At 59.2% G+C, this 52409-nt stretch carries 67 protein-coding genes (2 of these 67 cut by a window edge); 42 read left to right on the top strand and 25 right to left on the bottom strand.

Annotated features, from left to right (window positions below; genetic code table 11):
* Positions 1 to 475, top strand: the final stretch of a protein-coding gene (gene glcE / locus B9Z37_RS06615) for a glycolate oxidase subunit GlcE (protein ID WP_108312202.1). The gene continues 671 nt to the left of window position 1, outside the view; only the last 475 of its 1146 coding nucleotides appear in the window; the start codon falls outside the window, past its left edge; the stop codon is at positions 473 to 475.
* A gap of 11 nt (positions 476 to 486) precedes the next feature.
* On the top strand, positions 487 to 1722 hold the full coding sequence (gene glcF, locus B9Z37_RS06610) for a glycolate oxidase subunit GlcF (protein WP_108312201.1): 1236 nt from the start codon (positions 487 to 489) through the stop codon (positions 1720 to 1722).
* Positions 1723 to 1796: 74 nt separating this feature from the next.
* Here the strand turns inward: glcF and B9Z37_RS06605 are convergent, their stop codons facing one another.
* The gene (locus tag B9Z37_RS06605; RefSeq protein ID WP_108312200.1) at positions 1797 to 2948 is read right to left on the bottom strand and encodes an ATP-binding protein; all 1152 of its coding nucleotides are present in this window, start codon (positions 2946 to 2948) and stop codon (positions 1797 to 1799) included.
* Positions 2949 to 3029: 81 nt separating this feature from the next.
* Between B9Z37_RS06605 and B9Z37_RS06600 the strand changes: the two genes are divergently transcribed.
* Positions 3030 to 3251 (top strand): hypothetical protein, encoded by a 222-nt coding sequence (locus B9Z37_RS06600; RefSeq protein WP_108312199.1) that lies wholly within the window; start codon positions 3030 to 3032, stop codon positions 3249 to 3251.
* Between the two features lie 16 nt (positions 3252 to 3267).
* Here the strand turns inward: B9Z37_RS06600 and B9Z37_RS06595 are convergent, their stop codons facing one another.
* The 7 genes from B9Z37_RS06595 to B9Z37_RS06565 form a co-directional block, all read right to left on the bottom strand.
* Complete coding sequence (locus B9Z37_RS06595; protein WP_108312198.1) at positions 3268 to 4230, bottom strand: GlxA family transcriptional regulator; 963 nt, start codon at positions 4228 to 4230, stop codon at positions 3268 to 3270.
* The gene (locus B9Z37_RS06590; protein ID WP_108312554.1) at positions 4218 to 5123 is read right to left on the bottom strand and encodes an EamA family transporter; all 906 of its coding nucleotides are present in this window, start codon (positions 5121 to 5123) and stop codon (positions 4218 to 4220) included. Before B9Z37_RS06590 ends, B9Z37_RS06595 begins: the two co-directional genes overlap by 13 nt.
* A gap of 14 nt (positions 5124 to 5137) precedes the next feature.
* Positions 5138 to 5401 (bottom strand): DUF1272 domain-containing protein, encoded by a 264-nt coding sequence (locus B9Z37_RS06585; protein ID WP_108312197.1) that lies wholly within the window; start codon positions 5399 to 5401, stop codon positions 5138 to 5140.
* Between the two features lie 19 nt (positions 5402 to 5420).
* The gene (locus tag B9Z37_RS06580) at positions 5421 to 5984 is read right to left on the bottom strand and encodes an isochorismatase family protein (protein WP_108312196.1); all 564 of its coding nucleotides are present in this window, start codon (positions 5982 to 5984) and stop codon (positions 5421 to 5423) included.
* A gap of 164 nt (positions 5985 to 6148) precedes the next feature.
* Entirely contained in the window at positions 6149 to 6631 is a 483-nt protein-coding gene (locus B9Z37_RS06575; RefSeq protein WP_108312195.1) for a glutathione peroxidase, read from the bottom strand.
* A gap of 14 nt (positions 6632 to 6645) precedes the next feature.
* Positions 6646 to 7539, bottom strand: coding sequence for a DMT family transporter (locus B9Z37_RS06570; RefSeq protein ID WP_108312194.1), 894 nt, complete (start codon positions 7537 to 7539; stop codon positions 6646 to 6648).
* An 11-nt stretch (positions 7540 to 7550) separates the two neighbouring features.
* The gene (locus B9Z37_RS06565; RefSeq protein WP_108312193.1) at positions 7551 to 8183 is read right to left on the bottom strand and encodes a DedA family protein; all 633 of its coding nucleotides are present in this window, start codon (positions 8181 to 8183) and stop codon (positions 7551 to 7553) included.
* A gap of 207 nt (positions 8184 to 8390) precedes the next feature.
* Here B9Z37_RS06565 and alr point away from each other — a divergent pair, with 207 nt between their 5' ends.
* Positions 8391 to 9488 carry an alanine racemase gene (gene alr, locus B9Z37_RS06560; protein WP_108312553.1) on the top strand — a complete coding sequence of 366 codons (1098 nt, stop codon included), beginning with the start codon at positions 8391 to 8393 and terminating at the stop codon, positions 9486 to 9488.
* Between the two features lie 85 nt (positions 9489 to 9573).
* Positions 9574 to 10497: a DMT family transporter gene (locus B9Z37_RS06555; protein ID WP_108312192.1), complete on the top strand. Its 924-nt coding sequence runs from the start codon at positions 9574 to 9576 to the stop codon at positions 10495 to 10497.
* Positions 10498 to 10507: 10 nt separating this feature from the next.
* Here B9Z37_RS06555 and B9Z37_RS06550 read toward each other — a convergent pair whose 3' ends face one another.
* The 3 genes from B9Z37_RS06550 to B9Z37_RS06540 all read right to left on the bottom strand — a co-directional run bounded on the left by B9Z37_RS06550 (position 10508) and on the right by B9Z37_RS06540 (position 15006).
* Entirely contained in the window at positions 10508 to 11269 is a 762-nt protein-coding gene (locus tag B9Z37_RS06550) for a sulfite exporter TauE/SafE family protein (RefSeq protein ID WP_108312552.1), read from the bottom strand.
* A gap of 312 nt (positions 11270 to 11581) precedes the next feature.
* Entirely contained in the window at positions 11582 to 13306 is a 1725-nt protein-coding gene (locus tag B9Z37_RS06545) for a GMC family oxidoreductase (protein WP_108312551.1), read from the bottom strand.
* A gap of 188 nt (positions 13307 to 13494) precedes the next feature.
* On the bottom strand, positions 13495 to 15006 hold the full coding sequence (locus tag B9Z37_RS06540; RefSeq protein ID WP_108312191.1) for a CoA-acylating methylmalonate-semialdehyde dehydrogenase: 1512 nt from the start codon (positions 15004 to 15006) through the stop codon (positions 13495 to 13497).
* A gap of 115 nt (positions 15007 to 15121) precedes the next feature.
* Between B9Z37_RS06540 and B9Z37_RS06535 the strand changes: the two genes are divergently transcribed.
* Positions 15122 to 16054 carry a LysR family transcriptional regulator gene (locus B9Z37_RS06535; protein ID WP_108312190.1) on the top strand — a complete coding sequence of 311 codons (933 nt, stop codon included), beginning with the start codon at positions 15122 to 15124 and terminating at the stop codon, positions 16052 to 16054.
* 4 nt (positions 16055 to 16058) lie between these two features.
* Here B9Z37_RS06535 and B9Z37_RS06530 read toward each other — a convergent pair whose 3' ends face one another.
* Genes B9Z37_RS06530 through B9Z37_RS06520 form a run of 3 tightly spaced genes read right to left on the bottom strand, consistent with a single transcriptional unit; the run spans position 16059 to position 17929 of the window.
* The gene (locus B9Z37_RS06530) at positions 16059 to 16694 is read right to left on the bottom strand and encodes a MarC family protein (RefSeq protein WP_108312189.1); all 636 of its coding nucleotides are present in this window, start codon (positions 16692 to 16694) and stop codon (positions 16059 to 16061) included.
* A gap of 18 nt (positions 16695 to 16712) precedes the next feature.
* Positions 16713 to 17183 (bottom strand): MaoC family dehydratase, encoded by a 471-nt coding sequence (locus B9Z37_RS06525; protein WP_108312188.1) that lies wholly within the window; start codon positions 17181 to 17183, stop codon positions 16713 to 16715.
* Positions 17183 to 17929, bottom strand: a complete 747-nt coding sequence (locus B9Z37_RS06520; RefSeq protein WP_108312187.1) for an SDR family oxidoreductase — start codon at positions 17927 to 17929, stop codon at positions 17183 to 17185. Before B9Z37_RS06520 ends, B9Z37_RS06525 begins: the two co-directional genes overlap by 1 nt.
* Positions 17930 to 18010: 81 nt before the next feature.
* Here B9Z37_RS06520 and B9Z37_RS06515 point away from each other — a divergent pair, with 81 nt between their 5' ends.
* Positions 18011 to 18613, top strand: coding sequence for a 2-hydroxychromene-2-carboxylate isomerase (locus B9Z37_RS06515; protein WP_108312186.1), 603 nt, complete (start codon positions 18011 to 18013; stop codon positions 18611 to 18613).
* Between the two features lie 29 nt (positions 18614 to 18642).
* On the top strand, positions 18643 to 19332 hold the full coding sequence (locus tag B9Z37_RS06510; protein WP_108312185.1) for a dienelactone hydrolase family protein: 690 nt from the start codon (positions 18643 to 18645) through the stop codon (positions 19330 to 19332).
* A 105-nt stretch (positions 19333 to 19437) separates the two neighbouring features.
* Here the strand turns inward: B9Z37_RS06510 and B9Z37_RS06505 are convergent, their stop codons facing one another.
* Entirely contained in the window at positions 19438 to 20568 is a 1131-nt protein-coding gene (locus tag B9Z37_RS06505; RefSeq protein WP_108312184.1) for a magnesium transporter CorA family protein, read from the bottom strand.
* Positions 20569 to 20572: 4 nt separating this feature from the next.
* A complete protein-coding gene (gene hemB, locus B9Z37_RS06500) occupies positions 20573 to 21577 on the bottom strand; it encodes a porphobilinogen synthase (RefSeq protein ID WP_108312183.1) in 1005 nt (334 codons plus the stop codon).
* A 300-nt stretch (positions 21578 to 21877) separates the two neighbouring features.
* Between hemB and B9Z37_RS06495 the strand changes: the two genes are divergently transcribed.
* The 21 genes from B9Z37_RS06495 (at position 21878) to B9Z37_RS06395 (ending at position 36427) form a co-directional block, all read left to right on the top strand.
* Complete coding sequence (locus B9Z37_RS06495; RefSeq protein ID WP_108312182.1) at positions 21878 to 22306, top strand: CopD family protein; 429 nt, start codon at positions 21878 to 21880, stop codon at positions 22304 to 22306.
* A 9-nt stretch (positions 22307 to 22315) separates the two neighbouring features.
* Complete coding sequence (locus B9Z37_RS06490) at positions 22316 to 23431, top strand: VanZ family protein (RefSeq protein ID WP_108312181.1); 1116 nt, start codon at positions 22316 to 22318, stop codon at positions 23429 to 23431.
* Between the two features lie 25 nt (positions 23432 to 23456).
* The gene (locus B9Z37_RS06485) at positions 23457 to 23801 is read left to right on the top strand and encodes a (2Fe-2S) ferredoxin domain-containing protein (RefSeq protein WP_108312180.1); all 345 of its coding nucleotides are present in this window, start codon (positions 23457 to 23459) and stop codon (positions 23799 to 23801) included.
* Positions 23801 to 24427: an alpha/beta hydrolase gene (locus tag B9Z37_RS06480; protein ID WP_108312179.1), complete on the top strand. Its 627-nt coding sequence runs from the start codon at positions 23801 to 23803 to the stop codon at positions 24425 to 24427. The genes B9Z37_RS06485 and B9Z37_RS06480 overlap by 1 nt, the downstream gene beginning before the upstream one ends.
* Before the next feature lie 52 nt (positions 24428 to 24479).
* A complete protein-coding gene (locus tag B9Z37_RS06475) occupies positions 24480 to 25637 on the top strand; it encodes a D-alanyl-D-alanine carboxypeptidase family protein (RefSeq protein ID WP_108312178.1) in 1158 nt (385 codons plus the stop codon).
* A 136-nt stretch (positions 25638 to 25773) separates the two neighbouring features.
* Positions 25774 to 26151 (top strand): 30S ribosomal protein S12, encoded by a 378-nt coding sequence (gene rpsL / locus B9Z37_RS06470; protein ID WP_011466063.1) that lies wholly within the window; start codon positions 25774 to 25776, stop codon positions 26149 to 26151.
* Between the two features lie 164 nt (positions 26152 to 26315).
* Positions 26316 to 26786, top strand: coding sequence for a 30S ribosomal protein S7 (gene rpsG / locus B9Z37_RS06465; RefSeq protein WP_108312177.1), 471 nt, complete (start codon positions 26316 to 26318; stop codon positions 26784 to 26786).
* 99 nt (positions 26787 to 26885) lie between these two features.
* The gene (fusA, locus tag B9Z37_RS06460; RefSeq protein WP_108312176.1) at positions 26886 to 28988 is read left to right on the top strand and encodes an elongation factor G; all 2103 of its coding nucleotides are present in this window, start codon (positions 26886 to 26888) and stop codon (positions 28986 to 28988) included.
* 205 nt (positions 28989 to 29193) lie between these two features.
* Complete coding sequence (gene tuf, locus B9Z37_RS06455) at positions 29194 to 30384, top strand: elongation factor Tu (protein WP_108312061.1); 1191 nt, start codon at positions 29194 to 29196, stop codon at positions 30382 to 30384.
* Between the two features lie 75 nt (positions 30385 to 30459).
* On the top strand, positions 30460 to 30774 hold the full coding sequence (gene rpsJ, locus B9Z37_RS06450) for a 30S ribosomal protein S10 (RefSeq protein WP_019426908.1): 315 nt from the start codon (positions 30460 to 30462) through the stop codon (positions 30772 to 30774).
* A gap of 182 nt (positions 30775 to 30956) precedes the next feature.
* Entirely contained in the window at positions 30957 to 31622 is a 666-nt protein-coding gene (gene rplC, locus B9Z37_RS06445) for a 50S ribosomal protein L3 (protein WP_108312175.1), read from the top strand.
* Complete coding sequence (gene rplD / locus B9Z37_RS06440; protein ID WP_019426906.1) at positions 31622 to 32242, top strand: 50S ribosomal protein L4; 621 nt, start codon at positions 31622 to 31624, stop codon at positions 32240 to 32242. Before rplC ends, rplD begins: the two co-directional genes overlap by 1 nt.
* Complete coding sequence (gene rplW, locus B9Z37_RS06435) at positions 32239 to 32553, top strand: 50S ribosomal protein L23 (RefSeq protein ID WP_053172819.1); 315 nt, start codon at positions 32239 to 32241, stop codon at positions 32551 to 32553. The genes rplD and rplW overlap by 4 nt, the downstream gene beginning before the upstream one ends.
* Positions 32554 to 32555: 2 nt before the next feature.
* Positions 32556 to 33380: a 50S ribosomal protein L2 gene (gene rplB / locus B9Z37_RS06430; RefSeq protein WP_019429301.1), complete on the top strand. Its 825-nt coding sequence runs from the start codon at positions 32556 to 32558 to the stop codon at positions 33378 to 33380.
* Between the two features lie 10 nt (positions 33381 to 33390).
* Positions 33391 to 33669: a 30S ribosomal protein S19 gene (gene rpsS, locus B9Z37_RS06425; RefSeq protein WP_007847809.1), complete on the top strand. Its 279-nt coding sequence runs from the start codon at positions 33391 to 33393 to the stop codon at positions 33667 to 33669.
* A gap of 9 nt (positions 33670 to 33678) precedes the next feature.
* Entirely contained in the window at positions 33679 to 34008 is a 330-nt protein-coding gene (gene rplV, locus B9Z37_RS06420) for a 50S ribosomal protein L22 (protein ID WP_019426902.1), read from the top strand.
* A 12-nt stretch (positions 34009 to 34020) separates the two neighbouring features.
* Positions 34021 to 34899 (top strand): 30S ribosomal protein S3, encoded by an 879-nt coding sequence (gene rpsC / locus B9Z37_RS06415; protein ID WP_108285730.1) that lies wholly within the window; start codon positions 34021 to 34023, stop codon positions 34897 to 34899.
* An 11-nt stretch (positions 34900 to 34910) separates the two neighbouring features.
* The gene (rplP, locus tag B9Z37_RS06410; RefSeq protein ID WP_019426900.1) at positions 34911 to 35327 is read left to right on the top strand and encodes a 50S ribosomal protein L16; all 417 of its coding nucleotides are present in this window, start codon (positions 34911 to 34913) and stop codon (positions 35325 to 35327) included.
* A 17-nt stretch (positions 35328 to 35344) separates the two neighbouring features.
* Entirely contained in the window at positions 35345 to 35539 is a 195-nt protein-coding gene (rpmC, locus tag B9Z37_RS06405) for a 50S ribosomal protein L29 (RefSeq protein WP_019429303.1), read from the top strand.
* A gap of 9 nt (positions 35540 to 35548) precedes the next feature.
* Positions 35549 to 35818 (top strand): 30S ribosomal protein S17, encoded by a 270-nt coding sequence (rpsQ, locus tag B9Z37_RS06400; RefSeq protein WP_100120205.1) that lies wholly within the window; start codon positions 35549 to 35551, stop codon positions 35816 to 35818.
* Between the two features lie 102 nt (positions 35819 to 35920).
* Positions 35921 to 36427, top strand: coding sequence for a peroxiredoxin (locus tag B9Z37_RS06395; RefSeq protein ID WP_108312550.1), 507 nt, complete (start codon positions 35921 to 35923; stop codon positions 36425 to 36427).
* A 59-nt stretch (positions 36428 to 36486) separates the two neighbouring features.
* On the opposite strand, the gene B9Z37_RS06390 is transcribed toward B9Z37_RS06395, so the two are convergent.
* Positions 36487 to 36978, bottom strand: coding sequence for a GNAT family N-acetyltransferase (locus tag B9Z37_RS06390; RefSeq protein WP_108312549.1), 492 nt, complete (start codon positions 36976 to 36978; stop codon positions 36487 to 36489).
* A gap of 73 nt (positions 36979 to 37051) precedes the next feature.
* Positions 37052 to 37714, bottom strand: a complete 663-nt coding sequence (locus B9Z37_RS06385; protein WP_240606637.1) for a cytochrome b/b6 domain-containing protein — start codon at positions 37712 to 37714, stop codon at positions 37052 to 37054.
* A gap of 98 nt (positions 37715 to 37812) precedes the next feature.
* Here B9Z37_RS06385 and B9Z37_RS06380 point away from each other — a divergent pair, with 98 nt between their 5' ends.
* On the top strand, positions 37813 to 38265 hold the full coding sequence (locus B9Z37_RS06380) for a c-type cytochrome (RefSeq protein ID WP_108312173.1): 453 nt from the start codon (positions 37813 to 37815) through the stop codon (positions 38263 to 38265).
* A 34-nt stretch (positions 38266 to 38299) separates the two neighbouring features.
* Here the strand turns inward: B9Z37_RS06380 and B9Z37_RS06375 are convergent, their stop codons facing one another.
* Positions 38300 to 38821 carry a TlpA disulfide reductase family protein gene (locus B9Z37_RS06375; RefSeq protein WP_108312548.1) on the bottom strand — a complete coding sequence of 174 codons (522 nt, stop codon included), beginning with the start codon at positions 38819 to 38821 and terminating at the stop codon, positions 38300 to 38302.
* A gap of 30 nt (positions 38822 to 38851) precedes the next feature.
* On the opposite strand from B9Z37_RS06375, the gene B9Z37_RS06370 reads away from it, so the two are divergent.
* Positions 38852 to 39514, top strand: coding sequence for a DUF4197 domain-containing protein (locus B9Z37_RS06370; RefSeq protein WP_108312172.1), 663 nt, complete (start codon positions 38852 to 38854; stop codon positions 39512 to 39514).
* A 6-nt stretch (positions 39515 to 39520) separates the two neighbouring features.
* Here the strand turns inward: B9Z37_RS06370 and B9Z37_RS06365 are convergent, their stop codons facing one another.
* Both B9Z37_RS06365 and B9Z37_RS06360 read right to left on the bottom strand, forming a co-directional pair.
* Positions 39521 to 40249, bottom strand: coding sequence for an alpha/beta fold hydrolase (locus B9Z37_RS06365; protein WP_108312171.1), 729 nt, complete (start codon positions 40247 to 40249; stop codon positions 39521 to 39523).
* Complete coding sequence (locus B9Z37_RS06360; protein WP_108312170.1) at positions 40249 to 41493, bottom strand: CaiB/BaiF CoA transferase family protein; 1245 nt, start codon at positions 41491 to 41493, stop codon at positions 40249 to 40251. The genes B9Z37_RS06365 and B9Z37_RS06360 overlap by 1 nt, the downstream gene beginning before the upstream one ends.
* Positions 41494 to 41545: 52 nt before the next feature.
* Between B9Z37_RS06360 and B9Z37_RS06355 the strand changes: the two genes are divergently transcribed.
* The 5 genes from B9Z37_RS06355 to ptsP are packed head-to-tail and all read left to right on the top strand — an operon-like array spanning position 41546 to position 45806.
* Positions 41546 to 42094 (top strand): hypothetical protein, encoded by a 549-nt coding sequence (locus B9Z37_RS06355; protein WP_108312169.1) that lies wholly within the window; start codon positions 41546 to 41548, stop codon positions 42092 to 42094.
* Positions 42091 to 43356, top strand: coding sequence for an MFS transporter (locus B9Z37_RS06350; RefSeq protein ID WP_108312168.1), 1266 nt, complete (start codon positions 42091 to 42093; stop codon positions 43354 to 43356). Before B9Z37_RS06355 ends, B9Z37_RS06350 begins: the two co-directional genes overlap by 4 nt.
* A gap of 13 nt (positions 43357 to 43369) precedes the next feature.
* Positions 43370 to 43813 (top strand): PTS sugar transporter subunit IIA, encoded by a 444-nt coding sequence (locus B9Z37_RS06345; RefSeq protein ID WP_108312167.1) that lies wholly within the window; start codon positions 43370 to 43372, stop codon positions 43811 to 43813.
* Positions 43782 to 44051, top strand: coding sequence for an HPr family phosphocarrier protein (locus B9Z37_RS06340; RefSeq protein WP_108285739.1), 270 nt, complete (start codon positions 43782 to 43784; stop codon positions 44049 to 44051). The genes B9Z37_RS06345 and B9Z37_RS06340 overlap by 32 nt, the downstream gene beginning before the upstream one ends.
* Positions 44052 to 44054: 3 nt before the next feature.
* Positions 44055 to 45806: a phosphoenolpyruvate--protein phosphotransferase gene (gene ptsP, locus B9Z37_RS06335; RefSeq protein WP_108312166.1), complete on the top strand. Its 1752-nt coding sequence runs from the start codon at positions 44055 to 44057 to the stop codon at positions 45804 to 45806.
* A gap of 33 nt (positions 45807 to 45839) precedes the next feature.
* On the opposite strand, the gene lipA is transcribed toward ptsP, so the two are convergent.
* From lipA to B9Z37_RS06315, 4 genes are read right to left on the bottom strand one after another with little or no spacing between them, the layout of a single operon-like run.
* Positions 45840 to 46838, bottom strand: a complete 999-nt coding sequence (gene lipA / locus B9Z37_RS06330; RefSeq protein ID WP_108312165.1) for a lipoyl synthase — start codon at positions 46836 to 46838, stop codon at positions 45840 to 45842.
* A gap of 47 nt (positions 46839 to 46885) precedes the next feature.
* Positions 46886 to 47548 carry a lipoyl(octanoyl) transferase LipB gene (gene lipB, locus B9Z37_RS06325; protein ID WP_205872554.1) on the bottom strand — a complete coding sequence of 221 codons (663 nt, stop codon included), beginning with the start codon at positions 47546 to 47548 and terminating at the stop codon, positions 46886 to 46888.
* A 2-nt stretch (positions 47549 to 47550) separates the two neighbouring features.
* On the bottom strand, positions 47551 to 47850 hold the full coding sequence (locus tag B9Z37_RS06320) for a DUF493 family protein (protein ID WP_108312163.1): 300 nt from the start codon (positions 47848 to 47850) through the stop codon (positions 47551 to 47553).
* A 25-nt stretch (positions 47851 to 47875) separates the two neighbouring features.
* A complete protein-coding gene (locus tag B9Z37_RS06315; RefSeq protein WP_108312162.1) occupies positions 47876 to 48322 on the bottom strand; it encodes a CopD family protein in 447 nt (148 codons plus the stop codon).
* Positions 48323 to 48515: 193 nt separating this feature from the next.
* Here B9Z37_RS06315 and B9Z37_RS06310 point away from each other — a divergent pair, with 193 nt between their 5' ends.
* The 6 genes in view from B9Z37_RS06310 to atpA are tightly spaced (at most 57 nt apart) and all read left to right on the top strand, a layout consistent with a single transcriptional unit that may run on beyond the window.
* Positions 48516 to 49034: an ATP synthase subunit I gene (locus B9Z37_RS06310; protein ID WP_108312161.1), complete on the top strand. Its 519-nt coding sequence runs from the start codon at positions 48516 to 48518 to the stop codon at positions 49032 to 49034.
* A 15-nt stretch (positions 49035 to 49049) separates the two neighbouring features.
* The gene (atpB, locus tag B9Z37_RS06305; protein ID WP_108312160.1) at positions 49050 to 49928 is read left to right on the top strand and encodes a F0F1 ATP synthase subunit A; all 879 of its coding nucleotides are present in this window, start codon (positions 49050 to 49052) and stop codon (positions 49926 to 49928) included.
* Between the two features lie 57 nt (positions 49929 to 49985).
* Positions 49986 to 50234: a F0F1 ATP synthase subunit C gene (atpE, locus tag B9Z37_RS06300; protein WP_019429175.1), complete on the top strand. Its 249-nt coding sequence runs from the start codon at positions 49986 to 49988 to the stop codon at positions 50232 to 50234.
* Between the two features lie 36 nt (positions 50235 to 50270).
* Complete coding sequence (locus tag B9Z37_RS06295; RefSeq protein ID WP_108312159.1) at positions 50271 to 50741, top strand: F0F1 ATP synthase subunit B; 471 nt, start codon at positions 50271 to 50273, stop codon at positions 50739 to 50741.
* Positions 50742 to 50763: 22 nt separating this feature from the next.
* A complete protein-coding gene (locus B9Z37_RS06290; protein ID WP_108312158.1) occupies positions 50764 to 51294 on the top strand; it encodes a F0F1 ATP synthase subunit delta in 531 nt (176 codons plus the stop codon).
* A gap of 42 nt (positions 51295 to 51336) precedes the next feature.
* Positions 51337 to 52409: the 5' portion of a F0F1 ATP synthase subunit alpha gene (atpA, locus tag B9Z37_RS06285; protein WP_108312157.1), read on the top strand. It continues 481 nt past the right edge of the window; only the first 1073 of its 1554 coding nucleotides appear in the window; the start codon lies at positions 51337 to 51339; the stop codon falls past the right edge of the window.

Raw genomic sequence — 52409 nt, 5'->3', positions numbered from 1 at the left:
CGGCGCGGTGGCCGCTGTGCAGTCGGCCGTTGGCAAGATGAGTGCTGACGCGGCGGCCGAGGGTGCCCAAGTGCAGGTCATGGACAACGCAGAGGCGACCCAAGATTGGCGTGCCAGCGGTGAACAGACCTTGCCGTTTTTTGATGCCCCTACGCCCGACGCTTGCCTGTGGCGTTTATCGGTGCCACAAACTGCGCCGGTGCTGGAATTGCCTTACCCGACTTACCTGGAGTGGCAAGGTGCTCAGCGCTGGGTGTGGGCGCCTGCCTCGGCCGCTTTGGCTTTGCGCGAATTGGCGCAATCGGTCGGCGGCCATGCCACCTTGTTCCGGGCCAGCGCCGCCCATCCCGACTTGGACAAAGCCGCAGGCGTGAACACCCCGCTGGACGCTGTGCAGCAACGCATCCAGCAGCAATTGCAAAAACAGTTCGACCCGAAAGGCGTGTTCGCCACCGGTCGCTTGCACCCCCTCTGAGGCGAATCGTCATGCAAACCAACCTCGCCCCTGAATACCAAAACACCCCCGACGGCCTGGCGGCCGAAGCCATTTTGCGCAAGTGTGTGCACTGCGGCTTTTGCACCGCCACCTGCCCCACCTACCAACTGCTGGGTGACGAACTCGACGGCCCGCGTGGCCGCATCTATTTGATGAAGGCGGTGCTGGAAGGCGAAACGCCCACCCGCAAAACCCAGATGCACCTGGACCGGTGCCTGACTTGCCGCAACTGCGAAAGCACATGCCCGAGCGGCGTGCAATACGGCCACTTGGTCGACATCGGCCGCAAGCTGGTGGACGCCAAAGTCGAGCGCCCCGCAGGCGAAAAGCTGGTGCGCTGGGCGCTCAAAGAAGGCCTGCCTTCTCCCCTGTTTGCCCCCGCCATGAAGATGGGCCAAATGGTGCGCGGCCTGCTGCCCGAAAGCCTGAAAGCCAAAGTGCCCGCGCCGCAAAACGCCGGTGCCTGGCCCACCCGCACGCATGCCCGTAAGGTGCTGATGTTGGCCGGTTGCGTGCAGCCGAGCATGAGTCCCAACATCAACACCGCCACCGCCCGCGTGCTCGACGCCGCAGGCATCCAGACCGTGACCGCCCCCAAGGCCGGTTGCTGCGGTGCGGTCAAGTTCCACCTGAATGACCACGACGGCGGCAAAGACCACATGCGTGCCAACATCGATGCATGGTGGCCACTGGTTGAATCGGGCGAAGTCGAAGCGATCGTCATGAACGCCTCGGGCTGTGGCGTCATGGTCAAGGACTACGGCCATGTGCTGAAAGACGACCCGGTGTACGCCGACAAAGCCGCCCGCATCGGCGCGCTGACGAAAGACCTGAGCGAGATGCTGCCCGAGCTGGTGCCCTTGCTCCAAGCCAAGATCAAGCCCCAAGCCCTGCAAGCCGCAGGCCTGCAGGCCTACCACCCGCCCTGCACGCTGCAACACGGCCAGCAACTCAAAGGCGGCGTCGAAAAGCATCTGGGTGATTTGGGCTTCCAGATCAAGGTCACGGCCAATGAATCTCACCTGTGCTGTGGCTCGGCGGGCACCTACAGCGTGCTCAACCCCGAGCTGTCCAAACAACTGCGCGACCGCAAGCTGGGCCACCTGAACGCGCTGGAGCCGCAAGGCGTGATCAGCGCCAACATCGGCTGCATCGCCCATCTGCAAAGCGGCAGCGGCATGCCGGTGCGGCATTGGGTGGAGTTGCTGGACGAGGCGATCCGGTGAGTCGTGTGGTTGTGGTTGGGGGAGTGCCAGGCCATTGATGCGGTGCGTTAGCGCAGCCGCTGTCTGTCACGGCATCACCCCGCAAGAACCCCGGCAATGTCGCCAACGCCAATCACTTCGACCCCTTCGGCGAAAGGCCAGCGTTGCTGCACAGGGGCCACGATGTAGGTTTTTTCGGGCTGCACGTCTTGCAGGGATTGCCAGAAACCTTTGGTGACTTTGGGTGCGATGCTGAATTTGATTTCGAATCCGATCTTTCGTTGTCCGGATTCCACCACCACATCCAGCTCGGCACCTGCCGCTGTTCTGTAAAACGACATGCTGGCGCCAGCAGGCAAGTGCGCGGCGATCTGGTCGATGACAAAGCCTTCCCAGGATGCACCCGTCGTGGGGTGGCCTTGTAAGTCGGCGGCACTGGTCAAGCCCAGAAGGCTGTGCAGCAGGCCGCTGTCACGCACATAGACTTTGGGGGCTTTGACCAAACGCTTGCCCAGATTGACATGAAAAGGCTCGAGCTTTCTGACCAGCAACGCACCCACCATGTGATCGAGCCAGCGACTGACCGTCGGGGCGCTCACGTCCAGCGAGTTGGCCAGGGCCGAGGCATTGAACAATTGGCCATGCACATGGGCCAGCATGCGCCAAAAGCGGCGCAGGCTTTCTGCATCCACCCGCAAGCCCAGCGCGGGCAAATCGGTGTGCAGAAGGTGGCGAATAAACGCCTCACGCCAAGCCCAGGACGCTTGTGAATCGACCGCGGTGAAGCTGGGCGGAAAGCCGCCGCGCACCCACAAGTCCTGCACTGTGGCGAGGTCCTCCCCGACTTCGTTGACGAGGAGCGGGAACATGTCAATCAGACTCAGGCGTCCGGCCAAGGATTGGGATTGACGCAGCAATTCAAACGAAGCCGAGCCCAGCAAAACGAAACGCCCGGGGCGACGGATGCGGTCGATTTCGCCCCGCAACACCGAAAACAGTTCGGGTGCATTTTGAACTTCGTCCAGGATGACAAGCCGGTCTGCGTTGGCTTGCAGGAACAGCGGGCCTTCGCCCAGTCGGGCGCGGTCCTGCGGGGAATCCAAGTCCAGATAGATGGCCTCTGGATGGGTTTCCAGCAGAGCACGCGCCAGTGTGGTCTTGCCAATCTGGCGTGGCCCCAAAATGGCAACGGCCGGACTCCACGCCAGATGTGCATTCAGTGTGTTTTGGGCAATACGTTTAAACATCCTTGCATTTTAAATATGGTGTATTCAAAATACAAGGATAAATTTATGGGTGTCCATCATGCACCCTGATGGGTTTCATAGATGCAAATGGCGTTGTCGGTGCCCACGCTCATCCGCATGGAAAAAGGCGACCCTTCGGTGGGCATGGGGGTGTACGCCACCGCGCTGTGGCTCATGGGCCGACACGCGGCCCTGCCCGATGTGGCCGCACCCGCGCAAGACCTGAATGCGTTGGAGCAAGACATTGAAGCGGTGCGTCAACGCGCGCGTCGCATGTCGCGAAAGTCAGCGAACGTGACTTGAAGGGGCGGCACTTTGATTAGCGGCTCATGGGTGGCGTGTTGGTCGTCACCCACCGCTGCCAAACCCGTCTGAAATCCCGTGCCGAGCCAAAGCCGCAGGCCTCGGCCAATTGTTCTTGGGTCAGCGCCGGTTGTTGTGCCTGCAGTTCGCGTGCCCGGGCCATGCGCAGTTGTTGCTGGTAGTCCACCACGCTGATGCCGGTGTGCAGCATGAACAGGCGCGACAAATGCCGGGGGCTCACGCAGGCCACCTTAGCCAGCTCAGTCAGCGACCAGCGGTGGGCGGGGTCTTGGCTCAGGCTTTGCGCGATGGCATCTTGCGCCCTGTGTACCGCCGGGTGCATGTGGTTGCGGTGCGCCAGCCAAGGCGACAGTTGCGGGTCATTCGGGCCACGGCGGGTGTACATGACCAAGCGTCGCGCCACTTGCGCCGCCAATGCGGCACCGGCCACTTGTTCAAGGATGTAAAGCGCCAAGTCGATGCCCGTGGTGATGCCTGCGCTGGTCAGCACCCGGCCATCGCCCACAAAAATTCGGTCGGCCTGCACCTGGGCGGTGGGGGCCAGGGCTTGCAGATCGGCAATCAGGCTGTGATGCGTGGTGCAGCGCAGGCCGTCGAGTTGGCCCGCCATGGCCAGCAGCAAAGCGCCCGAGCAAATGCTGGCCAGGCGCGTGTCGGGCTGCACGGCGGTTTGCAGCCAGCGCACCACTTGCTGTGCGGCGGGCGTGGCGTAGTCTTCGCGTTCGTGGCTGTTGCCGGTGATCAGCACCAGGCTGTGAGGTGGCAATTGTTCGGGCAAGGGTTCAAGCCCTGTCAGTTGGGTGCCCAGCGAAGTGTTCACTTCTGGGCGTGGCCCGCAGGTGTGCAGCACCAGCGGTGCGCCCATGTCACGCGCCATGCGCAACGCTTCGGCAGGGCCCGCGTAGTCGAGCAGCAGCACACCTGGCGTGACGATCAGGTAAACCGTCAGGGTTGGCATGTCCAGCGCTTCAACAAGGGTTGACCAAACACGTTCATCAGCAGTCCCAGCATCAGCAGTGCGCCTCCGGCCCAGTGCAGCGGCCCCAGTGTTTCGCCAAAGACCAGCCAGCCGGTGGTCAGGCCCACCAGCGGCACCAGCAGGGTGAACGGGGCCACGCGGTTGGTGGGGTAGCGGCTCATCAAATACGTCCACAGTCCATAGCCCAGCAGCGTCGCCATCCAGGCCAGGTAGGCCACTGCCGCCAGCGTGCCTGTCGTCAAATGCGTGAGTGCCTGGACGATGGCCTCAGGTCCCTCCAGCCACAGCGACAAGCCTAAAAACGGCAGCGGTGGAACCAGACTGGCCCACACCACGAAGGCCAGTTGGTTCATGGGGCCATATTGGCTCACCAGCCGTGTGACGATGTTGCCGCACGCCCACGACAGAGCCGCCAGCAGCGTGAGCCCAAAGCCCAGCAGGGGCAAACTGGCCCCGGACGCCACCGCGCCATGCGCCACCCCAATCAGCACCAGCCCGGCCAACGCCAGCAAGAGGCCTGCCATCTGGTGCGCATGCCAGCGCTCATGCAGCCACCAGCTGGCCAGCAGCAGCGTGAAAAACGACTGCGATTGCAGCACCAGCGAAGCCAGACCCGAAGGCATGCCTACATGGATGGCGCTGAACAGGAAAGCAAACTGCCCAACCGAAATCGTCAGCCCATAAGCCAGATACCAGCGCAGTGGCACACGAGGTGCTTTGAACAACAGCAGCGCCGGAAACGCCGCGAGCATGAAGCGCAGCGCGCCCAGCAGCATGGGCGGCACGCCGACGATGCCGATTTTGATGACAGCAAAATTCACACCCCACACCCCGATCACCAGCAAGGCCAGAGCCAGGTCTTTGGGGCGCATCGGCAATGTGGCGCTCATGCTTTGCCCCCGGCTGCAATGGCCTGGCAGCCTTGCGGCTTGAACACCCGCTCCGTAGAGGCAGGGTTATTCACCAGCTTGGCTGCAGGCCGCACCGGGCGGCGCACCAGCTCGCCGCCGCAGTTGGGGCAGATGCCATGCAAGCGCGTGTCTGCGCAAGTTGCACAGAATGTGCATTCAAAAGAACAGATGCGGGCATCCAGCGCCTCAGGCGGCAGGTCGCGATTGCAGCATTCGCAGTTGGGGCGCAGTTGGAGCATGGTTTCGGGTCGCTGGGGTTCAGAGGCTGGACAGACAAGTATCCACGTTCACGATGCGCGCAAAGCGATCGGCCAAGACCAGCTCAGTGCGCGTGATGATGTCTTGGGCGCTGAAAGTCTGGCCGGTGCCCTTGTGGGTCATGGGGAAGGTCAGCGTCGCTTCAGACACAAAGTCCACCGCATAGCCAAGGTCCGAGGCCACGCGGGCCGTGGTCTCGCAGCATTGCTCGGTGCGGATGCCGCTGATGATGAGGCGCTGCACGCCCTGGCGACGCAACCACACATCGAGCCCGGTGTCGGTGAAGGCGCTGTGCACATGTTTGTCAAAGCGTGCGGCGGGATGGCCCGGCAGCCAGTCCATGGCCTTGATCAGGCCCGAGTCGGAGCGAAAAGGACCATCGTTGTCGATGTGAAAGATGTGTACCACCGGCACATCGGCCTGCCGACAACCCGCTTCCAGTTTCAACAGCGCTTGCTGAAATGGCGCGGGATGACCCGAAGGCCAATACGGCATGTGCTCAAAGGATTGCTGCACATCGATGATGAGCAGGGCGGACTTGGGTTGTATGGATGCATGGGTCATGGCTGGTCTGGGCAAAGGATGAACAAGCTTCCATTGTGTGAACCAGGGGCAGTCATAGACAGGGCATAGCGAGACGAACAGAGGACGGAAAAGGACATGCATGCCTCATGGCATATGCATGCCCATCTCAGGTCGATCTTTGAATGAAACGAGGCAGTGTGTCGTTAGTTCGCCAACGCCGCCTCAATGTCCTTGGCGATTTTTTCAGGTGCGTCCTGCGGGGCGTAGCGTTTGATCACGCGCCCGTCCTTGCCCACCAAGAACTTGGTGAAGTTCCATTTGATGGCTTTGCTGCCCAGGATGCCGGGCGCTTCGGCTGTGAGCCATTGGTAGAGCGGGTGCGCGCCATCGCCGTTGACCTTGACCTTGCTCATCATCTGGAAGCTCACGCCGTAGTTTTTCTGGCAAAAGTTGGCAATCTGTTCATCGTCACCCGGGTCCTGGCTGGCGAACTGGTTGCAAGGAAAGCCCAGCACGGCCAAGCCTTTGTCGCCATAAGACTGGTGAAGCTTTTCCAAGCCAGTGAACTGGGGTGTGAAACCGCAGGCGCTGGCTGTGTTGACGATCAGCATCACTTGGCCTTTGTATTGGCTCAGGTGCACAGGCTGTTGGTCGATGCTTTGGGCTTCAAAATCGTACAGGCTCATGGGGTGGCTCCATTTCAATCGTGTTGTGCAGGGCTGATCACCGACAGCAAGGCGGCCAGCAAGATCAACGAACCGCCGATCAGCGTATGGCCTTGCCATTGGGATGCGCCCAGTATGACGGAGGACACGCTGGCAAACAGGACCTCGGACAGCATGACCAGTGCCGTTGTGTGGGCAGCCAGACGGGCTGCGCCATATTGCAGCGCCAAGTTGCCAAACAAAAATGAGACACCGAGCAAAGCCACCAGCGGCAACCAGCTCCAAGCCGGAGCTTGGCCGACGTCAACCACACCCGTGGCCAAGCCCACCAACGCCGCCAGTGTGGCCATGACCGCACCGCCGCCAAACATGGCCAGGGTGCGCGACGAACCGGGCGTGTCCTTCAGTTTCAGCAGCAGCGCGTTGGTGATGGCAAACGTCAGGCCACTCAGCAGGGCCAGCACATCGGCCAGACTTTCAGGCACGGGCCAAGGGGTCTCGGGGGTTTTGAGCACGATGAACAAACCCGTGATGGCCAGCAGCAAACGCAGCAGCGCCATGCGGCGGGGTTTTTCGCCCAACAGCCACCAAGCGACCAGCACCGACCAAGCGGGCATCAGGTAAAAAAGCAGGACCACCCGCACCACGTCGCCCACCGTGACGGCCCAGTTGAAGCCCACATTGGTCAAGCCCGATGCCAGCAAGAGAATCCACAAGCCGGGATGATCGCGCCAGCTGATGAGCTGGCCTGTTTTCCAGAGCCACAAGGCGATGGATACAAACACAAAGGCGTAGACCAGCGCAGTGGCCCACAACGGGTGCAGACCTTGTGCTTCGAGTTGTTTGAAAGGCCACCAGCACACGCCCCAGACAAAGGCGTTGAACAGGAGTCCGGCCACGGCCAGACTTTTGGGAGAGGTTTGGCCCATCAGCGGGCGTGTCAGGAGGGGTCGCTGGGGGTGTTGCCGGCATCGCTTTGGCGCTTGCGCCGCCAGCGCCAGCCCAGCCAGGCGACGCCCAAGCCCAGCAAGGCAAAGATGCCGTGCTGGAATTGACGCAGGACAGAGAACATCCAGTCCCAGTTTTGCGCGCCAAAGTAACCCAGATACACCCAAATGGGCACACTGATCAGAGCGGCAAAGCCGTCCATCAAGAACCAGGTCGGGAAAGTCACGCGCTGGCTCATGCCGGCTGAAAAGAACACAGGGGTGCGCAAGCCAGGCAGAAAGCGGGCCACGAACATGACCCATTTGCCGTATTTGTGGAAGGCGTCCTGTGCACTGGCAAAGCGTTCGGGGGTCAGGATTTTGCGAAAACCGGGCAGTTGCGAGATGCGTTGGCCGTACAGTCGGCCGAGTGTGAACATCAGGCCATCACCGATCATGACGCCTGCCATGCCCACAGCAAACATGGTGTGCACATCGGCATGGCCCAGCCCCGCGATCACGCCGCCCGTGACCAAGGTCACGTCCTCAGGCACAGGAATACCAAAGCCGCAGATCAACAGCATCACGAACACGGCCAAATAGCCGTATTCGGTGAAGATGGGCATCAAAAACTGAAAAACTTCCATGGATTACAAGGTTCAGCCAGCGCCCGAACGGTTCAGGCGGAATGCGTGGGGTTAACAGGCAGCGGGCCAGTGTAAAGCATTTGAAAGCCCTCTCTCAGCCCCGGGCGAGCGGGTATTCCCGGGGCGCTTTTGTCTTCGGGTGCTGGGCAAATCGATCCCCGATTGCTGGCACACTTGGCATTCCCATTTGTTGAGTTCAAGTCCCGCATGCCTCGCCCCCTCCTTGCCACCATTCACATCGCTGCACTGCGCCATAACTTGGCACGCGCCCGCCAGGCCGCCCCCGATGCCCAAGCCTGGGCGGTGGTCAAGGCCAATGCTTATGGTCATGGCATTGAGCGGGTGTTTGAGGGCTTGCGCGGCGCGGACGGCTTTGCCCTTTTGGACTTGAGCGAGGCCGAGCGCGTCAGGGCTCTGGGTTGGCGTGGGCCGATTTTGTTGCTCGAAGGTGCTTTTGAGGCCCGTGATCTGGAGCTGTGCTCGCGCTTGCATCTGTGGCACACCGTGCATTGCGATGAGCAGATCGACATGCTGGCGCTGCACAAGACGCACGAGCCGCACCGGGTGTTCCTCAAAATGAATTCAGGCATGAACCGCCTGGGCTTCTCGCCGCAGCGTTACCGTTCGGCCTGGACGCGCTTGAACGCTTTGCCGCAGGTGGATGAAATTTCCTTGATCACCCATTTCAGTGACGCAGACGGGCCCAAGGGCATCGCGGCGCAGATGGCCTTGTTTGAAGAAGCCACCCGCGACCTGCCCGGTGAGCGCAGCGTGAGCAACAGCGCCGCCACTTTGCGCCATGCGCACGATGCCGCCGTGAAGGCCGACTGGATTCGCCCCGGCATTGCCGTGTATGGCAGCGCCCCGGATTTTCCTGAGCACACGGCCGCCCATTGGGGCCTGCAACCCGCCATGAGCCTGAATGCCAAGATCATCGCTGTCCAACACATTGAAGTCGGTGACAGCGTGGGCTACGGTTCCAGTTTTGTGGCGGACAAGCCCCAGCGCATTGGCGTGGTGGCTTGTGGCTATGCCGATGGCTACCCGCGCATCTGCCCCACAGGCACCCCGGTGTTGGTCGATGGTGTGCGGGGCCGCACCGTGGGCCGCGTCAGCATGGACATGCTGACCGTGGACTTGACGAACCTGCCCTATGCGGGCGTGGGCAGCACCGTCACCTTGTGGGGCAAGGCAAGCGAGGGCACGGTGCTCAGCATTGACGAAGTGGCCCAAGCGGCTGGCACCGTGGGCTATGAACTCATGTGCGCGCTGGCCCAGCGTGTGCCGGTGGTGGTCGAAGACTGAGTCTTTTCCCCAAGTTGGCGCTGCACAAGGGTGACCTTGCTGCGCGCGTGACAAGCGCGTTCGGCAGACCGGCTGACAATGCACCATGCCCCATCGCCCCCCGCTGCACCGACATGACCAACGCGCTTTGGTTGTGGCCCTGATCCTGATCGTGATTTGGGGTGGCAACTTCACCCTCCAAAAACACCTTCTGGTTTTGCTGTCACCCGGTGGTTTTTTGTGGGCGCGTTATCTGATCATGCCCGCGTGCGCACTTTTGCTCATGCGCTGGCGCTTTGGTCGCTGGTTCCCGCCCTTGCCGCGCAAAGACTGGCTGCACATGGCTTGGCTCGGTTTCATCGGTCACTCGTTGCATGTGGGCTTGGTCACGTACGGCATCCATTGGTCCACCGCGTTTTCGAGCTCGGTGATTTTGGCTTGCGGCCCGATCTTCACACTGCTGATTTTGCGTTTTCAGGGGCTGGAGCGCTTGACCGCAGCCCAGATGGCTGGGGTCTCGCTGGCGTTTGGCGGGGTTTTGCTGTTCCTGTCCGACAAATTGCTGGGTGGCCATTGGCGTGCGGGCGGGGGTGACCTGGTCTTGCTGATCGCGGCCGGGTTTTTCTCTTATTACACGGTGGAGGTCAAACCCGTCATGGAGCGGCACGGCCCGGTGTTGACCATGGGTTATTCCACCTTGTTGGGTGGTTTGCCTTTGATGTTGTGGTCCATCCCGTCAGGTCTGGCAGCGCCTTGGGTTTCGCTGGACATCTGGTCTTGGGTGGGCTTGTTCTGGTCGATTTTGGTCTCGGCCTTCCTCGGTTGGTTGGCGTGGGGCTGGATCAACACCGTGCGCGGCGTGGCCCGCACGGCTCCGCTGATGTACCTGGTGCCCCCGATGGCCGGCTTGTTTGCTTGGGGCTGGTCCGGTGAGCACTACAGCTGGGTCAAGATTGGCGGGGCGGGGGTCACGCTCTTGGGCGTGGCGCTGGCGCAGTACGCGGGGCGGCTGAAATGGCGTCTGCGCTGAGTGGCTGAGATCAGGCTTTGAGCCAGGTGTCGTAGGCGGTTTTGCAGATCAGCCCCAGCACCACCAAGATGAACACATGGCGCACAAAGCCTGCGCCGTGCTTGAGGGCCAGTCGGGTGCCGATCAGGCTGCCGACAATGTTGGCCGCGCCCATGGCCAGCGCCAAGTGCCACCAGACGTGGCCCTTGAAAGTGAACAAAACCAAGGCAGCCAGGTTGGTGGCCACATTGATCATCTTGGCCGCAGCAGAAGCGTTCAAAAAGTCGTAGCCGAGCACCCGAACATAGGCAAACACCAGAAAACTGCCTGTGCCCGGACCAAAGAAGCCATCATAAAAACCGATCACCAGGCCAATGCCCGCGGCGATCCAGGCTTCTTGCGCCCCTGCAAAGCGTGGCGCGTGACTGCGGCCCAAGTCCTTCTTGATCAGGGTGTAGAGCAGCAACACAGCCAGCAGCACGGGCAGCAATTTGCGAAACAAGCTGGGGTCCACTTGTGTGACCACCCAGGCCCCCGCCAGCGAACCCACAAGACCCGCGCCTGCCGCCGGCAGCAGGGAGCGCCAAGGCATGACCACTTTGCGGCTGTATTGCACGGTTGCAAAAGCGGTGCCCCAGATCGACGCGCTTTTGTTGGTGCCAAACAAGGTGGCGGGTGCTGCGCCGGGAAACGTGGCAAACAAGGCCGGCAACAAGATCAGGCCGCCGCCGCCCACGATCGCATCCACCAAGCCAGCCAGCAAGGAGGCCAGCGAAACAATCAGTAATTCCATGTCGGGGATTGTGGCATCGAGGTCGGACATGGCCTGTCGCCATGGGTGAACGACAGGCAAAAAAAAGCGCCGCTTGCGCGACGCTTGGGAAAATCACACCTCGTTCGGATGTTGGTTCATGTTCTTGCTCTTGCTCTTAGGCTTGTCTGTCTCCTCGGCCCTCGGGATGCAGATACTGCTTTGCATCGAGTGGATGAAATGTAAGTGAACAGATGCTGCCTTTTCCTCAGGGATTTCCCCATTTTGGGGAAATCCCTGCCCAGAACTGACGTTCAACTGACGGAAAAGAATGACTTTGGGTGCTTTGGTCGCTCAGGGTGCCATGCGACCGGCGGCATCTTCGGCGATCCACTGCGCCGCTTTCTCGGCAATCATCAAGGTCGGGCTGTTGGTGTTGCCACTGGTGATGGTGGGCATCACGCCCGCATCCACCACTCGCAGCCCCGCCACACCGCGCACCTGCAAGCGCCCATTGACCACCGCCATCGGGTCGTCGTCGCGCCCCATGCGGGTGGTGCCCACCGGGTGGAAGATGGTGCTGGCGATGTCTCCGGCCAGTTTGGCCAGCTCTTCATCGGTTTGGTATTGCACGCCGGGCTTGAACTCTTCGGGCGCAAAAGGTTTCATGGCGTCTTGCGCCATGATGCGGCGCGTCACGCGCAAGCTGTCGGCAGCAACTTTGCGGTCTTCGTCGGTGGCCAGGTAGTTGGGCGCAATGGCCGGGGCATCTTCAAACCGGGGGCTGGTGATGTTCACGCTGCCCCGGCTGGTCGGGTTCAGGTTACAGACGCTGGCCGTGATGGCCGGGAAGCTGTGCAGCGGCTCGCCAAACGCGTCCAGACTCAGTGGCTGCACGTGGTATTCCAGATTGGCATGAGGCTGCGAAGGGTCACTCTTGGTGAATGCGCCCAACTGGCTGGGGGCCATGCTCATCGGGCCTGATCGTTTGAAGGCGTACTCCATGCCGATCATGGCTTTGCCCAGTAGGCTATTGGCCAAGGTGTTGAGCGTTTTGGCCCCTTTGACCTTGTAGACCGAGCGGATCTGCAAATGGTCTTGCAAGTTGGCCCCCACGCCAGGCAGTTCGTGCTGCACTTCGACGCCTTTGTCCTGGAGCAAGGCCGCTGGACCAATGCCTGAAAGCTGCAAAATTTGCGCCGAGCCAATGCTGCCCGCGCTCAAGATCACTTCGCGGGTGGCTTGGACTTCGACCATCTCCACACCCGTCCACACCTGTGCTCCGGTGCAGCGTTTCTCGCCGTTGGCTTGGGTCTCCATCGTTAGCTTGGCCACATGGGCTTTATTCCACAACTCGAAGTTGGGGCGCGAATAGCAGGTCGGGCGCAAAAAGGCCTTGGCCGTGTTCCAGCGCCAGCCCTTGCGCTGGTTCACATCGAAATAAGCCACGCCTTCGTTGTCGCCCTGGTTGAAGTCATCTGTGGCTGGAATGCCCGCTTGCTGCGCCGCTTGCGAAAACGCGTCCAGCACGTCCCAGCGCAGGCGCTGCTTTTCGATGCGCCATTCGCCGCCGGTGTTGCGACCACGCAGGGTGTGCAAATAGCTGCCCTTGGGCAAATCGGTCGGCGCCAGCAGTTCGGACTTGGCACCCTTGGCCCCATGAAATTCGTTGGCACCGTTGTAATGGTCTTCGTGCAGCTTGAAGTAGGGCAGGGTCTGGTCCCAGCGCCACGCGTCATTGCCGGTGATCTGCGCCCATTGGTCGTAATCACGCGACTGGCCGCGCATGTAAATCATGCCGTTGATGCTGGAGCACCCGCCCAGCACCTTGCCACGCGGGTAACGCAAGCTGCGACCATTCAGGCCCGCCGCAGGCTCGGTCTGGTACAGCCAGTCGGTGCGGGGGTTGCCAATGCAATACAGGTAGCCAACCGGGATGTGAATCCAGTGGTAATCGTCTTTTTTGCCCGCCTCGATCAGCAGCACACGCTTGCTGGCGTCAGCCGAAAGGCGGTTGGCGAGCAAGCAGCCTGCCGTGCCGCCGCCAATGATGATGTAGTCGAAGGTGTTGTCGTTCATGTTGTGCCCGGTCTCCATAGCGGGCGATTGTGCCTGTGGATTGCAAGTCAACCGGACAAAAGATGTAGCGTCCGTGATCCGGGCTGGCCCGTTGGGCCGATTTGCTGGCGCGAAGCGACTGATGAGGCCCAGCGGGCCAGCCCGAAGCGCGGATGCGGCACCGAAGCTGTCCCTCAGATCAGAATTCCTTACTTGGCCGTAGGCATCACAAATTCCGCACCCTTGCCGATGCTCTCAGGCCAGCGCTGCATGATGGACTTTTGCTTCGTATAGAAACGCACGCCCTCTTCGCCATAGGCGTGCATGTCGCCAAACAGCGAACGCTTCCAGCCGCCAAAGCCGTGCCAAGCCATGGGCACCGGAATCGGCACGTTGATGCCGACCATGCCCACTTGGATTCGACGCGAGAACTCACGCGCCACGTTGCCGTCGCGGGTGAAGCAGCTCACGCCGTTGCCAAACTCGTGGTCGTTGATGATTTGCACGGCGGTGCCAAAGTCTGGCACGCGCACGCAGCTCAAGACCGGGCCAAAGATTTCTTCTTTGTAGATCTTCATGTCGGTGGTGACGTGGTCAAACAGCGTGCCGCCCAGCCAGAAACCGTTGTCGCAACCTGCACCGGCCTTTGCACCGTCAAACTCGCGGCCATCGACCAAGAGCTTGGCACCTTCGGCCACGCCCGCGTCGATGTAGCCTTTGATGCGCTGACGCGCCGCGTCGGTCACGATGGGTCCCATCTCAGCGGCCAGGCTTTCACCGTTGAGCACTTGCAGCGCCTTGGTACGCTCGATCAGCTTGGGCAAGATCTTGTCGGCCACATCGCCCACCAGCACCGCCACCGAAATCGCCATGCAGCGCTCGCCAGCCGAACCGTAGCCTGCGCCGATCAGCGCGTCCACGGTCTGGTCGATGTCCGCATCGGGCATGACCACCAGGTGGTTCTTCGCGCCGCCCAAGGCCTGCACGCGCTTGCCGTGGTGGGCACCGGTCTCATAAATGTAGTTGGCAATCGGGGTGGAGCCGACGAAGCTGATGGCTTTCACATCGGGGTGTTCCAGCAGCGCGTCCACGGCTTCTTTGTCGCCCTGCACCACGTTGAACACGCCATCGGGCAGACCGGCTTTTTTCAGCAAGTCGGCGATGAACAGCGACGGCGTCGGGTCGGTCGGGCTGGGTTTGAGGATGAAGGTGTTGCCCGCTGCAATGGCCACCGGGAACATCCACATGGGCACCATGACCGGGAAGTTGAAGGGCGTGATGCCCGCCACCACGCCCAGAGGCTGGCGCATCGTCCAATTGTCGATGCCGGTCGAGACCTGCTCGGTGTAGTCGCCTTTGAGCAGCTGCGGAATGCCGGTGGCGAATTCCACGATGTCGATGCCGCGCGAGACTTCGCCCTGCGCGTCGGTGAACACTTTGCCGTGCTCGGCGGTGATCAGGTGGGCCAGCTCGTCTTTGTGGGTGTTCAGCAGCTCCAGGAACTTGAACATCACGCGGGCGCGGCGCAGGGGCGGGGTGTCGGCCCAGGCGGGGAAAGCGGCTTGCGCAGCGGCCACGGCTTGGGCCACTTCGGCGCTGTTGGCCAGGGCCACGCTGCCGGTCACGGCGCCGGTGGCGGGGTTGGTCACGCTCTGGCTGCGGCCCGAAGTGCCAGCGGCGACTTGGCCGCCGATGTAATGACCGATGTTCGTGATGCTCATGGGGGCTCCTGAATGGGGGGTGAATGGTTTTCAGCGTACGAGTGTAGGCACCCTCACCACCCCCCACAAGACTGCAAAACTGAATTGATTGTTCAAAATAATGAACAATACCCGGATGGAAGACCAAAAAATCAACACCCTCTGGACCCACCTGCACTGGCTGAGCGTGCTGGCGCAGCAAGGCAGTTACACGGCGGCTGCCGCTCGGCTGGGCGTGAGCAAGGCCGCCATGAGTCAGCGCATCGCCGAGCTGGAGCGGGCCGCCAAAGTCACTCTTGTGCAGCGCACCACCCGCAGCCTGCGCCTGACCGAAGCCGGTCAAAAGCTGGTGGACGACACCCGCGCATCGTTTGAACAGATCGAGCAGAGCTTTGCCCAAGTGCGCGATTTGGCGGAGCAACCCAGTGGCCTGCTGCGCGTGACGGCGCCTGTCGCCTTTGCGCGGCAGCAACTTGTGCCACTGCTGACTGATTTCCTCAAAAATTACCCGGACGTTCGGATTGAACTGGATATGTCGGACCGCCTGAGTGCGCTGGCCACTGAGGGCTATGACCTGGCGATCCGTCATACCACCCGGCCACCCGACACCCATGTGGCGTGGTCGCTGTGTGGCACCGAATCCTTGTTGGTGGCTACCCGGGCCTATTTGCGCAAGCAGGGTGAGCCGCAAAGCCCCGCCGATCTTCAAGCACACAACTGCCTGCATTACCCTCGCTCGCAAGACACCCCGGCTTGGACCTTTGAGTTACGTCAGCCTTCAGGCGGTGATGAACGCATCACGGTACCGGTCATGGGCCATTTCGCAGCCAACAACAGCGAGGCCCTGCGGGAAGCCGCCCTCGCGGGCGCTGGCATTGCCTTGTTGCCCGATTTCAGCGCTCAAGCGGCCTTGCGCCAAGGCAAGCTGGTGCGCGTGCTGCCCGACTGGAAGCCGGTGGGTGCATTCGCCGAAACCATCTACGCCATCCGCCCTTATGCCCCGCATGTGCCTCGCGCCGTGGCAGCGTTGGTGGCGCATTTGCGTGAAGGGCTGGCGTTGGGCTTTTGATGGGTCAGTGTCCAGTCAGCACCGGAAACAGCTTGTGCAGTCCATCGGCCATCACTTCAACCGCCAGTGCCGCCAAGATCAACCCCATCAGACGGGTCATCACGTTGATGCCGGTTTTGCCCAGCACGCGTGCAATGGGTGTGGCCAGTGAAAAGCACAAGGCGGTGGCCAGCGCGATGACCACGCCGTAGCTGACGAGTGTGCCGAGTTGGGCGAAGTTCTTGGCTTTTTCGGCGTAAATCACCACCGTGGACATGGTGGCCGGGCCGGTCAGCAGCGGGATGGTCAGCGGCACCACGGCGATGCTGGCACCCACGGCGGCTTTGGCCTCGGCGTCGTGCACTTCGTCGGCGTTAGCGCGGGCTTCGGCCGGTTGGGCATTCAGCATCGATAGGGCGGAGGTCAGCAGCAGCATGCCCCCGCCGACTTGAAAGCTGGCCAGCGAGATGCCGAAAAACTCCAGAATTTGCAGACCCAGCAAGGCGCTGGCGGCGATCACGATGAAGGCGGCGGTCGAAGACACCAGGATGGTGCGCTGGCGCTGGGCGCGACTGAAGCCCTGGGTGTAGTGGATGAAAAACGGGACGATGGCCAAAGGGTTGACGATGGCCAGCAAGGTGATGAGTGGTTTGAAGTCCATCGCCGCATTGTGCAGTTTTTATGGCGTGGGGGCGGCCGGTGTGCGCCGGCGGAACATGCCCCAGCCTTCCATGTGCAGCACTTTGTCGCCGTGCTGGTTGAACATTTCCCACAGGTTGCGCGTCATGCCCACATCGGGACGTTTGCCCATGGGCTTGGTCTCCAGCATGGTGCTTTGCAGGCGTAAGGTGTCGCCGGGGTAGACGGGTTTGAGCCATTTGAGGCCTTCCAGGCCAGGCGAGCCCAGGCTGGATGTTTCGCACAGGAAGTTGGTCACCATCAAGCGCATGGCCATCGAACAGGTGTGCCAGCCGCTGGCCGAGAGGGCGCCAAAGACCGAGGCTCTGGCCGCTTCGTCGTCCAGGTGAAAGGGTTGCGGGTCAAACTGGCTGGCAAAGGCGATGATCTCTTCACGGGTCGGGGAGATGGTGCCCAGGTCGCGCACTTGGCCCACCGCAAAATCTTCCCAGTAATACTTGATCTGTGGCATCAGCGGCCTCCGGAAACGTCCAAGAAACTCATGGTGGTGTAACTGGCGCTGTCACTCAGCAGCCAGACAATCGCCTCGGCCACCTCTTGGGCAGTACCGCCGCGCTGGGCGGGCACCAGGTGTTGCAGGTCTTTCACGCGGTTGGGCAGGCCACCCGAGGCGTGGATTTCGGTTTCAATCAGCCCCGGTCGCACCGCATTCACGCGGATGCCCTCGGCCGCTACTTCTTTGGACAAGCCAATGGTGAAGGCGTCGATCGCGCCTTTGGCAGCGGCATAGTCCACATATTGGTTGGGTGAGCCCAGACGCGAAGCGGCGCTGGACACGTTGACGATGCTGCCGCCATCGCCGCCATAGCGGGTGCTCATGCGGCGCACGGCTTCTCGGGCACACATGAGGCTGCCGATCACGTTGATGTCGAACATGCGTTTCCAGCGGGCCACGCTCATTTCGTCCACCCTGGCCGCGACATCGACCACACCAGCGTTGTTGACCAAGCCCGACAAGCGGCCCAGCTTGGCATCGATGTGTTCGAACATCCGCAGCACTTGCGCTTCGTCGGCCACATCCGCCTGGACCGACATGGCTTGCCCGCCCGACGCGCGGATCTGCCGGACCACTTCATCAGCCGCCAGTGAGTTGGCGGTGTAGTTCACTGCCACCGACCAGCCGTGTTGGGCTGCCAACAGGGCTGTCGCAGCCCCAATTCCCCGGCTGCCGCCGGTCACCAACAAGACCTTGTTCATGGCATGTCTCCTGCAAAAATTCGTGATGGCGGGTACAACCGCTGTTTTGTCCAAAGATTACACAACAGACAAGGAGACAGCATGGGTCGCACAGTGGACTATTACTTCGCCCCGCAAAGCCCTTGGGCTTATTTGGGTCACCAACGACTGGCTGACATCGTGCAGCGTACCGGGGCCACGGTGCACGTGATGCCGATCGACTTGGGCGGCAAGGTGTTCCCGATTTCGGGGGGCTTGCCTTTGGGGCAGCGTGCGCCGCAGCGTCAAGCCTATCGGTTGGTGGAGTTGCAGCGCTACAGCCAGCACCAGAATTTGCCTTTGAACCTGAAGCCCCAATACTTTCCGGTGGGGGGTGACGACGCGGCTCGCCTGATCATCGCGGCCGACATCGCCCAAGGTGCAGCGGCGGCCATGGCGATTGCCGGGGCGGTGCTGGCGGCCTGCTGGGCCCAAGAGCGCAACATGGCCGATGACAAGGTGCTGGCCGAGTTGTTGCAAGAGCAGGGTTTGCCCGCCAGCTTGCTGGAACAGTCGCACAGCCAGGCCGTTCAGGTGCGCTACGAAACCTATACCCAGGCAGCGATTGACGCAGGTGTGTTTGGCGCACCAAGCTATGTGGTGGATGGCGAGATTTTTTGGGGTCAGGACCGGCTTGATTTTGTCGAGCGTGCGCTGGCCTGTTGATGTGGTTGAACTGATTTGAGGAGCTGAAAATGGGAATGATGATGGAATTGAAATCTGCGGACGGCACAGCGGTGTCTGCTTATGTCGCTAGCCCAGTGGACGCGCCCAAGGGTGCTGTGGTGGTGATCCAGGAGATTTTTGGCGTGAACAGCCACATCCGCAATGTGGCCGATGGCTATGCCGCCGAGGGTTATCTGGCCGTGGCACCTGCGGCCTTTCATCGCGTCAAACCTGGTGTCGAGCTGGGCTATGCCGAAGCCGACATGGGCGAAGGCTTTGGCTACAAAACGGCGGTCGAGGCTTTGCCTGCGCCCGGTGTGATGCAGGACATTCAGGCAGCGATTGACCATGCGGTGCAAGCCGCGGGCGGTAAGGTTGGCATCGTGGGGTATTGCTGGGGTGGTTTGCTGACCTGGCGTGCCGCTTGTTCCTTGAAGGGCCTGAGCGCTGCGGTGCCTTATTACGGTGGCGGCATGACGACCGATGCTGAAATTTCCCGTCAGCCACGGGTGCCCGTGTTGGCGCATTTTGCTGAGGAAGATAAGTGGATTCCGCTCGATTCCGTTGAGGCTTTCAAGAAAGCGCATCCCGCAGTGCAGGTGTTCACCTATGCGGCGCATCACGGCTTCAACTGCGATCAGCGTGGTTCTTGGCATGCACCATCGGCCCAATTGGCGCGGGAACGCACACTCGCGTTTTTCAAGCAACATTTGGGTTGAACGACTGAAGATGTCATACCCGCGCATGCGGGTATCCAGGGTTGACGAAGACATGGACCCCCGATCGAGTCGGGGGTGACGAGATGGGCTGGTGATGTTTCGCGCTTACTCGCCCGTCCGCGCCAGATAGCGTTTGCGCCAGAACACCAGACCCATGACCAGCGCGATGGTGCCCATTGTGCCCAGCGTCCACCAAAAGCCCGAGGCCTGGTGCAGCCAGGGGATGAACTCGAAGTTCATGCCAAAAATGCCTGCGATCAGGTTCAGTGGCAAAAAGATGGCCGTCAACGCGGTCAGGGTGCGCATGATGTCGTTGGTGCGGTTGCCCTGCACATTGAAGTGCATTTGCACCGCCGTTTCGGTGTTGTGCTCCAGGCGGCGCACGTGTTGGACCACGCGGTCGATGTGCTCCAGCACATCGCGGCTGCGGATTTTGAGCAGCTCGTGTTCGCGCTGCGCTGTGTTGTCGGGTGTAATCCGCCAACTGTCCAGTGACTCGGTCCAGCTTTGCATGGCGGTGTGCTGGTCGTCGCACAAGGCTTCGAGCTGGTGCAGCGCCATGCGGGCGTGTAGCAGGGCGTCCCAACGGTTAAAGCGCGTGCGCGGGTGCAGCAGTTCGGCTTGCCAGTGGTCGAGCTGGCGGCTCAGTTCGCGGCGCAAGTCCAGATAACCATCGACCATGTGGCTGACGATGCGCAGCATCATGTCGGCCGGGCTGTGGGGCACGCCGCGTGCGCCGGTTGAGCGGGAGTCGCTAGCGCTTGCATCCTGGGCTTGAGTGCTGGCCAGTAGCCGGGCGGCATAGGCTTCGCGCACGGCGCAGTCGGCCGGGTGCACGCTCAGCAGCACCCGGTCAAACACCGCAAAGCCGACCGGACTGGTGTCAATGCGGTGCAGCACCGGTGGGCCGGGGCGTTTGCCGCTTTGCAGGTCGAGGCTGTTGTCCGGCTTGGCGTTTACACCATCCGGGCGCTGGGCCAGCCGCCGGAACACCATCAGGTCGTAATGCGAGCTGTAGTCAAAGCGCGAGGGCAGCTGGGCGTTCAGCAGGTCCGAGACGTGCAAGTCCACCAAGGTCTGACCTGTCAGCTGTTCAAGGCTGTTTTGGATGGATGCCAGCTCTGATTGAAATTGTTCACGTGAGCAGGCAATCCAGACATAACCGTGCTCAGGCAGTTGCTGGGGCAAGGCCAACCCAGCGTGTACCTGTGTGCCTGCGATGTTGAAGACCCGCATGCGATCAGCCTTGGCGGATCAGGCGGGCCGCATCGCGTGCAAAGTAGGTCAGCACGCCGTCGGCGCCTGCGCGCTTGAAGGCCAGCAGGCTTTCCATCATCACCAGGTCGTGGTCGAGCCAGCCGTTTTGTGCAGCGGCTTTGAGCATGGCGTACTCGCCCGACACCTGGTAAGCGAAGGTCGGCACCTTGAACTCGTCTTTGACGCGGCGCACGATGTCCAAGTAAGGCATGCCGGGCTTGACCATCACCATGTCGGCGCCTTCGGCCAGGTCCATGGCGACTTCGCGCAGGGCTTCGTCGCTGTTGCCCGGGTCCATTTGGTAGACCTTCTTGTTGCTCTTGCCCAGGTTGCTGGCTGAGCCCACGGCGTCGCGGAAGGGGCCATAAAAGGCGCTGGCGTACTTGGCGCTGTAGGCCATGATGCGGGTATGGATCAGGCCGCGCGCTTCGAGCGCCTGGCGGATTGCGCCGATGCGCCCGTCCATCATGTCGCTGGGGGCGACCATGTCGACGCCGGCTTCGGCTTGCGTCAGGGCTTGTTGCACCAGCACGGCGGTGGTTTCGTCGTTCAAGATGTAGCCGGTCTCGTCCAGCAGGCCGTCCTGGCCGTGGCTGGTGAAGGGGTCGAGCGCCACGTCGGTCATCACGCCCAGTTCGGGAAAACGTTTTTTCAGCTCGCGCACCACGCGCGGCACCAGGCCGTCGGGGTTCATGGCTTCGCTGCCTGTGGGGTCCTTGAGGCTGGCGTCGATCACTGGGAACAGCGCCATCACCGGGATGCCGAGTTTCACGCAGTCTTCGGCCACCGGCAGCAACAGGTCCAGACTCAGGCGTTCCACGCCGGGCATGGAGCCCACGGCTTGGCGCTGGTTCTGACCGTCCAGCACGAAGACGGGGTAGATGAGGTCATGTGGCGTGACCTGGTGTTCGCGCACCAAGTTGCGGGTGAATTCGTCACGGCGCAGGCGTCGTGGGCGGCTCAAGGGGAAGGGGGCGACGGGGTTCATATTGAAAATTGTGCCTGAAGTCATGCCCGGCACCCAAAGTCTGGGGCTTCCTGGCCTCTGGCCAAGGCGCGCATCCCTCAACCAATAAAAACAACACAAAAATTAAAATTGAACTTGTTAATGGTTTTGTTATTTGATAAATTCAGTCCGGGCAGCTTGCTGCCTCCCGCTTTTCCTCCCTGAGCGGGGCCTGGATGCGGTAACGCGGAAGGGCTTCCCACCCTCGGCCCCTGGCCGGGGGTTTTTTTTGCCTTGGCACCCCATTTGTGCCGGTCCAGCCATCCTGACTACACTTGCACCATGCTCTGGATCAAAGCCCTTCACATCGTCTTCATCGCCAGCTGGTTTGCCGGCTTGTTTTACTTGCCGCGCATTTTTGTCAATCTGGCCATGGTGGAGCCAGGGTCGGTGGCCGAGCGGGAGCGCCTGCTGCTGATGGCTCGCAAGTTGTACCGTTTCATGACCATTTTGGCCATTCCCGCTTTGGCTTTGGGTTTGTGGTTGTGGCTTTACTACGGCATTGGCAAAGGTCCTGGACAGGGCTGGATGCATGCCAAGCTGGCCATCGTGGTGGCTTTGATGGGCTACCACCATGGTTGTGGCGTCATTCTTCGAAAATTCACCCAAGGGCAAATGCAACGCAGCCACGTGTGGTTTCGCTGGTTCAACGAGGCACCGGTGCTCATGATGTTGGCGGCCGTGATCCTGGTGGTCGTTAAACCCTTTTAAGGCCTTGGCATGCGCACCCCTCACCTGCGCAAAACGGCAGCTTGGCCCTTGGTGTGGATTTATGCCATCTTGATTGTTTACGCCAGTCTGTACCCCTTTGACAGCTGGCGCATTCAAGGCATTGCCCCTTGGGCTTTTTTGACGGCACCCTTGCCCCGCTACTGGACAGGGTTTGATGTGCTTGCCAATGTGGTGGGTTATGCGCCTTTTGGCTTTTTGCTGGCTTTGGCGCTGCACAGAACACGACCCCATGGACCAGTCATTGGCTTGACCACCTTGGTGGCGGCCACGCTGTCGCTGACGATGGAGTCTTTGCAAATGTTTTTGCCGGTGCGTGTGCCTTCCAATGTGGACGCCGCCTTGAACATTTCAGGGGCTTTTGCTGGTGCTGTGACCGCCCGCGCATTGGAGTGGGTGGGCGTGTTGGACCGTTGGAGCCGCTTTCGTGACCGTTGGTTTGTGCCCGATGCCAGTGGGGCAATGGCGTTGCTGGCTGTGTGGCCCTTGGCTTTGTTGTTCCCAGTCCCCGTGACCTTTGGGCTGGGGCAGGTGTTGGAGCGGGTGGAGGTGGCTTTGGCCCACGTGCTGGAAGACTCGCTGTTGCTGGAATGGTTGCCATTGCGTGAGGTGGAGTTGCAGCCTTTATTGCCTGTCAGCGAAATCCTGTGTGTCGCCATTGGCTTGTTGTTGCCCTGTTTGTTGGCCTTCGGAGTGCTGCGTGAATGGCGACAACGCATCATGGCGGCCGTGTGTTTGGTGTTGGTCGGATTCATGGCCAGTGCCTTGTCCGCTGCGCTCACTTACGGACCCGCCCATGCCTGGGATTGGATCAGTACCGAGGTCTTGGTGGGCTTGGCGCTGGCCATCGTGATCATGGCCGCGCTGTCGTTCAGTGCGGCGCGGGTATGTTGGGTGCTGGCGCTGGCCGCTTTGGTTTGGCAGATCAGCTTGCTCAACAACGCTTCGGCAGATGCTTACTTTGCCTTGACGCTTCAAACCTGGGAGCAAGGTCGGTTTATCCGCTTTCATGGCCTGATCCAGTGGCTGGGTTGGCTGTGGCCCTATGCCTTGCTGCTCTATTTGGTGAGTCGGCTGTCTTCTGCTGACCGTTCGAACGATCAGTGATGGCGCATCCGCCTAGAATTAAGGCATGAGTTCAGAAAACGCCGCCCCTTACTTCAAACGCCACATCTTTTTTTGCCTGAACGAGCGCAAAAACAACGAGGCCTGTTGTGCACAACAAGGCGCACAAGCCGCCTTTGACCATTGCAAAAACCGCATCAAAGACTTGGGGCTGGCTGGGCCGGGTCAGGTGCGCGTCAACAAAGCCGGTTGCCTGGACCGTTGTTCAGGGGGGCCTGTGGCTGTGGTGTACCCCGAGGGCGTTTGGTACACCTATGTGGACCAGTCCGATATTGACGAAATCGTCGAGTCGCATTTGAAGAATGGTCAGGTTGTTGAACGGCTGGTCACGCCAGCGCATCTGGGGCGCTGATGAATGCCGCCACCCAAATCCTGACATTGACCGGATCGGCAGGGATCATTGAGGCTTTGCTCGACGTCCCGGCGGACGGTACCGCACGGGGGACTGCCATCGTCGCGCACCCGCACCCACTGTTTGGCGGCACCCTGCAAAACAAGGTGGTGCAGACCTTGGCCAGGGCATTTGTGCAGTGCGGGTGGCAGGCTGTGCGCTTCAATTTTCGCGGGGTAGGTGCCAGCGCAGGCACTTACGACGAAGGCCGAGGCGAAGCTGAGGACATGCTGGCTGTTGTTGAGCAAGTTGCCCCGCAAGGCCCCTTGGCCTTGGCCGGGTTTTCGTTTGGTGCGTTTGTCACCAGCCACGTGGCACAGACTTTGGCCCCGGTGCGCAGTCTTGAAAAGCTGGTGCTGGTGGGTACAGCAGCTTCGCGTTTTGTGGTCGCCCCGGTCGCCCCTGAATTGCACGAGAAGACCTTGGTGTTGCACGGCGAGCAAGACGACACGGTGCCGCTGTCCAGTGTGATGGATTGGGCTCGGCCCCAATCCTTGCCTGTCACGGTGATTCCTGGGGTTGAGCATTTCTTTCATGGGCAATTGCCCCTTCTGCGAAGCTTGGTGGCGCGTCACCTTCGCGCCTGATGCCGGATGCACCGCCTAAGCGGGGTGCGCCACGACGAAAAGACAGAGATTTATGATCCGATTTCTCAAAAATCTGGCGGCGACTTTGCTGGCCGCTTTCACCTTGAGTGCTCAGGCCCAAATGCCGCAGCCCCCCGAAGTGGCGGCCAGGGCGTATTTGCTGATCGATGTGACAGCCAACCAGATCTTGGCGGCCAAAGACCCCGACATGGCGGTTGAGCCGGCTTCGCTGACCAAGCTGATGACGGCCTATTTGGTGTTTGATGCCCTGAAATCCCGCAAGATCGACCTCAAGCAAACCTTGCCGGTTTCCGAGCGGGCGTGGAAGATGCCCGGTTCTCGCATGTTCATCGATACCAAAATGCGGGTGCCCGTCGAGGACCTGATCAAAGGCATGATTGTCCAGTCGGGCAACGACGCCACTGTGGCACTGGCTGAAGGGGTGGGCGGTAGTGTCGAGCGCTTTGTGCAGTTGATGAACGATCAGGCCAAGGTTTTGGGCATGAAGAACACCGATTACCGCAATCCCGAGGGCTTGGCCGAGGCGGGGCATACCACCACCGCCCGAGATCTGGCCACCTTGGCCAGCCGGTTGATGCGTGATTTTCCGGACTACGTTTCTTATTACGCGATCAAAAAGTACCGTTATGCGGGAACCCCTGCCGCCAATGACAGCAACCGCAATTTGTTGTTGTTTCGCGATCCTTCGGTCGATGGCCTGAAAGCGGGGCACACCAAAGCAGCCGGATATTGTCTGGTGGCCACGGCCAAACGCGATTTCCCCAATGTCGGTGCCCGTCGCCTTTTGTCCATTGTTTTGGGGGCTGACAGCGAAAATGCCCGTTCCAACGAAAGCCAGAAGCTGCTGAACTGGGGTTACACCGCCTTTGACGCGGTCAAGCTCTTCGACGCCGGGGTGCCCGTGGTGAGCCCTTCAGTCTGGAAAGGCAAAACCCCTGTTTTGAAGCTGGGCGCTTTCCAGCCGCTGGTGGTGGCCGTGCCTGCCGGTGCTGCCGCTCAGATCAAGACCCAGGTGGCTCGCCCGGACCCACTGGTCGCGCCTTTCACCAAAGGCCAGGTTGTGGGCACTTTGAAGGTGATGCGTGGCGAGCAGGCTTTGCTGGATGTGCCCTTGGTGGTGCTGGAGCCCGTGGAACAGGCGGGCGTGCTGGGCCGGGCGTGGGACGCTGTGCGTCTGTGGATCAAGTGACGCCCAGGGCGTCATTGCTGCTCATTTGTGGATAACTTGCCACCAGCCCGCCAGGCGGTTATACTGGCAGGCTTTTCCGCTTTTGGGGCGGAGAAGTTTCTTTTGTCTTTTTAAACGTTTAGGGACGTTACAAACAATGCCAACCATCAATCAATTGGTGCGTCAGGGGCGCGAGGTCGAAACGATCAAGTCCAAAAGCCCTGCGATGCAAAACTCTCCACAGCGTCGTGGTGTCTGCACCCGTGTGTACACCACAACGCCAAAAAAGCCTAACTCCGCTCTGCGTAAAGTTGCCAAAGTGCGCTTGACCAACGGTTTTGAGGTCATCTCCTACATCGGCGGTGAAGGCCACAACCTGCAGGAGCACTCTGTTGTTCTGGTGCGCGGTGGTCGTGTCAAGGATTTGCCAGGTGTGCGTTACCACATCGTCCGTGGTTCGCTGGACTTGCAAGGCGTGAAAGACCGCAAGCAGTCTCGCTCCAAGTACGGTGCGAAGAAGCCAAAGGCCAAGTAAGCCCTTTCGGGTTGAAATTTTTCGGTGCTGTTTCCCGCGTGGCGCGGTGATTCAGCGAAGTGACCCGAAGCCCGGAATTGTCCAGGTGGGTCGAGTAAGTGAGTGTTTTGAATAACGCTCGCGGTGTCTGAAAAGATGCCAACTGAAGCAATATGAGGTGAAATATGCCACGTCGTCGCGAAGTCCCTAAACGTGAAATCCTGCCGGATCCCAAGTTCGGTAATGTCGAATTGTCCAAGTTCATGAACGTGATCATGGAAGGCGGCAAAAAAGCGGTTGCAGAGCGCATCATTTACGGTGCCCTCGACAACATGGAAAAGAAAACAGGCAAAGACCCTGTGGAACTCTTCTCCATCGCCATCAACAACGTCAAGCCCATGGTGGAAGTGAAATCCCGCCGCGTGGGTGGTGCGAACTACCAGGTGCCTGTTGAAGTGCGCCCTGTTCGTCGCTTGGCCCTGTCGATGCGCTGGATCAAAGAAGCCGCTCGCAAGCGCGGTGAAAAGTCCATGGCCCTGCGCTTGGCCAACGAGTTGCTCGAGGCCAATGAAGGCCGTGGCGGCGCCATGAAAAAGCGTGACGAAGTTCACCGCATGGCCGAAGCCAACAAGGCGTTCTCGCACTTCCGCTTCTGATGCACACGGGTTTCATCAAGAAGCCCGACACTTTCAGAAGCCAGCCCGCTGGCCCCAAAAGGGGTGGCGGGCTTTGGTACTTAATCATTGGAGAAATAAATGGCTCGCACTACCCCTATCGAGCGCTATCGCAACATTGGTATTTCGGCTCACATTGACGCCGGCAAAACCACAACGACTGAGCGTATTCTTTTTTATACCGGCGTGAACCACAAGATTGGTGAAGTGCACGACGGCGCTGCCACCATGGACTGGATGGAGCAAGAGCAAGAGCGTGGCATCACGATCACCTCTGCTGCGACCACCTGCTTCTGGAAAGGCATGGACGGCTCTTTCGAAGACCACCGCATCAACATCATCGACACCCCCGGCCACGTGGACTTCACCATTGAAGTTGAGCGTTCCATGCGTGTTCTGGACGGTGCTTGCATGGTTTACTGTGCTGTGGGTGGCGTGCAGCCCCAGTCTGAAACCGTGTGGCGTCAGGCCAACAAGTACAAAGTGCCACGTTTGGCCTTTGTGAACAAGATGGACCGTACCGGTGCCAACTTCTTCAAAGTTGTCGAGCAGATGAAGTTGCGCCTGAAGGCCAACCCCGTGCCAATCGTGATCCCAATCGGCGCTGAAGAAAACTTCACCGGTGTGGTTGATCTGCGCAAGATGAAAGCCATCATCTGGGACGAAGCTTCCCAGGGCATGAAGTTCACTTTCGAAGAAATCCCGGCCGAATTGCTCGAGACCGCTAAAGAGTGGCGCGAGAAGATGGTGGAAGCTGCTGCTGAAGCCTCTGAAGAGCTGATGAACAAGTACCTCGAAGAAGGTGACTTGACCGAAGAAGAAATCACACACGGTCTGCGTGTTCGCACCATTAACAGCGAAATCCAGCCCATGTTGTGCGGTACAGCGTTCAAGAATAAAGGCGTGCAGCGCATGCTGGATGCGGTTCTCGAATTGATGCCTTCGCCATTGGACGTGAAAGCGATCAAGGGTTACGACGAAGAAGAGCAGGAAATCACACGTAAAGCCGACGACGAAGAGAAGTTCTCTGCTTTGGCATTCAAGTTGATGACCGATCCGTTTGTGGGTCAGTTGACTTTCGTTCGCGTGTACTCCGGCGTTCTGAAGAAGGGCGACACCGTTTACAACGCGGTGCGCGGCAAGAAAGAGCGTATCGGTCGTATCGTGCAAATGCACGCCAACAACCGTGAAGAAGTCGACGAAATCCGTGCGGGCGACATCGCTGCTTGCGTGGGCTTGAAAGACGTCACCACCGGCGAAACCTTGTGCGATCCAAACGCCGTGATCACACTCGAGCGCATGGTGTTCCCTGACTCCGTGATCCGCCAAGCTGTTGAGCCTAAGACCAAGGCTGACCAGGAAAAAATGGGCATTGCTTTGTCCCGCCTGGCTGCTGAAGATCCATCTTTCCGCGTGCAAACCGACGAAGAGTCGGGTCAAACCATCATTGGTGGTCAGGGCGAATTGCACCTGGAAATCATCGTGGACCGCATGAAGCGTGAATTCGGTGTGGAAGCCAACGTGGGCAAGCCTCAAGTGGCTTACCGCGAAACCATCCGCAAGACCGTGGACGAAGCCGAAGGCAAGTTCGTGCGTCAGTCCGGTGGTAAGGGTCAGTACGGCCACGTGGTTCTGAAGGTTGAGCCTCAGGAGCCAGGCAAGGGCTTTGAATTCGTTGACGCCATCAAGGGCGGTGTGGTTCCTCGCGAATACATCCCTGCTGTGGAAAAAGGCGTGATCGAAGCTTTGGGTCAAGGCGTTTTGGCCGGCTACCCCGTTGTGGACGTCAAAGTCACGCTGCACTTCGGCTCGTACCACGACGTGGACTCGAACGAAATGGCCTTCAAAATGGCCGCCATCTTTGGTTTCAAAGAAGGTTGCCGCAAAGCCCAGCCCGTGATTCTGGAGCCGATGATGGCTGTGGAAGTCGAGACACCTGAAGACTACGCCGGTAACGTGATGGGCGACTTGTCCTCACGCCGTGGCATGGTTCAGGGCATGGACGACATGGTCGGTGGCGGCAAGGCCATCAAGGCCGAAGTGCCATTGTCCGAAATGTTCGGTTACTCGACCACACTGCGCTCCATGTCGCAAGGCCGTGCAACGTACACGATGGAATTCAAGCACTACGCTGAAGCTCCACGTAACGTGGCCGAAGCCATTGTGGCTTCACGCGCAAAATAAAAGACTGTGTGCCGGACCCAATTCGCTTGCGAATTTGCTCCGGCACCTCTGACTAAAAGCAAGCGAAAAGCAAGCCATAGTCAGATCTGAAAGTTCAGAAACTGTCTGCGATCAAGTGCCACTCTGTGCCCGTGCGGAGTGATCAAGCAACCTGATGCAAACATAAAACCAACACACGGGCATTGCTCTTTTTAAGGATTGAAAAATGGCTAAGGAAAAATTCGAACGGACCAAACCCCACGTGAACGTGGGCACCATCGGTCACGTTGACCACGGCAAAACCACACTGACTGCTGCCATCACCACTGTGTTGGCTGCCAAGTTCGGCGGTGCTGCCAAAGCGTACGACCAGATCGACGCGGCCCCCGAAGAGAAGGCTCGTGGTATCACGATCAACACCGCTCACGTTGAGTACGAAACAGAAAACCGTCACTACGCTCACGTGGACTGCCCCGGCCACGCTGACTATGTGAAGAACATGATCACCGGTGCTGCCCAGATGGACGGCGCTATTTTGGTTTGCTCCGCTGCTGACGGCCCTATGCCTCAGACCCGCGAGCACATCTTGTTGGCTCGCCAAGTGGGCGTGCCTTACATCATCGTGTTCCTGAACAAGTGCGACATGGTCGACGACGCTGAGTTGTTGGAGCTGGTCGAGATGGAAGTGCGCGAATTGTTGTCCAAGTATGACTTCCCAGGCGACGACACCCCCATCATCCAGGGTTCCGCCAAGTTGGCTTTGGAAGGCGACAAGGGTCCTTTGGGCGAGCAAGCCATTTTCAAGTTGGCTGAAGCTCTGGACACTTACATCCCTACGCCTGACCGCGCAGTGGACGGTGCTTTCCTGATGCCTGTGGAAGACGTGTTCTCCATCTCTGGCCGCGGCACTGTGGTGACTGGCCGTATCGAGCGCGGTATCGTCAAAGTCGGCGAAGAAATCGAAATCGTGGGTATCAAAGACACTGTCAAGACCACTTGCACAGGCGTTGAGATGTTCCGCAAGCTGCTGGACCAAGGTCAAGCTGGCGACAACGTCGGTATCTTGTTGCGCGGCACCAAGCGCGAAGACGTCGAGCGCGGCCAAGTGCTGTGCAAGCCGGGCTCGATCAAGCCGCACACCCACTTCACGGGCGAGATCTATGTCTTGTCCAAAGACGAAGGTGGCCGTCACACGCCTTTCTTCAACAACTACCGTCCTCAGTTCTACTTCCGTACGACTGACGTGACTGGCGCGATCGAATTGCCAGAAGGCAAAGAGATGGTGATGCCTGGTGACAACGTGTCGATCACTGTGAAGTTGATCAACCCCATCGCGATGGAAGAAGGCTTGCGCTTTGCTATCCGCGAAGGTGGCCGCACGGTTGGCGCTGGCGTGGTTGCTAAGATCATCGCTTAATTCTTTTGTGGATCAGTGGCGCAAAGGCTCTGCCTTTGCGCTGCAGCAAGCAAACACTCACCACAAGGAATTGACATGTCATCCAAGCAAAAAATCCGCATTCGCCTGAAAGCGTTTGACTACAAACTGATCGACCAGTCCGCTGCCGAGATCGTTGACACTGCCAAGCGCACTGGCGCGATTGTCAAGGGCCCAGTGCCTTTGCCAACACGCATGAAGCGTTTTGACATCCTGCGTTCGCCGCACGTCAACAAGACCAGCCGTGACCAGTTGGAAATCCGCACGCACCAGCGTTTGATGGACATCGTGGACCCTACAGACAAAACTGTCGACGCCCTGATGAAACTCGATCTGCCCGCTGGTGTGGACGTCGAAATCAAGCTGCAGTAATGCGGTTCGGGGCGGCTGAAAGGCCGTCCAAAAACTTGAAATGAGGCCTGATTTGCCAGAAATGGCGAGTCGGGCTATAATTTCAGGCTCACCTCTTTTGGGGTGAGATTTATTAACAGTCTTTCACATACCAAACGTGGCTGCCAATTGAAGTGGCTGCGGTGGAAGTTTTGGAGAAAACAATGAGTCTGAGCAACTCCCTCGGGTTGCTGGGTCGCAAGGTGGGCATGATGCGTCTGTTCACTGATGATGGGGATTCCGTTCCTGTCACAGTGTTGGATGTGTCTAACAACCGCGTATCCCAGGTCAAAACCCAAGAGAACGATGGCTATGTCGCTTTGCAAGTGACATTTGGTGCCCGCAAGGCATCTCGCGTGACCAAGCCCATCGCTGGTCACTTGGCCAAAGCCGGTGTTGAAGCCGGTGAAATCATTCAAGAATTCCGCGTGACATCTGACACGGCAGCCCAGTACGCCGCAGGCGCCACTGTGCCCGTGGCAGCCGTTTTTGCTGTGGGCCAGAAAGTGGACGTGCAAGGCACTTCCATTGGTAAGGGCTTTACCGGCACGATCAAGCGTCACAACTTCAAATCGCAGCGCGCATCGCACGGTAACAGCCGTTCGCACAACGTGCCCGGTTCGATTTCGATGGCCCAAGATCCAGGCCGCGTGTTCCCAGGCAAGAAAATGTCGGGTCACCGCGGTGATGTGACTTGCACCACTCAGAACTTGGCCGTCATCCGCGTTGACGAAGCCCGTGGCCTGTTGATGGTCAAGGGTGCCATTCCTGGTTCCAAGGGTGGTTTCGTGACCGTGCGTCCCGCCATCAAAGCTAAAGGAGCGAACTGATGCAGCTCGAACTCCTGAACGACCAAGGCCAAGCCGCTTCCAAAGTGGACGCGCCTGAAACCGTGTTCGGTCGTGAATACAACGAAGCCCTGATCCACCAAATCGTGGTGGCTTATCAGGCCAACGCCCGTCAAGGCACCCGCGCCCAAAAGGACCGTGAACAAGTTCACCACTCCACCAAGAAGCCTTTCAAACAAAAAGGCACTGGTCGCGCTCGTGCTGGTATGACTTCCTCGCCTTTGTGGCGTGGCGGTGGTCGGATTTTCCCGAACATGCCTGACGAAAACTTCACACAGAAGATCAACAAGAAGATGTACCGCGCTGGTATGGCTTCGATCTTCTCGCAGCTGGCCCGCGAAGGCCGTCTGGCTGTGGTGGATTCCTTCAAAGTCGAAACGCCCAAAACAAAGCAGCTCGCTGCCAAGTTCAAGGCCATGAGTCTCGACAACGTGCTGGTGATCGCTGACGAAGTCGACGAAAACCTGTACTTGGCATCGCGCAACCTGATCAACATCCTGATTGTTGAGCCACGTTACGCCGATCCCGTGTCTTTGGTGAACTTCAAGAAAGTCCTCGTGACCAAAGGTGCCATGGACAAACTCAAGGAGATGTTTGCATGAGCGCCGTGAAGTTTGACGAAGGTCGTCTGATGTCCGTGCTGGTTGCGCCCATCGTGTCCGAAAAGGCCACCATGGTTGCAGAGAAATCCAACGCTGTGACATTCAAAGTGCTGCAGGACGCTACCAAGCCTGAAATCAAAGCCGCTGTGGAATTGATGTTCAAGGTTGAGGTCAAAGGCGTGTCTGTGGTGAATACCAAGGGCAAGACCAAGCGTTTTGGCAAGACCATTGGCCGTCGCGACAACGTTCGCAAGGCTTATGTCACGCTGCAACCAGGTCAAGAGCTGAACCTGTCCGGGGAGGCTGCGTAATCATGGCTGTCATCAAGATCAAACCGACATCCCCAGGCCGTCGTGGCGTGGTGAAGGTCACACGTGACCACCTGCACAAAGGTGAAGGCTACGCTCCGTTGCTGGAACCCCAGCACCAGAAGTCGGGCCGTAACAACAACGGTCACATCACAACTCGCCACAAAGGCGGTGGTCACAAGCACCACTACCGCGTGGTCGATTTCAAGCGCAACAAAGATGCGATCCCGGCGAAAGTCGAGCGCATTGAGTACGATCCAAACCGTACTGCGCACATTGCTTTGCTGTGCTACGCCGATGGCGAGCGCCGTTACATCATTGCCCCCCGCGGCATTGAAGCCGGTGCAACCCTGTTGTCGGGTCCAGAGGCGCCTATCCGCGCTGGCAACACATTGCCCATCCGCAACATCCCAGTGGGTTCGACCATCCATTGCATCGAGCTCAAGCCCGGTGCCGGTGCTCAGATCGCCCGTTCAGCTGGTGCTTCGGCAACGCTGTTGGCTCGTGAAGGCATCTACGCTCAAGTGCGTATGCGCTCCGGTGAAGTTCGCAAGATCCACATCGAGTGCCGCGCAACGATTGGTGAAGTCGCCAACGAAGAACACAGCCTGCGCCAATTGGGCAAGGCCGGTGTGAAGCGCTGGATGGGTATCCGCCCAACGGTTCGTGGCGTGGCCATGAACCCTGTGGATCACCCGCACGGTGGTGGCGAAGGCCGTACCGGCGAAGGCCGTCATGCAGTAGACCCGTGGGGCAACCTCACCAAGGGCTACCGTACCCGTAACAACAAGCGCACACAGGTCATGATCGTGTCGCGTCGCAAGAAGTAAGGGTTAGACAATGACACGCTCTCTCAAAAAGGGTCCATTCGTTGACCACCATTTGCTGGCCAAGGTTGAAAAAGCCGTTGCCACCAAAGATAAAAAGCCCGTCAAGACATGGTCGCGTCGCTCCATGGTTTTGCCCGATTTCATCGGTCTGACCATCGCCGTTCACAACGGCAAGCAACACGTTCCTGTTTATGTGACCGACCAGATGGTTGGCCACAAATTGGGCGAATTCGCATTGACCCGGACATTCAAGGGTCACCCTGCGGACAAAAAAGTCCAGAAGAAATAAGGAAAGACCATGGAAACACGTGCAGTCCTCCGGGGCGTCCGTTTGTCGGTCGATAAAGGCCGCTTGGTCGCCGATTTGATTCGCGGTAAAAAAGTGGATCAAGCTCTGAACATCTTGACATTCACGCAGAAAAAAGCTGCTGGCATCGTCAAGAAGGTTCTCGAGTCCGCTATCGCCAACGCTGAACACAATGATGGCGCTGACATCGACGAGTTGAAGGTGAAAACCATCTACGTCGAGCAAGGCACCACGCTCAAGCGTTTCACTGCCCGCGCCAAAGGCCGTGGCAACCGTATCAGCAAGCCCACATGCCATGTGTATGTGACGGTCGGCAATTAATCAGGAAGAACTATGGGACAGAAAATCCATCCTACCGGTTTCCGCCTGGCCGTGAGCCGTAACTGGGCAAGCCGCTGGTATGCGAACAACCGTGACTTCGCCGGCATGCTGGCCGAAGACATCAAGGTGCGTGAGTACCTCAAGGCAAAGCTCAAGAACGCCGCGGTTTCTCGCGTGCTGATCGAGCGTCCAGCCAAGAGCGCCCGCATCACCATCTTCTCGGCTCGTCCAGGTGTGGTGATCGGTAAAAAAGGCGAAGACATCGAGTTGCTCAAAAAAGAACTCGCTGCTCGCTTGGGCGTGCCCGTTGCGGTCAACATCGAAGAAGTGCGCAAGCCTGAAATCGATGCCCAACTGATCGCTGACAGCATCACCCAGCAGCTCGAAAAGCGGATCATGTTCCGCCGCGCCATGAAACGCGCCATGCAAAACGCCATGCGTCTGGGTGCCCAAGGCATCAAGATCATGTCGGCTGGCCGTCTGAACGGTATCGAAATTGCGCGTACCGAGTGGTACCGCGAAGGCCGTGTGCCATTGCACACCCTGCGCGCTGACATCGACTACGCCACTTCCGAAGCCAAGACCACCTACGGCATCATCGGTGTCAAGGTCTGGGTCTACAAAGGTGACACCTTGGGTCGCAACGATGCTCCTGCGCTGGCTGAGCCGCGTGCAGAAGAAGAGCGCCGCCCACGTGGTCCTCGCCGTGACGCCCGTCCTGGTGATCGCCCAACAGGTGATCGTCGTGGTGGCCCACGTCGCCCCGCTGGCACCAACACAGCCCCCACTGACGGTAGCGACAAGCCCGCCGGTGCAGGCGGTGATGCCAAACCCGCCGTTAAGCGCGTACGCACAGTCGCCGCGCCAGCTGCAGCAGCTGACGGTCAATAAGGAGTAACAACATGCTGCAACCTGCTCGCAGAAAGTTCCGCAAGGAACAGAAAGGCCGCAACACCGGCGTCGCTACCCGTGGTAACACGGTGGCGTTCGGTGACTTCGGCCTGAAGTCCACAGATCGCGGTCGTTTGACGGCCCGCCAGATCGAAGCCGCACGCCGTGCGATTTCCCGTCACGTCAAACGTGGTGGTCGCATCTGGATTCGTGTGTTCCCTGACAAGCCGATTTCCACCAAGCCTGCTGAAGTGCGTATGGGTAACGGTAAAGGTAACCCCGAGTACTACGTGGCCGAGATCCAACCCGGTAAGGTGCTCTACGAAATCGTAGGCGTGCCCGAAGAGTTGGCCCGCGAAGCCTTCAAATTGGCCGCTGCCAAGTTGCCCCTGCGTACCACTTTTGTGGCACGCATGATCGGCCAGTAATTCAGGAGAAACAAGAAATGAAAGCTGCTGAACTGCGCCAAAAAGACGTTGCTGGTGTGAAAGACGAGATCAAGGCGCTGCAAAAAGCCCACTTTGGTCTGCGTATGCAAAAAGCCACGCAACAACTCGGCAACACCGGAACGTTGAGCGAAACCCGTCGTTCCATCGCTCGTGCCAAAACCATCCTTGCCCAAAAGCAAGCCGCCAAGTAAGGAGTGACCATGACGGAAGCTAAAACATCCCTCAAGCGCACCTTGATTGGCAAGGTGGTCAGCGACAAGCGCGCCAAAACCGTGACCGTGCTGGTCGAGCGTCGTGTGAAACACGCGCTCTACGGCAAGATCGTGGCCAAGTCGAGCAAGTACCACGCGCACGACGAAACAGGTCAATACCACCTGGGCGATACCATCGAAATCACGGAAAGCCGTCCGATTTCGAAGACCAAAAACTGGGTGGCTACTCGCCTGGTTCAGAAAGCTGCAGCCGTCTAAGCCCAAAAGCCTGACTTCTGCACACTTTCAAAAAACGACCCACAATGATGGGTCGTTTTTTTTTACCTCGGCGTTTAGCCACACCAATAAATGGAGCACAACATGATCAAAGTCGGAGACACCCTGCCAGCTGCCACCCTGATGGAATTCGTCGAAGTAGAAGGAAACGGCTGCAGCATCGGACCCAACCCTGTCGACGTCGCCAAAGCAGCGGCCGGTAAAACCATCGCCCTGTTTGCCTTGCCTGGTGCCTTCACACCCACCTGCTCGGCCAAACACGTGCCCGGTTATGTGGAGAATTTCGATGCCTTCAAAGCTGCAGGGGTGGATGAAATCTGGTGCGTGAGCGTGAACGACGCATTTGTCATGGGCGCATGGGCCCGTGACCAGAAAACGGGCACCAAGGTGCGCATGCTGGGTGATGGCAGTGCGGATTTCAGCAAAGCCACGGGCTTGACGCTCGATCTGACCAGCCGCGGCATGGGCGTGCGCAGTAACCGGTATTCCATGTTGGTGAAAGATGGCAAAGTGGCCACCTTGAATGTGGAAGGCCCAGGAAAATTCGAAGTCAGCGATGCGGCCACTCTGTTGGCCCAAGCCAAAGGCTGAAAATGCCCGGACCACAAAAAAGGGACCACGGTCCCTTTTTTTGTTGCCAATTTGCTGGCTTAATCAATGTCCACTTTGAGGTAATGCGCACCCGCATGAGGGTTGTGATAGTACGGTGGAATTTCTTCAAACCCGAGGTCTTCATACAACGCCCTCGCGGACTCCATGTCGTCCAGGGTGTCCAGCAACACGCAGCTGTAAGCCGCTTTGCGAGCGGCATCGAGAATGCCTTCTGTCAATTGCCTGCCAAGCCCCAGGCCGCGAAAAGCTTGACGCACATACAAGCGCTTCATTTCTGCCGCATTGGTGTAGTCTGAGGCATCCAGCGGTCTCAATGCGCAGCAACCGGCAACAGCGCCATTGACCCAAGCCAGCAGCAGCGTGCCGCGAGGTTCTGCGTAATCGCCAGGCAAACCTGCCAGTTCATCTTGAAAGCCCTGAAAGCAGAGATCGACTTTGAGACTGGATGCGTATTCCTGGAAGATGGAGCGGGTTTCTATCCAGTCATCATCACTGACCGGGTGCAGCAGTTGAACAGATGGCTTGTGCAAGGTGGACATCGGAAATACAAATCGGAACAACAGTGTAGCGGCTGTTCAAACCTGTCCAGCGGTTTGAACTTTCTCAGTTACCCAAGGACACCAGCAACGCCACGACCAGTCCTGCCAGAGTCAACAGAAGCAAAGCCAGGCCGCGGCTGATGAGGTTGTCGCGAGAAGCGGGGAGTGGCGCTGTCAAAACCTTGTCGCCATGCCACATCGCGGGCACGAGCGAAGAGTTTTTTTGCCAACGGTACCAAGCCAGAGCCAGCAGATGGATCGCCACCAACGCGATCAGGATGAGCTTGCCCCAGCTTTTGTGCCAACTGGTGGCCCAGCTGACCACTGCACCCGATGCCCAGGAAGACAAGGGCCCCATGGTGGCGATCTCATCGTCACTGACCAAGCCCGTAGCCACTTGAAGCCCCAGAAAAAAGAGCAAGGCCACGACCGACCAAGAACCCAGCGGGTTGTGGCCAACGAGATGTGCGGGTGTAGCGCGGCCTTGGACGTAAGCCCAGACGCTAGAGGGCTTGAGTGGCAGTTGAGCCCAACGTGACCAATGGCCGCCCCAAAAACCCCAAGCGAGTCGAAACAGCAAAAGTGCCAAGACGCTGTATCCAAGACGGAAATGCCAGGCCATGGCCTCTCCGCCAACTTGACCCGTGATGACCAGACCGACCACGGAGGCCGCCAAGGCCCAATGAAAGAGGCGGGTGGGCAAATCCCAGATGCGAACGGTGAGCATAGGCACTTTCATGGATGCGGTTGAAACAAAAATATGCGAGACTGAAACAGTGTAAAAGCAGTCGGCTTTTACCGGTGTTCAAAACGATCGGAGTCCACATGAAAATGATTTTGAGCCTGCTCAGCGCAGCCATGGCCGTCACGCTTGCATTGCCAGCGCAGGCCCAGTTTGCCAAACCTGAAGACGCCATCAAATACCGCAAGAACAGTTTGTTTGTGATGCAACAACACTGGGCGCGTGTTGGGGCAATGGCAACAGGAAAAATACCATTTGACGCCAAACAAGCGCAAGACAATATGGAGGTCGTCAGCACACTGGCCAAATTACCGTGGGCAGCGTTTGGTGAAGGTACTGATAAGGGTGATACGCGCGCCAAGCCAGAAATCTGGAAAGAATCAGTCAAATTCAAGGAGGCCGCAGACAAGTTTCAGATCGAGGTTGCAAAAGTCAATGCCGCCGCCAAAACCGGCAACTTGGACAATCTCAAGACAGCATTTGGCTCAGCTGGATCAAGTTGCAAAGCTTGTCACGACAGTTTCCGTAAAGATTGATTTGGCGTTATCTTGAGTGGCGCGATGGCGCAACTCAAGACTCGGCGAGTAATTTTTCGATCAGTTGGTGCAGCTCCGCAAAATTGGGCGCACCCACATACCGCTTGACGATCTCGCCGCGCTTGTTCAGCAAAAAGGTGGTGGGTGTGAGCTGCACCCCGCCCCACGCGCGTGCGACGGCCCCGGTGTTGTCGATTGCCACCTTGAAGGGCAGTTGACGGCTTTGCGCAAAATTGACCACGTAACTGGGTGGGTCGTAGCTCATGGCCACGGCCATGGTTTGATAGCCCCGGTCTTTGTATTTGTTGTACGTGGTGACAATTTCGGGCATTTCGGCCACACAGGTGGTGCAGCTGGTGGCCCAGAAGTTCACCAAAGATACTTTTCCTTGCAATTGCGTGGAGGTCATGGTGGAGCCATCCAGCAAAACAAAGGAAGATTCGGGGGCGCGCTCGGCAGAACAGCCTGCGAGGGCTAAAAACAGCCCGAGTGCGCAGACCCCATTCAATACAAGATGGCCAACAGGCCGCAGATTCCAGGGAGTTTTCAAATGCATCTTCATCGTCGAAAGTTTAATACGTTCGTGATGTCCGCGGGTTGTTTGGTGATTGCGCCAGTGCACGCCATCGAATGGGCCGATCTGACTTCAGGGGATGCGTCCAAAGGGCTCAAGCTTGCCCTGGAAAAAGGCAGCGAGATCGCAGTGCAGTTGCTTGGTGCACAAGACGGCTTTTGGGGCAATGACAAGGTTCGCATTGGTCTGCCCGATGCGGTCAGCAAAAGTGCCAAGCTGCTCAAGACGCTGGGTCTTGGCAAGCAACTGGATGAATTGAATTTGCAGATGAACCGTGCGGCGGAAGCGGCCGTGCCCTTGTCCAAAAAGCTGCTGACGCAGTCCATTCAGAACATGTCGGTGCAGGACGCCAAGGTCATCTTGCAAGGAGGCGAGAATTCGGTCACGCAATTTTTCGCCAGCAAGACACGCACGCCTTTGGCGGTCGAGTTCATGCCATCGGTCAGGCAATCGCTGGAGAAGCTGGGTGTGGTGGATCAGTTCAACGCTGTTGCGGTCAAGTTGTCGGGCATGGGCTTGCTGGACAAGGACAAAGCCAAACTGGAGTCGTATGTGACGTCCAAAACGCTGGACGGGCTGTATTTCATGATCGGCGAAGAGGAAAAGAAAATTCGCCAAAACCCTGCGCAAGCGGGCAGTGCCTTGTTGAGCAAAGTGTTCGGGGCCCTGCGCTAAGCCACGTCAATCGAGGTTCAGCAGCAAGGTCAGCAGGCCGTGGGGGTCGCTGACCATCGGGTCATGACCGGTTTTCATCTCCATCACTTTCGAGCCGGGCAACCACGCCCCATCCCAAAATTTCGGATCCACCATGCGCAGGCGGCTGCTTTCGATGGTGCCCAGCGCAGGCTCGGTGCAGTTGATGAACGTGCGCGGCACACTGGCCACCCGTTGAGGGTCAAAGTCGAGCACGTGGGTGTAGGGGCCACCCGGGTGAGGGGTCTGGCGTCGCGCCACCCAGGCGTGGTCAGCATCGCTCAAACCAAAGACAGAAGGGTCGGGGGCGGGGAAGGCGTGCAGCGGATCGGCTTGAGCCGCGGCGATGCGTGCGTTGCGGGTCGCGCTGGCGTGGGTGCTGCTCCAGCTCTCGCCGGGTTTAGGCAGCACGGCATCCAGATACACCAAATGGCGCAGTCGCTCAGGCCTTCGATCGGCAATGGCGGTGCCCAGCATGCCGGCATACGAGTGCACCACCAGCAACACGTCATCCATTTCTTCGGCATCCATGGCCGCCATCACATCCCGGATGTGGGTTTCCAGATCAATGTCAGGTGTCAGCAAATGGGCGCGTTCACCCACACCCGTGAGCGTGACTGCATGGGCCCTGTGTCCCGCCTGGATCAGGCCCGGCAAAACACGCTGCCAACACCAGGCGCCGTGCCAAGCGCCATGCACCAATAAATAGTTCGACATCAAATCACCCCTTTGCCGCGCAAGGGGCCTTGTTGCTCAGCGGTCCATCCCAATACCTCGGTCAAGACTTCGGCGGTGTGTTGTCCCAGCATGGGCGGTGGCAAATCCTGGCGAACGGGGGTTCGGCTCATCTTGATGGGGCTGGCCACCAGCTTCAGACCGGGCTGTATCGGGTGAGCCCAGGTCTTCACCATGCCGCGCTCTTGCACTTGGGGATCGACGAAGACCTCGCCCAATGTATTGATGGCGCCACATGGCACTTTGGCCGCTTCCAAAGCACCCAGCCAGTCGGCCTTGGTCCGGGTTCTCATGATCGTTTCAAGCTGGGGCACCAGTTCGGCGCGGTGGCGTACCCGGTCGGCGTTCAGTGCATAGCGCGCGTCTTTGGCCAATTCAGGGTGCCCAGCCACGGCACAAAACTTGGCAAATTGCCCATCGTTGCCAACCGCCAAAATCAGGTGGTCCCGCGTGCCCGGCGCCGCGCCATCGGGTGCCATGACCTCAAACACCTGGTAGGGCACGATGTTCTGATGCGCATTGCCCGCCCGGCCCGGCACTTTGCCGCTGACCAGGTAGTTGGAGCCCAAGTTGGCCAGCATGGCCACTTGCGTGTCCAGCAAAGCCATGTCCACTTGCTGGCCTTCGCCAGTGCGTTCAGCATGGCGCAGTGCCGCCAAAATGGCCACGGTGGCGTACATGCCGGTGAACAAGTCGGCCACGGCCACGCCCACCTTTTGGGGGCCTCCGCCCAAGTCATCCCGTTCGCCGGTCACGCTCATCAGCCCGCCGATGCCCTGCACCGCGTAGTCGTAACCCGCACGTTCGCGGTAAGGGCCAGTCTGGCCAAACCCCGTCACGCTGCAATAGACCAACCGAGGGTTGATGGCGCTCAAGCTGGCGTAGTCCAGGCCGTAGCGGGCCATGTCGCCCACCTTGAAGTTTTCAACGAACACATGGCAATGCTTGACCAACTCGCGGATCAACGCCTGACCTGCAGGCTGGGCGATGTCGCAGGTCACGGACCGCTTGTTGCGGTTGGCACCCAGGTAATAGGCGGCTTCGGCCGTGTCCTTGCCTTGGGCATCTTTCAAAAAAGGCGGCCCCCAGGTGCGGGTGTCGTCGCCCGTGCCGGGGCGTTCGATTTTGATGACATCGGCCCCCAGGTCGGCCAATGTCTGGGTACACCATGGGCCCGCCAGAACGCGGGAGAGGTCGAGAACGCGGATGCCATCGAGTGAATTCATGGCCTCATTGTCGCCAAAACCAGACGCCGCCGCTGATCAGGATAATCACCCCATGCGAACTTATTATCCGGCCGTCATGGCCAGTCTGACCCTTGGCCTGGTCTTGAGCGCGTGCAGCCCCAGCCAGAACTGGCGCGAAGTCACGTTGGAAGGCACTTCTCTCAAAGCCCAATTGCCGTGCAAGCCCGACCGCACCACGCGCTCCGTCCCCTTGGGTGGGGTGCCTGTGGACCTGCAGGTCGTCGGTTGTGAAAGTGGCAGTGCCATCGTGGCCGTGATGACAGCGCCTTTACAAGCCGGGGCCGATGCGAATGCCTTGCTTGCGGGTTGGCAAAAAGCCACCTTGGACAACGCGCGCATCTCCCGGCCATTGGTGGCAGAACAGCAGCAGAGCTGGCACCGTCCCGGGCAACTGCCCCTGGCCTCTTCCATCCGGATTCACGCCAAGGGCCTGCGACCCGATGGTGAGGCCGTGATGATGGATGCCGTCTGGGGCGCTGTCGCCGACGGCGACCGTGTGCGGCTGATCCATGCGGTCGTGTATGACCGTCAAATACCGCCAGAGATGGCCAACACCTTGTTTGAGGGGCTCAAGCCATGACCGCCGTGACCCGGGGACACCCCGAACATTTGCCTCGCCGCATGGCCATTGGGGTGTTTCTGGCCTTTGCGCTGGCTTACTTTTTTTCGGCCTTGGTGCGTGCCATCACCGCCACTTTGTCGCCCACACTCACCAGTGAGTTTGCGCTGAATGCGCAAGACCTGGGTTTGCTGGCAGGCGGGTACTTTTTAGGCTTTTCGCTGACCCAATTGCCCCTGGGGCGTTTGCTGGACAAGCATGGCCCCAAAAAAGTCGTTCTGGCTTTTTTGTCGTTTGCTGTTTTGGGGTGCCTGGCGTTTTCGTGGGCAGACAGCTTTCAGGGCTTGCTGGCCGCCCGCGTGCTCTGTGGCATGGGGGTCAGCGCTTGTCTGATGGCACCGTTGACAGGCTATCGGCGCTGGTTTGACGACAGCACCCAATTGCGCACCAACTCGTGGATGCTGATGACCGGTTCTCTGGGCATGCTGGCAGCGACGTTGCCCGTGCAATGGCTCATGCCCATTTGGGGTTGGCGCGCCCTGTTTGTCATGCTGGGGGTGATGATCGCTCTGGCCATGGTGCTGATCGCGCTGGTGGTGCCGCAATGGCAAAAAGCAGTGATGGCGGCCGGTGGGGCGCAGATGCCTCCAAGCGATGACGATGGCAGCTACCGTCAGATTTGGCGCAGTCGCTATTTTTGGCGAATGACACCCATCGGTTTCTTCAGTTATGGCGGCATGGTTGCCATCCAAACCCTTTGGGCGGGCCCTTGGATGACGCAGGTGGCCGGGTGGACGGCGGGAGAGGCCGCCACAGGTTTGTTTTTCATCAACCTCAGCATGCTGGTGTCTTTTTGGGTGTGGGGCTTGGTCACGCCGCGTTTGGCACGCCGGGGTATTCCGGTTGAGCGCTTGATCGCTTGGGGTTTGCCGCTGACCTTTGTGGTGCTGGCCGCACTGGTGGGGCTGGGTGCTTCCATTGGTGGTTTTGCGGCTGCGGGCCTGTCGTTGTACTGCGTGTGCAGCACTTTCGTGGCCCTGGCGCAACCGGCTGTGGGCATGGCTTTTCCGGCACATTTGGCTGGACGTGCTCTGTCGGCTTACAACCTGGTCATTTTTGCGGGCATCTTTGTGGTGCAGTGGGGCATTGGTCTGGCGGTCGATGCGGGGCGCGCCCTGGGGTTGGCCCATGTCATGACCTACCAGGTGGCTCTGGCGGGTTTTGCCGTTTGTTCATGCCTGTCGTGGGTGTATTTCCTGCTGAGCAAGCCGGATCAGACCTGATAATGAGGCCATCATGATCGGCATCCTCATCATCGCCCACGCGCCGCTGGCCAATGCCTTGCGGGAATGCGCCTTGCACGTCTTTCCAGACTGCGCCTCGGGCGTGCTGGCTCTGGATGTGCTGCCCAACGAATCCCCCGAGGACAGTCTGGCCAAAGCACGCGAAGCCATGAAGGCTTTAGGAGCAGACGAAGTTTTGTTGCTCAGCGATGTGTTTGGCGCGACACCTTGCAATGTGGCTCAGCAGCTCAATGACGGGCTGCACACCCGTTTGGTGGCCGGTACCAATTTGCCCATGTTGCTGCGCAGCGTGTGCTATCGACATGAAAGCCTGGAGGCGCTGGCCGCCCGCGCACAGGCGGGCGGCACCCAAGGCGTGATGCCTGTGGGCAGCACAGCCCCACAAAATCAAACAGGAAAGAGACATGCCCCAAACCACCACGACCATCAGCAATAAACTGGGTCTGCACGCGCGTGCTTCGGCCAAGCTCACCAAGCTGGCGGGCAGTTTTCCGTGCGAAGTCTGGCTCAGCAAGGGTGAGCGCCGCATCAATGCCAAAAGCATCATGGGCGTGATGATGCTGGCCGCTGGCTTGGGCAGCGAAGTCGTGCTCGAAACCATCGGCGAGCGCGAAGACGAAGCCATGTCCGCTTTGCTGGCCCTGATCAGCGACAAGTTCGGCGAAGGCGAGTAAGCCATGGCGTTCAGCATCCATGGCTTGGCGGTGGCCCGGGGCATTGCCATTGGACGTGCTGTGCTGGTGGCTTCCAGCCGGGTGGATGTCGCGCACTATTTCATTGGGCCAGGCGAAGTTGCCTCTGAAATCGAGCGCTTGCGCGTGGCCCGTGATGCGGTCATGGACGAGTTGCAGCGGTTGCAAAAAGACATGCCCAAAGATGCCCCGCACGAGCTGGTCGCTTTGCTGGATGTGCACCTGATGCTGTTGCAAGACGAAGAGCTCACGGCCGGGGTCATGCAGTGGATCAAGGACCGCCTCTACAACGCCGAATGGGCCCTGACCAGCCAGCTGGAAATCATCGGTCGCCAGTTCGACGAAATGGACGACCCTTACCTGCGCGAGCGCAAAGCCGATGTGGAGCAGGTGGCTGAACGGGTGTTGCACAGCCTCAAAGGCACAGGTGCCTTGGTGGCGCAGGCGCGCCGTCCTGCTCGCCCGCAGCAAGAGCTGCAATTGGGCGACACCATGGATGTGCCGCTGGTGCTGGTGGCGCACGATCTCTCGCCTGCCGACATGTTGCAGTTCAAGCAGAGCATTTTTGCGGGCTTTGTCACCGATGTGGGTGGCAAGACATCGCACACCGCCATCGTGGCCCGCAGCCTGGACATTCCGGCCGTGGTGGGTGCACGCAGCGCCAGTCAACTGGTCAAGCAAGACGACTGGGTGATCATCGACGGTGATGCCGGGGTGGTCATCGTGGACCCTTCACCCATCATCCTGGCCGACTACGGTTTCAAGCAGCGCCAGGGTGATCTGGAGCGGGAGCGGTTGGCGCGCTTGCGGCACACCCCTGCGGTGACGCTCGATGGGCAAAAGATCGAGCTGATCGCCAACATCGAAATGCCCGAAGACACGGTTGCGGCCATCACCGCAGGCGCTGTGGGCGTGGGTCTGTTTCGTAGCGAATTCTTGTTCATGGGGCGTCAAGGCCACTTGCCCGATGAAGATGAACAGTACGAGGCCTATCGCCGCGCTGTGGACGGCATGAATGGCTTGCCTGTGACCATCCGCACGGTGGATGTGGGGGCCGACAAGCCGCTTGACGAGGCCCGCCACGACGCCGCTCACCTGAACCCGGCACTGGGTCTGCGGGCCATCCGATGGAGTTTGGCCGACCCGTCCATGTTCCTGACCCAGTTGCGCGCCATTTTGCGTGCGGCGGCACACGGCAAAGTCCATTTGTTAATTCCCATGCTGGCGCACGGCAGTGAAATCCGGCAAACCCTCGCTTTGATCGATCAGGCCCGACAGGAGCTGGATCGCCGTGGCGTGGCGCATGGCCCCGTCCGACTGGGTGCCATGATTGAAATCCCTGCAGCTGCCTTGTCGGTGCGCATGTTCCTCAAATATTTCGACTTCTTGTCGATTGGCACCAACGATTTGATCCAGTACACCCTGGCCATTGATCGGGCCGACGAATCGGTGGCGCATTTGTACGACCCGTTGCACCCTGCTGTGCTGCGCTTGGTGGCTGACACCATTGCCGAATGCCGAGCCCAGGGCAAAGGGGTCTCTGTGTGCGGCGAGATGGCCGGTGATGTGACCATGACGCGCTTGTTGCTGGGCTTGGGCTTGCGCAGCTTTTCCATGCACCCTTCGCAAATTCTGTCGGTCAAGCACCAGGTGCTGCGCTCAGACACCGCCAAGCTGGCGCTGTGGGCTGAGCAGGTACTGGCCTCGGACGACCCTGCCAGCCTGATGCCCCGCTGAAGGCAGAGGTATGACGCCTCCACTTCGGGGGGGTCAGCGGTTCAAAGATGCCGAATGGGCTTGCTGGTCTGCATGGTATGAGCTGCGCACCATCGCTCCCACTGCGGCGTGCGTGAAACCCATTTCGTAGGCTTTGGCTTCAAACATCTTGAACGTGTCGGGGTGCACGTAGCGACGCACGGGCAGGTGGCTGTTGCTGGGTGCCAGGTACTGGCCAATGGTCAGCATCTCGATGTTGTGCGCACGCATGTCGCGCATGACGTCCAGAATCTCTTCGTCGGTTTCGCCAAGACCCACCATCAGGCCGCTTTTGGTGGGCACGTTCGGGAACAGCACCTTGAATTTTTTCAGCAGGCTCAACGAAAACTGGTAATCCGAGCCGGGGCGTGCTTCCTTGTAAAGGCGTGGCACGGTTTCCATGTTGTGGTTCATCACGTCGGGTGGGGCGGCTTTCAGGATCTCCAGGGCGCGGTCGTCGCGGCCGCGGAAGTCGGGCACCAGCACTTCGATCTGGGTGGTGGGCGAGAGCTCGCGGGTTTTTCGAATGCATTCCACAAAATGGCCCGCGCCGCCGTCACGCAGGTCGTCGCGGTCCACGCTGGTGATGACCACATATTGCAACTTGAGCTGCGCAATGGTCTTGGCCAAGTTGTCGGGCTCGTTCACATCCAATGGGTCGGGTCGGCCGTGGCCCACATCGCAAAACGGGCAGCGGCGGGTGCATTTGTCGCCCATGATCATGAAGGTGGCCGTGCCCTTGCCAAAACATTCGCCGATGTTGGGGCAGCTGGCTTCTTCGCACACGGTCACCAGCTTGTTGGCGCGCAGCACGTCCTTGATTTCGTAAAAACGGGTGGTGGGTGAACCCGCTTTGACGCGGATCCACTCTGGCTTTTTCAGCACTTCACCCGCTTCAACTTTGACCGGGATGCGCGACAGTTTGGCCGCGGCTTTTTGCTTGGCCATGGGGTCGTAGTTTTCAACGCTTTGGGCTTCGCGAACCACGTTGCGTTCGGTGGGGGTGTTGCTCATGGTGTTCTTTCAGTCGCTGCGGCCACATCGTGTGCGCCGGCAGGGGTTCATAAACGGTTGGCCAACTGGTGGGCCAGCACGTGGGCAGCTTCGTCCCAAGTGGTTTCTACGCCGATTGTAGAAAGGTCCACGGTTTTCAGGCCGGCATAGCCACAGGGGTTGATGCGGTCAAAGGGCGCCAGGTCCATCGCCACGTTGAGCGCAGCGCCGTGGTAGGTGCAGTGGCGGCTGACCTTGATGCCCAAGGCGCTGATTTTCCCCAGACCTTTGAAAGGGTCGTGGGCTGGCGCAGGCCCCACCAGCGCGGCGTGGCTGAAAGGGTCGTCCAAGCGCACATAAATGCCGGGGGCACCGGCCACGCGGTGCCCGGTCACGCCAAAATGCGCCAGGGTGCGGATGACCGATTCTTCGAGCTTGTAGACGTATTCCTTGACGAAGTAACCGGCGCGCTGCAGGTTGACCAGCGGATAGGCCATCACTTGCCCTGGACCGTGGAAGGTGACTTGCCCACCCCGGTTTGTTTGCACCACCGGAATGTCGCCGGGCATCAAAAGATGTGAGGCTTGCCCTGCCAGCCCTTGTGTGAATACAGGGGGGTGTTCGCAGACCCAGAGTTCATCGGGCGTGTCAGGGGTGCGCTGGGCGGTGAAGGCCTGCATGGCCTCATAAGTCGGCGGGTAGTCCACCCGCCCCAGCAGCCGGATGTCCATGGTCAGAGGACGATTTTGACCATCGGGTGCGAGGTCAAGGCGCGGTACAGGTCGTCGAGTTGTTCGCGGCTCGTGGCAGTGATGTTGAGTGTCACGCCCAAGTAATTGCCGCCTTTGCTGGGGCGCAGTTCCATGGTGGCGGCGTCAAAGCCGGGGTCAAATTGCAAGGCGACCTGGCACAAAGCTTCGGCAAAGCCATCGACCATGGCGCCCATGACTTTGATGGGGAAGATCGAGGGGTATTCGATCAGGGTGTCTTTGCGCGGGTCGATGCCGGCGGGAGGGGTCATGGAAGCGCTCATGAAATATTCCGATGGGATGGCAAGCTTAACGCCAAGTCACGACGGCCAAAACAGCCAGCCAGCCCAAGGCGAAATTGGCGATGACCAGTGGGTGAATTTGCCCCAGAGCCTTGGCGGCCATGGCCCAGTCAGCGCCAAGCACGGCGGCCTTGAGTCGGCGAAACGGCGCAAACCAGATGTGCGCAAAAATGAGGCACATCAACATCCCCAAACCCGACATGGCATGCCAGCCTTTGGGTGCGAGCTTCATGTCGGCCACGGACAGCATCCAGAGGCCCGAAGCGAGGAGCAGGGCAATCGATATCCAGACCATGACAAAAAAGCGGGACAGCACCGCGGACATCAAGGCCAGGCGCTCAGGCGGAGCCATCTGGGCAATGACCACCGGGCGCAAAGCCAACAGTAGCAAGGCCATGCCCCCGAGCCAAACAACGCCCGCACCCAGGTGAAAAAATTTAATCCATTCGTACATACAAGTGTGTCGATCAAGTCGATTTGAAGTGCGTCCTGAAGCCGGACCGGCCGCGCAATTGTCGCTGTTGGGGGTGGTCACATTCAGTTTGTGGGGTTTTGTCGTGCATCAAAGGCTGGTCACGCACGGGTTTCTACGTATAATCGAAGGCTTTGCAGGATTTGCCGTGTACGTAACTTCGGTGTAATTTGAGATGGTCAAAATCGCCTCATCCCCGGAAACGGGTATCCCCGCAAACGCGTCCGAAGTTGCAGGTGAAGGTCTTGAGCCCGAATTCAAGCCCCTGACTGCCGAACAAGCGCAAGCTTGGCGGCAACAAAATCCAGTGGTTTCGCCTTGGCGTGTGCTGGCTTTGCAGGTGTTTGTGGGTGCCCTGGTGGCTGTGCTGACCGGTTTGGTCGGTGGGCAGCTCCGATTGGCGGCATCGGCAGCATGGGGTTCTGTGGCGGTGGTGATTCCTGCGGTTGTGTTTGTCAGGGCTTTGAGCCGGCAAATGCGACGAACCCCATCGGGCTCTGCCTTGATGGGTTTGTTTGTTTGGGAGTTGGTCAAGATCATCTTGACCGTGGCGTTGCTTCTGGTGGCGCCTAAAGTGATTTCAGATCTGAGCTGGTTTGCCTTGGTGGCTGGCTTTGTGGTGACGATGAAGGTGTATTGGCTGGCCATGGCGCTGGGCTGGATGCAACCCAAGTCGAAGCCGAAATTTTTATGAACTGATTGGTGATTTATGTCTGCTGAAAACGCTGGCGCGCATGCCCCAACGGCTGGAGAGTACATCCAGCACCACCTGCAACACCTGCAAATGAATTTTTCATTTGAGGGCGTCAAGCAAACGAGCATCGTTGACTTCAGTCTGTTCAACCTAGACTCTGTTGTTTTTTCGCTCGTTTTGGGTGTGATTGGCTGCATCGTCATGTGGGCCGCTGCCCGCAAGGCCACTTCGGGCGTTCCTGGTCGCTTCCAGGCTGCCGTTGAAATCCTGTCTGAAATGGTTGAAAACCAGGCCAAAGGCGTGATTCACAATGCCAAGAGCCGCAAACTCATTTCTCCTTTGGCGCTGACGGTGTTCGTCTGGATTTTCCTGATGAACGCCATGGACATGCTCCCCGTGGACCTGATTCCTGGCGCCTGGCATGCTGCCGGTCCGGCTTTGGGCTTCAAAGACTATTTGCGCGTCGTGCCCACGGCTGACTTGTCTTCCACATTGGGCTTGTCTTGCTCGGTGCTGTTCATTTGCTTGGTCTACAACATCAAGATCAAAGGCCTGGGCGGCTGGGCGCACGAGCTGATTGCTGCGCCCTTTGGTGATCATTGGGCTCTGTATCCGATTAACTTCTTGATGCAGATGATTGAATATTTGGCCAAGACGGTTTCGCATGGCATGCGACTGTTTGGCAACATGTTTGCGGGTGAGTTGGTGTTCATGTTGATTGCCCTCATGGGTGGCGGCTGGGCATTGTCGGCAACTGGCGTGGGTCTGGCCATTGGTCATATCCTTGCCGGTACCGTGTGGACTTTGTTCCACATCCTGGTCATCACCTTGCAAGCCTTCATCTTTATGATGTTGACGCTGATCTACACAGGTCAAGCGCACGACGCACATTGATGACACTTTTTCTCTCGTTTCCTGTTTCTTTTTTCCACTAACTTTTAGGAGCTTCTCATGGAAAACATTCTCGGCCTGGTGGCATTGGCATGTGGTTTGATCGTTGGTCTGGGTGCTATCGGCGCTTCCATCGGTATCGCTTTGATGGGCGGCAAATTCCTCGAGTCTTCGGCTCGTCAACCTGAGTTGATGAACGAACTCCAAACCAAGATGTTCATCTTGGCTGGTCTGATCGACGCTGCGTTCCTGATTGGTGTGGCTATCGCTTTGCTGTTCGCCTTCGCCAACCCCTTCGTTCTGAAGTAATCCACGTACCTCTTCCAACAGAAGAAGGACTGAACCGTGAACATTAACGCTACTCTGTTCATTCAGATGGTCGTTTTTGCGATTCTGGTGTGGTTCACGATGAAATTCGTGTGGCCCCCGATCACAAAAGCGCTCGACGAACGGGCACAGAAAATCGCTGACGGCCTCGCTGCCGCCGACAAAGCCAAAGCCGAACTCTCCAGCGCCAATGCGCGTGTCGAGTCCGAGTTGGCCCAGTCGCGCAACGAGACGGCTTCGCGCCTGGCTGATGCCGAGCGCCGTGCAAATGGCATCGTTGACGAAGCCAAAGCACGTGCCACCGAAGAAGGCAACAAGATCATCGCTGCTGCAAAAGCTGAAGCTGAGCAGCAGGCTGTCAAAGCGCGTGAGGCTCTGCGTGAGCAGGTCGCCGCCTTGGCCGTCAAAGGCGCCGAGCAGATTCTCCGCAAGGAAGTCAATGCCGGTGTCCATGCTGATCTGCTGAGCCGCCTCAAGACCGAGCTGTAAGAAGCTCCAGCCAGAGAAGACCATGGCAGAACTTGCTACCATCGCCCGCCCTTATGCCGAAGCGCTTTTTAAAGCGCAGGCATCCGATCTTGCTGGCACGGCCGCTTGGCTGGACGAACTGGCTGCAATTGCCGGCAACGCGCAATTGCAACAGTTTGTCGACAGCCCCAAAGTGTCCGACGAGCAGGCATTCGAGCTGATCTCTGGCGTGGTGCGCACCGCACTGCCCGAGGCTGGCAAGAACTTCCTGCGCCTGGTGATCGAAAACCGCCGTCTCAGTGCGCTGCCTGTTGTTGCACAGCAGTACCGGGCCCTCATGAATGCGCAAGGTGGCACCGCTGATGCGGTGGTCTACAGCGCATTCCCCATCGACGCTTCGGCTTTGGCCGACTTGTCGTCCACACTCGAAAAACGTTTTGCGCGCAAGCTCAATGTGAGCGTCGAGTTGGATTCCGCCCTGATCGGTGGTATTCGTGTGGTGGTGGGCGACGAGGTGCTCGACACCTCTGTCAAGGCCCGACTGGAACAAATGAAATCGGCCCTCACCGCTTAAGCGGGTGAGACCGGACATATTTAAAGAAAGAAGGAAAGAGTCATGCAACTCAATCCCGCAGAAATTTCTGAACTGATCAAGAGCCGCATCGAAGGGCTGTCCGCCAGCGCCGATATCCGCAACCAAGGCACCGTGGTGTCTGTGACCGACGGTATCGTTCGCGTCCACGGTTTGTCTGATGTGATGCAGGGCGAAATGCTCGAGTTCCCATCCACAGCCGATGGCACCGCCACTTTTGGTCTGGCCCTGAACCTCGAGCGTGACTCGGTCGGTGCCGTGATCTTGGGTGAGTACGAGCACATCTCCGAAGGCGACACTGTCAAGTGCACAGGCCGCATTCTGGAAGTGCCCGTGGGTCCTGAACTGATTGGCCGTGTGGTGAACGCTTTGGGTCAGCCTATTGATGGCAAAGGCCCGATCAACGCCAAAATGACCGACGTGATCGAAAAAGTCGCCCCTGGCGTGATCGCACGTAAATCGGTTGACCAGCCCATGCAAACAGGCCTGAAGTCCATCGACTCCATGGTGCCCGTGGGCCGTGGTCAGCGCGAATTGATCATTGGTGACCGTCAAACCGGCAAGACTGCCGTCGCGATCGACGCCATCATCAACCAAAAAGGTCAGAACATGACCTGCGTTTACGTCGCGATTGGCCAAAAAGCCTCGTCGATCAAAAACGTGGTGCGCGCTTTGGAACAAGCTGGCGCGATGGAATACACCATCGTCGTGGCCGCTTCCGCCTCTGAATCCGCTGCGATGCAGTACGTGTCTGCCTACTCTGGCTGCACGATGGGTGAATACTTCCGTGACCGCGGCGAAGACGCTCTGATCGTGTATGACGATCTGTCAAAGCAAGCCGTGGCTTACCGTCAAGTGTCCTTGCTGTTGCGCCGCCCACCAGGCCGCGAAGCTTACCCTGGCGACGTGTTCTATCTCCACAGCCGTCTGCTCGAGCGCGCTGCCCGCGTGAACGCCGACTACGTCGAAACCTTCACCAAAGGCGCCGTCAAAGGCAAAACAGGTTCCTTGACGGCATTGCCAATCATTGAAACCCAAGCCGGTGACGTGTCTGCTTTCGTGCCCACCAACGTGATTTCGATCACTGACGGTCAGAT

Origin of the sequence: Limnohabitans parvus II-B4 (assembly GCF_003063455.1) — a bacterium.
In the GTDB taxonomy this organism is placed as follows: domain Bacteria; phylum Pseudomonadota; class Gammaproteobacteria; order Burkholderiales; family Burkholderiaceae_C; genus Limnohabitans_A; species Limnohabitans_A parvus.
Note: the sequence above shows the minus strand (reverse complement) of the source record. Positions and strands in the feature narration are given on the sequence as shown.

Excerpts from the sequence above, each read along its gene's own strand:
- B9Z37_RS06480 (WP_108312179.1), top strand. The coding sequence starts at position 23,801 with ATGAATGCCGCCACCCAAATCCTGACATTGACCGGATCGGCAGGGATC.
- B9Z37_RS06380 (WP_108312173.1), top strand. The coding sequence starts at position 37,813 with ATGAAAATGATTTTGAGCCTGCTCAGCGCAGCCATGGCCGTCACGCTT.
- B9Z37_RS06520 (WP_108312187.1), bottom strand. The coding sequence starts at position 17,929 with ATGAACAAGGTCTTGTTGGTGACCGGCGGCAGCCGGGGAATTGGGGCT.
- rpsQ (WP_100120205.1), top strand. The coding sequence starts at position 35,549 with ATGACGGAAGCTAAAACATCCCTCAAGCGCACCTTGATTGGCAAGGTG.
- rpmC (WP_019429303.1), top strand. The coding sequence starts at position 35,345 with ATGAAAGCTGCTGAACTGCGCCAAAAAGACGTTGCTGGTGTGAAAGAC.
- B9Z37_RS06525 (WP_108312188.1), bottom strand. The coding sequence starts at position 17,183 with ATGCCACAGATCAAGTATTACTGGGAAGATTTTGCGGTGGGCCAAGTG.
- B9Z37_RS06530 (WP_108312189.1), bottom strand. The coding sequence starts at position 16,694 with ATGGACTTCAAACCACTCATCACCTTGCTGGCCATCGTCAACCCTTTG.
- B9Z37_RS06585 (WP_108312197.1), bottom strand. The coding sequence starts at position 5,401 with ATGCTCCAACTGCGCCCCAACTGCGAATGCTGCAATCGCGACCTGCCG.
- B9Z37_RS06290 (WP_108312158.1), top strand. The coding sequence starts at position 50,764 with ATGGCAGAACTTGCTACCATCGCCCGCCCTTATGCCGAAGCGCTTTTT.
- B9Z37_RS06355 (WP_108312169.1), top strand. The coding sequence starts at position 41,546 with ATGCGAACTTATTATCCGGCCGTCATGGCCAGTCTGACCCTTGGCCTG.
- B9Z37_RS06505 (WP_108312184.1), bottom strand. The coding sequence starts at position 20,568 with ATGCGGGTCTTCAACATCGCAGGCACACAGGTACACGCTGGGTTGGCC.
- rpsC (WP_108285730.1), top strand. The coding sequence starts at position 34,021 with ATGGGACAGAAAATCCATCCTACCGGTTTCCGCCTGGCCGTGAGCCGT.
- B9Z37_RS06310 (WP_108312161.1), top strand. The coding sequence starts at position 48,516 with ATGGTCAAAATCGCCTCATCCCCGGAAACGGGTATCCCCGCAAACGCG.
- rplV (WP_019426902.1), top strand. The coding sequence starts at position 33,679 with ATGGAAACACGTGCAGTCCTCCGGGGCGTCCGTTTGTCGGTCGATAAA.
- B9Z37_RS06375 (WP_108312548.1), bottom strand. The coding sequence starts at position 38,821 with ATGCATTTGAAAACTCCCTGGAATCTGCGGCCTGTTGGCCATCTTGTA.
- B9Z37_RS06345 (WP_108312167.1), top strand. The coding sequence starts at position 43,370 with ATGATCGGCATCCTCATCATCGCCCACGCGCCGCTGGCCAATGCCTTG.
- rpsS (WP_007847809.1), top strand. The coding sequence starts at position 33,391 with ATGACACGCTCTCTCAAAAAGGGTCCATTCGTTGACCACCATTTGCTG.
- B9Z37_RS06590 (WP_108312554.1), bottom strand. The coding sequence starts at position 5,123 with ATGCGCCCCAAAGACCTGGCTCTGGCCTTGCTGGTGATCGGGGTGTGG.
- B9Z37_RS06515 (WP_108312186.1), top strand. The coding sequence starts at position 18,011 with ATGGGTCGCACAGTGGACTATTACTTCGCCCCGCAAAGCCCTTGGGCT.
- tuf (WP_108312061.1), top strand. The coding sequence starts at position 29,194 with ATGGCTAAGGAAAAATTCGAACGGACCAAACCCCACGTGAACGTGGGC.
- B9Z37_RS06385 (WP_240606637.1), bottom strand. The coding sequence starts at position 37,714 with ATGCTCACCGTTCGCATCTGGGATTTGCCCACCCGCCTCTTTCATTGG.
- B9Z37_RS06475 (WP_108312178.1), top strand. The coding sequence starts at position 24,480 with ATGATCCGATTTCTCAAAAATCTGGCGGCGACTTTGCTGGCCGCTTTC.
- alr (WP_108312553.1), top strand. The coding sequence starts at position 8,391 with ATGCCTCGCCCCCTCCTTGCCACCATTCACATCGCTGCACTGCGCCAT.
- B9Z37_RS06565 (WP_108312193.1), bottom strand. The coding sequence starts at position 8,183 with ATGGAAGTTTTTCAGTTTTTGATGCCCATCTTCACCGAATACGGCTAT.
- B9Z37_RS06540 (WP_108312191.1), bottom strand. The coding sequence starts at position 15,006 with ATGAGCATCACGAACATCGGTCATTACATCGGCGGCCAAGTCGCCGCT.
- ptsP (WP_108312166.1), top strand. The coding sequence starts at position 44,055 with ATGGCGTTCAGCATCCATGGCTTGGCGGTGGCCCGGGGCATTGCCATT.
- B9Z37_RS06315 (WP_108312162.1), bottom strand. The coding sequence starts at position 48,322 with ATGTACGAATGGATTAAATTTTTTCACCTGGGTGCGGGCGTTGTTTGG.
- rpsL (WP_011466063.1), top strand. The coding sequence starts at position 25,774 with ATGCCAACCATCAATCAATTGGTGCGTCAGGGGCGCGAGGTCGAAACG.
- rplB (WP_019429301.1), top strand. The coding sequence starts at position 32,556 with ATGGCTGTCATCAAGATCAAACCGACATCCCCAGGCCGTCGTGGCGTG.
- hemB (WP_108312183.1), bottom strand. The coding sequence starts at position 21,577 with ATGAACCCCGTCGCCCCCTTCCCCTTGAGCCGCCCACGACGCCTGCGC.
- B9Z37_RS06545 (WP_108312551.1), bottom strand. The coding sequence starts at position 13,306 with ATGAACGACAACACCTTCGACTACATCATCATTGGCGGCGGCACGGCA.
- B9Z37_RS06605 (WP_108312200.1), bottom strand. The coding sequence starts at position 2,948 with ATGTTTAAACGTATTGCCCAAAACACACTGAATGCACATCTGGCGTGG.
- glcF (WP_108312201.1), top strand. The coding sequence starts at position 487 with ATGCAAACCAACCTCGCCCCTGAATACCAAAACACCCCCGACGGCCTG.
- B9Z37_RS06365 (WP_108312171.1), bottom strand. The coding sequence starts at position 40,249 with ATGTCGAACTATTTATTGGTGCATGGCGCTTGGCACGGCGCCTGGTGT.
- B9Z37_RS06510 (WP_108312185.1), top strand. The coding sequence starts at position 18,643 with ATGGGAATGATGATGGAATTGAAATCTGCGGACGGCACAGCGGTGTCT.
- rpsG (WP_108312177.1), top strand. The coding sequence starts at position 26,316 with ATGCCACGTCGTCGCGAAGTCCCTAAACGTGAAATCCTGCCGGATCCC.
- B9Z37_RS06395 (WP_108312550.1), top strand. The coding sequence starts at position 35,921 with ATGATCAAAGTCGGAGACACCCTGCCAGCTGCCACCCTGATGGAATTC.
- B9Z37_RS06495 (WP_108312182.1), top strand. The coding sequence starts at position 21,878 with ATGCTCTGGATCAAAGCCCTTCACATCGTCTTCATCGCCAGCTGGTTT.
- rplC (WP_108312175.1), top strand. The coding sequence starts at position 30,957 with ATGAGTCTGAGCAACTCCCTCGGGTTGCTGGGTCGCAAGGTGGGCATG.
- B9Z37_RS06340 (WP_108285739.1), top strand. The coding sequence starts at position 43,782 with ATGCCCCAAACCACCACGACCATCAGCAATAAACTGGGTCTGCACGCG.
- rplW (WP_053172819.1), top strand. The coding sequence starts at position 32,239 with ATGAGCGCCGTGAAGTTTGACGAAGGTCGTCTGATGTCCGTGCTGGTT.
- lipA (WP_108312165.1), bottom strand. The coding sequence starts at position 46,838 with ATGAGCAACACCCCCACCGAACGCAACGTGGTTCGCGAAGCCCAAAGC.
- B9Z37_RS06555 (WP_108312192.1), top strand. The coding sequence starts at position 9,574 with ATGCCCCATCGCCCCCCGCTGCACCGACATGACCAACGCGCTTTGGTT.
- B9Z37_RS06320 (WP_108312163.1), bottom strand. The coding sequence starts at position 47,850 with ATGAGCGCTTCCATGACCCCTCCCGCCGGCATCGACCCGCGCAAAGAC.
- B9Z37_RS06535 (WP_108312190.1), top strand. The coding sequence starts at position 15,122 with ATGGAAGACCAAAAAATCAACACCCTCTGGACCCACCTGCACTGGCTG.
- rplD (WP_019426906.1), top strand. The coding sequence starts at position 31,622 with ATGCAGCTCGAACTCCTGAACGACCAAGGCCAAGCCGCTTCCAAAGTG.
- rplP (WP_019426900.1), top strand. The coding sequence starts at position 34,911 with ATGCTGCAACCTGCTCGCAGAAAGTTCCGCAAGGAACAGAAAGGCCGC.
- B9Z37_RS06485 (WP_108312180.1), top strand. The coding sequence starts at position 23,457 with ATGAGTTCAGAAAACGCCGCCCCTTACTTCAAACGCCACATCTTTTTT.
- B9Z37_RS06350 (WP_108312168.1), top strand. The coding sequence starts at position 42,091 with ATGACCGCCGTGACCCGGGGACACCCCGAACATTTGCCTCGCCGCATG.
- B9Z37_RS06360 (WP_108312170.1), bottom strand. The coding sequence starts at position 41,493 with ATGAATTCACTCGATGGCATCCGCGTTCTCGACCTCTCCCGCGTTCTG.
- B9Z37_RS06575 (WP_108312195.1), bottom strand. The coding sequence starts at position 6,631 with ATGAGCCTGTACGATTTTGAAGCCCAAAGCATCGACCAACAGCCTGTG.
- B9Z37_RS06550 (WP_108312552.1), bottom strand. The coding sequence starts at position 11,269 with ATGGAATTACTGATTGTTTCGCTGGCCTCCTTGCTGGCTGGCTTGGTG.
- B9Z37_RS06570 (WP_108312194.1), bottom strand. The coding sequence starts at position 7,539 with ATGGGCCAAACCTCTCCCAAAAGTCTGGCCGTGGCCGGACTCCTGTTC.
- B9Z37_RS06600 (WP_108312199.1), top strand. The coding sequence starts at position 3,030 with ATGCAAATGGCGTTGTCGGTGCCCACGCTCATCCGCATGGAAAAAGGC.
- rpsJ (WP_019426908.1), top strand. The coding sequence starts at position 30,460 with ATGTCATCCAAGCAAAAAATCCGCATTCGCCTGAAAGCGTTTGACTAC.
- lipB (WP_205872554.1), bottom strand. The coding sequence starts at position 47,548 with ATGGACATCCGGCTGCTGGGGCGGGTGGACTACCCGCCGACTTATGAG.
- B9Z37_RS06370 (WP_108312172.1), top strand. The coding sequence starts at position 38,852 with ATGTCCGCGGGTTGTTTGGTGATTGCGCCAGTGCACGCCATCGAATGG.
- B9Z37_RS06595 (WP_108312198.1), bottom strand. The coding sequence starts at position 4,230 with ATGCCAACCCTGACGGTTTACCTGATCGTCACGCCAGGTGTGCTGCTG.
- atpE (WP_019429175.1), top strand. The coding sequence starts at position 49,986 with ATGGAAAACATTCTCGGCCTGGTGGCATTGGCATGTGGTTTGATCGTT.
- B9Z37_RS06490 (WP_108312181.1), top strand. The coding sequence starts at position 22,316 with ATGCGCACCCCTCACCTGCGCAAAACGGCAGCTTGGCCCTTGGTGTGG.
- fusA (WP_108312176.1), top strand. The coding sequence starts at position 26,886 with ATGGCTCGCACTACCCCTATCGAGCGCTATCGCAACATTGGTATTTCG.
- atpB (WP_108312160.1), top strand. The coding sequence starts at position 49,050 with ATGTCTGCTGAAAACGCTGGCGCGCATGCCCCAACGGCTGGAGAGTAC.
- B9Z37_RS06580 (WP_108312196.1), bottom strand. The coding sequence starts at position 5,984 with ATGACCCATGCATCCATACAACCCAAGTCCGCCCTGCTCATCATCGAT.